Consider the following 41,718-nt stretch of genomic DNA (forward strand, 5'->3'; position numbering starts at 1 on the left):
ACACGCTTCACTGGGTAGTCGCGGCGGTCGGCATATGCGGGCCGCCAAGTCCCCGAGCAATCCCGGCAGTCCCGACGGTCCACCACGGCCACCGGCGAGTTTGCCGTCCGCCCAGCTCGACGGCCGCCTCGCGCACATGACGATCCGGCATCGGCACAGCCGCCACAAGGCGGCGCCCGAGGCGCACCACCGCAAATGGCGCGCGCCACGCGCTGCGCGCCGCATCCGCACAACGCACCACGCAACGGACAATCAACGCACAGTCACATTCCCGTAACCATCGGCAACGAGAACCTGTTGGGGGAGGCATGGACAACCTGTTCGGCGAACTTCGACTGGGGCACCTGCGGCTGGCACCGCTGGGCGCGCGCCGCCGCACCAAGGTCACCGCGTCCCAGGCCGCCGCGGAGTACACCGGCCGCTGGGGCTGGGCGGTCGCCGTCACCGGCCGGGCCGCCGGCAACGCCCCGGCCGCCTGCCACTGCGGCTCCGCCCGCTGCGCCGCCCCCGGTCTGCACCCCGTGCCCGGCTGCGAGGCCGCCACGCGCACCGCCGACGCCGAGGGCTCCGTCCTGTTCCCCACCGGCCGCGCGTTCGACGTCCTGGACGTCCCCGAGCAGGCCGGCGTCCAGGCGCTCGTCCGGCTGGAGCGGATGGGCACCCAGGTCGGCCCGGTGCTCTCCGCCCCCACCGGCCGGCTCCAGTTCCTGGTCGCCCCCGGCACCGCGCGCCGCCTGCCCGACCTCCTGTACCGGATGGGCTGGGACGACGCCGCGCTCGACCTGGCCTGCCACGGCGAGGGCAGCTACGTCGCCGCCCCGCCCACCGTCCTGCCCGGCCTCGGCCCGGTGCGCTGGCTGCGCCGCCCGACCCGGGACAACGCGGGCTGTCCTCCCGAGGCCCGGCTGCTGCTCGGCACCCTCGCCTACGCCTGCCACCGCGGCCGCGAGCGCACCGCGGAGCCGGCCTGGATGGCCTCCTGAGCCCGAGGGCCGAGCCCAGCACAAAGGGCCCGCCCCCAGCGGGGAGCGGACCCTTCACCGTGTGCGGGGGAGCTCAGTCCCCGATCAGCGCGTCCACGAACGCGCCCGGCTCGAACGGCGCCAGGTCGTCCGCGCCCTCGCCGAGGCCGATCAGCTTGACCGGCACCCCCAGCTCGCGCTGGACCGCGACGACGATGCCGCCCTTGGCGGTGCCGTCCAGCTTGGTCAGCACGATGCCGGTGATGTCGACCACCTCGGCGAACACCCGGGCCTGGATCAGGCCGTTCTGACCGGTGGTGGCGTCCAGCACCAGCAGGACCTCGTCCACCGGGCCGTGCTTCTCGACGACCCGCTTGACCTTGCCCAGCTCGTCCATGAGGCCGGTCTTGGTGTGCAGGCGGCCGGCGGTGTCCACCAGGACGGTGTCCACGCCCTCGGCGATGCCCTCCTTGACCGCGTCGAACGCGATCGAGGCCGGGTCGCCGCCCTCGGGGCCGCGCACGGTCCGGGCGCCGACCCGCTCGCCCCAGGTCTGCAACTGGTCGGCGGCGGCGGCGCGGAAGGTGTCGGCCGCGCCGAGCACGACCGTGCGGCCGTCGGCGACCAGGACGCGGGCCAGCTTGCCGGTGGTGGTGGTCTTGCCGACGCCGTTCACGCCGACGACCAGGACCACGGCCGGGCCCTCCTCGTGCTTGGTCGAGCGCACCGTGCGGTCGGCGTCCTTGCCGACCAGCTCGACGAGCTCCTCGCGCAGCAGGGCGCGCAGCTCGTCGGGGGTGCGGGTGCCGAGCACCTTCACGCGGGTGCGCAGCCGCTCGACCAGCTCCTGGGTGGGGGCCACGCCGACGTCGGCGGTCAGCAGGGTGTCCTCGATCTCCTCCCAGGTGTCCTCGTCCAGGTGCTCGCGGGAGAGCAGCGACAGCAGGCCCTTGCCGAGCGAGTTCTGCGAACGGGAGAGCCGGGAGCGCAGCCGCACGAGCCGGCCGGCGGTGGGCTCGGGGACCTCGATGGCGGGAGCCGTCTCGGCCTCGGCGACGTCGACGGCCTCCGGGACCTCCGCGGTCTCGGGGAGCGGCACCTCCTCGACGGTGCGCCGCGGCTCCTCGGTGGGCGGCGCGGCCTCCTCCCCGACCTGGGGCTCGCGCGGAGTGGTCGGCGGCGCCGTGATGACCGGCGCCTGCGACTTCGGGGGCAGTTGCCGGCGTCGTCTGCCGGAAACGACGAGGCCCGCGATCGCGCCGACGGCGACCACGGCGATGACTACGGCAAGGATCACGTATTCCATAAGCAATTCTCCTTCGTTGGGTCCCTCGATCGAGTGATCCTTCGGTCACCGACGCACGAGCGTCCCCGCCTCCCATACGCTGACCGACGTGCCGTCCGGCACCGGTCAGGGCTTGGCCGTCACGAGGTCGTCCGACGGCTGAGCGAGAAGCCCCTCACGTGTGAGGGGGAGGAGTCACAACTCCCCCAGTATCCGTGATCCGGGGCGTCCGAGGGCATCTGCCCCGGCATCGGCCCGTGCCTCAACCCGTGGGCCCACAGGCACCCGCCTCTTCTCGCCGCCGGGGCGGCACCGCACGCGGTCCGCGCTCGCGGTGCTCCTCGCGCAGCCGCTGGCTGATCACCTGGGAGATGCCGTCGCCCTTCATCGTCACGCCGTAGAGCGCGTCCGCGGACTCCATCGTCAGCTTCTGGTGGGTGATCACGATCAGCTGGGAGCTCTCGCGCAGCTCCTCCATGATCCCGATCAGCCGGCGCAGGTTGGTCTCGTCCAGCGCCGCCTCGACCTCGTCCATGACGTAGAACGGGCTCGGTCTGGCCTTGAAGATGGCCACCAGCAGCGCAACGGCGGTCAACGAGCGCTCCCCGCCGGACAGCAGCGACAGCCGCTTGACCTTCTTGCCCGGCGGACGGGCCTCCACCTCGACGCCGGTGGTCAGCATGTTGTCGGGGTCGGTGAGCACCAGCCGCCCCTCGCCGCCCGGGAACAGCCGGGCGAAGACGCCCTCGAACTGGGCCGCGGTGTCGTGGTAGGCCGAGGTGAACAACTGCTCGACCCGCTCGTCGACGTCCCGGACGATGTCCAGCAGGTCGCGCCGGCTGCGCTTGAGGTCGTCCAGCTGCTCGCCGAGGAACTGGTGGCGCTCCTCCAGCGCGGCGAACTCCTCCAGCGCGAGCGGGTTGACCTTGCCGAGCTGCTGGTACGCCTTCTCGGCCGCCCGCAGCCGCTTCTCCTGCTCGGCCCGGACGTACGGGTACGGCTCCCCCGGCTCCTGCCCCTCCTCCGGCGTGGCCGGCGGGACGGGCTGGTCGGGCCCGTACGAGGCGAGCAGTTCGCCGCCGTCGATGCCGAACTCCTCCAGCGCCCTGGCCTCCAGCTGCTCGATCCGCAGGCGCTTCTCGGCCCGCAGGACCTCGTCCCGGTGGCCGGCGTCGACCAGCTTGTCCAGCTCCTCCTTGAGGCCCCGGCCGTGCTCGCGGTGCTCCCGCAGCTCCGTCTCGCGCTCGGCGCGCTCGCGTTCGACCGCCGCCCGCCCGGCGTCCGCACGCGCGAGCGACACCTCCAGGCAGGCGAGCAGTTGCCGGGAGCCCGCCGCGACGGCGTTCGCCACCCCGGCGTCGTGCTGCGCGCGCCGACGGCGCTCGGCGGCGCGGGCGCGCGCCTCGCGCTCGGCGCGGGCGGCGCGGTCCAGCTGGTCGGCCCGGCCGGCCAGGGCGCGGCCCCGCTCCTCGTGGGTGCGCACGGCGAGACGCGCCTCCAGTTCGGTCTGCCGGGCGGCCGAGGCGGCCCCGGCCAGCCGCTGCTGCTCGGCCGGGTCGGGCTCGTCCTCCCCCGCGTCGGCCGAGTCCTCGGCGGCGGCCAGGCGTTCGGCCAGTTCCTCGGCGGTGGCGAGCAGGTGGGCGAGGCCATCCTCCGCCCGGGCGGCGGCCGCCGACAGGCGTTCGGCCTCGCCGGCGGCGGCGCGGGCCTGACCGCCGAGGCGGCCGAGCGCGCCGGCCACCTGGGCCCGTTCCTTCTCCGCGTGCCGCCGCTGGGCGGAGAGCCGTTCCACCTCGGCCGCCGACTCGCTCTTCAATGCGGCGAGTTCGGCCAGCCGTTCGGCCGCGGCGGCGCAGCGGAGGGCGAGTTCGTCGATCGCGCGGGCCGTCTCATCCACGGCGGCCTGGGTCTCCAGCAGGCTCGGCGCAGCGCCGGAGCCGCCGCGGGCGTAACCGTTGCCTAGCCGGTCGCCGTCGGCGGTGACGGCGCTCAGGGCGGGGTGGTCGGAGATCAGGGACAGGGCGTCGTCGAGGGTGCCGACGACGGCGACCCCGGCCAGCAGCGTCCGCGCGGCGGCGACCAACTCGGGCGGTCCGTCCAGCAGTTCGGCCGCCCAACGGGCTCCGGCGGGCAACTCCGCCACGGCGCGCGGGGGTTCGGGCGCACCGGCGATGAGCAGCGCGGCCCGGCCGGCGTCGTCGGCGCGCAGCAGGCGCAGCGCGGCGACCGCGGCGTCCGGCGAGTCGACGGCCACCGCGTCGGCCGCGGCGCCGAGCGCGGCGGCGACGGCGACCTCGTGGCCGGGGGCGATCCGCAGGAGGGCGGCGGCCGGGCCGAGCAGCCCGGTCAGCCGCTCGCCCGCCGCGAGCAGCGCGCCGCTGCCGTCCTTGCGGCGCAGTCCGAGCGCCAGCGCCTCGTGGCGCGCGGTGAGCCCGGCGCGTTCGCGCTCGGCGGCGCCGGCCGCCTCCCGGGCCGCGGTGAGGTCGCGTTCGACGGCGGCGAGCCGTGCGCGGGCCTCGTCGTGGGCGGCGTCGGCGCGTTCGTCTTCGCCGGCGAGGCCGTCGACCTGCTCCTGCAGCTGTTCGAACTCCTCCTGCGCGGCCCCGGCGCGCAGGAGCGCCTCGTCCCTGGCCTCGGCGAGCCGGCCGATCTCGGCCTGGGCCGAGGCGGCCTTGGAGCGGGCGGCCGCCGCCTGCCCCTGGAGCCGGGCGAGCCCCTCGCGGCGGTCGGCGATGGCGCGGGCGACGTCGCGCAGCCGGCGTTCCTCGGCGGCCAGGTCGCGTTCCAGTTCGTTCCTGCGTTCGACGGCCTCGGCCAGTGCGTACCGGGCCTCCTCCAGCGCCTCGGCGAGGGCGGCCTCCTCCTCGCGGACGCGCTCGGCCTCCTGTTCGAGTTCTTCCGGGTCCCGGCCGCGCCGTTCCTCGCCCTGTCCCCCGGCGACGGCGTGCCGGGCCCGCGCCTCGGCGAGTCCGATCGTGCCGCGGGTGCGCTCGGCGAGCGCGGAGAGCCGGTACCAGGTCTGCCGGGCCGTCTCCAGGCTCGGGCCGAGCTGCTCGACCTGCGCCTCCAGGACGCGCTCGCGCTGGACGGCGCCGGCCAGCTCCTGCTCGACGGTGGTGCGGCGCAGGCGCAGCGCGAGCTCGTCGGCGATCTCGGCCTCGACGGCCGTGCGGAGGGCGAGCAGGTCGTCGGCGAGCAGCCGCAGCCGGGCATCGCGCAGGTCGGCCTGGATGCCGGCGGCGCGGCGGGCGATCCTGGCCTGCCGGCCGAGCGGACCGAGCTGGCGGCGCAGTTCGGCCACCAGGTCCTGGACGCGGTTGAGGTTGGCCTGCATCGCGTCGAGCTTGCGCAGCGCCTTCTCCTTGCGCTTGCGGTGCTTGAGCACGCCGGCCGCCTCCTCGATGAAGGCCCGGCGGCCCATCGGGTCGGCGTGCAGGACGGAGTCCAGCTGCCCCTGGCCGACGATGACGTGCATCTCGCGGCCGATGCCGGAGTCGGAGAGCAGTTCCTGGATGTCGAGGAGCCGGCAGGTCTGGCCGTTGAGCGCGTACTCGCTGCCGCCGTTGCGGAACATCGTCCGGGTGATGGTCACCTCGGCGTACTCGATGGGCAGTGCGCCGTCGGTGTTGTCGATGGTGAGGCTGACCTCGGCGCGGCCGAGCGGGGCGCGCCCGCTGGTCCCGGCGAAGATGACGTCCTCCATCTTGCCGCCGCGCAGCGACTTGGCGCCCTGCTCGCCCATGACCCAGGAGAGCGCGTCGACGACGTTGGACTTGCCCGAGCCGTTCGGGCCGACGACGCAGGTGATGCCCGGCTCGAAGCGCAGCGTGGTGCTGGAGGCGAAGGACTTGAACCCGCGCAGCGTCAGACTCTTCAGGTGCACGCGGCCGGTCTCCTCATCGCTCGCCGGGGTTCACGGGCCCCGACGGCGACTGTATCCGGCGGGCGGGCGACCCGAGGCGTCCGGACACGACGAAGGGACGCCACAACCGGGCGTCCCTTGCATGCTGCGACCCTTTCGGGGCGGCTCAGTGCACAGCGGCGTCGATCTGCGAGGACCGGGCGGGACTCAGGTGAGAGCCGGCTCCCGCTGGTCCAGATCGATGCTGTTGAGCAGCGAGTGCTCGTCAGCGACAGCGGTGAGAGCGTCGTTCTCAGCCTGCATCCGAAGGAGCTCGGCTTCAAGGTCCTGGACGCGCTGCTGAAGCCGTCGCATCTCGGAGAGCATTCGCGGGTCGGGGCCGCCGACGTACCCGAGAAGCGCCTTTGCCATGATGAATGGTCCTCCACGCTGAGTGACCGAACCGGAACGGTACAGGTCTAGGGGGAAGGGGGACGCACGCGCGGCGCGCCACCGGAAGTGCCGGCTTGGCACCACGGCGCAACCACCGTGAGCAGGGCTCACGAGGGCATGCACCGGCCGGGAAAACGCGGTCGTGTGCGCGGGCTTCCAGCGTCTCACCAAAGACGGTACGGGTCAACACGATCACCGCACGCTACCGCGCCCCTGTCACCTGCCTGGCGGTGTCGTCACGCCGAGGGGGTCCGGGCCCGGGTCCACCACCTGCTCGTGGATCATCGTTCGATGCGGAGTCAACCACGAGTCTGCCCGGATGGCAACCGTATGACACCGCCGGTTGAGGATCTTTTCCCCCGGGGGCCGTGCGTACGCGGGGGAAGGTGGATCTCAGCGGATCTCGAAGCCCTCGTAGCCGGCGCCGACGGCGGTCCAGATCTCGGTCACGCCGCTCACGCTGCCGGGCGTGTCGGGGCCGCGGAGCAGCGCGAGGAGTTCCTCGCAGTCGGCGGCGAGGCCCTCGGCCACCACCTGGACCCGGCCGTCGCCGAGGTTGCTGGCGTAACCGGTCAGGCCGACCTCCAGCGCCCGCGCCCTGGTCCACCAGCGGAACCCGACCTGCTGGACCTTCCCCCGGACCCAGGCGGTGACCCGGACCGGTTCCTCACCATGGGCGTCGCGACCGTGCATGCCCCGACCCTAACCGGCCGCGGGGCCGGTCACAGCTCCGCGGGCCCCTCGACGGTCCACCCCGGGCTGTGCACCCTGGCGTGCAGTTCCCCGCGCCGGGCCTCCCGGCCGCAGGTGCGGCAGACCCAGGCCGCGTCGAAGTCGTGCGGCTCGTGCCCCTGCGGCTGGTGGTCGAAGGTGACCGGCGACTCGGGCAGCAGCCACCGGTCGCCCCAGGTGCGCAGCGCGTGCGCGAGCGGGGCGAGGTCCCGGCCGGCCTCGGTGAGGTGGTACTCGAACCGGGGCGGCCGCTCGCTGTAGGCGCGCCGCTCGACGATGCCGGCCTCCTCCAGCGCCCGCAGCCGGGCGGTGAGCCGGTCCCGCGGAGCGCCGGTGTTGCGGGCGATCCGGTCGAAGCGGTGGTTGCCGTAGAACAGCTCGCGCACCGCCAGCAGGGCCCACTTCTCGCCGACGACGTGCAGCGCCGCCGCCATCGAGCAGGGCCGGCCGGGCAGGGCGGCGGGGGCCGACGGGAGCGGGCCCGGGGTGTCAGGGGTCACAGCGCCAGCGTGCCACACAGGGTTGTGTTCTCAAACCCGGACCGAACGGCAGTGCGGCCCCGCCGGAGGATCCGGCGGGGCCGCAGCGGGGGCGTGCGTCAGGTCAGCGGGTCACCAGTCGCCGCCACCACCGCCGAAGTCGCCGCCGCCGCTCCAGTCACCACCGCTGAAGTCCCCGGCGTTGAAGTCCGCCCCGGTGAAGTCGCCGCCCTCGTACTGGTCCTGGTAGCCGTGGTGGCCGCCACCCTCCATCATCGGCGCCGCGGCGTAGGCCGGGCCGCTGCTCATCATCGAGCCGAGCACGGTGCCCACCAGCAGGCCGGGCAGCAGGCCGCCGCCGAAGCCGCTGTAGTAGCCGCCCGCGTACGGGGCGTACGCCGGGCCGGCGTTCCAGTACGGCTGCGGGCCGTACTCGGTGTCGACCGTGCGGACGGCCGGGTCGAGGCCGGCGGCGACGCGGTCCGCGTCGGCCTGGCAGACCGGGACGCTGCGGGCGGAGCCGCCCGCCGGGGCCCAGTCGACGTCCTTGACGGAGGGGCCGTGGCGCGGGTCCATGAAGCACGGGGGCCGGCGCTCGGGCAGCGGGCGCTTGTCGCGCCGGGCGGACAGGGTGGCCAGGGCGAACCGGCCGTCCTCGATCGTCTCGGTGACGACCTTCACGTCCTCGGGCTTCTTGGCCTCGTCCATCAGGCGCTTGGCCTTTTCGTACGAGTCGAGCGCGTGGCTGTAGTCGGTCCGCTGGACGTCGTCGGCGTCCGCGGCCCGCGGGTCGAAGTCCAGGCGCTCCAGCTCGACGCCGTAGGCGGTGATGTCCTCGTCGACCACGCGGCGCAGCTGCTCCAGCTCGGCGCGGGCCTGCTCCTCCTTGCGCTTCTTGGCCCGGCGGAAGAGGAAGAAGACGCCGGCGCCGGCCAGTGCGAGCAGGACGACCGGGATGACCACCCAGGCGATCGAGGTGCTGTGGTTCACCCCGGTGCCCTTGGTCTGCGGGGCGGCCTGGTCGACGAAGTCGTTCAGGGTGGCGTTGATGTCGCCCTTGTCCGCGCGGGCGACGGCACCCGAGATCCGCTCCGCGGCGCCGACGCCCATCGCGCCGCGGTCGGCGTGGGCCAGGAACCCGCCGGTCCCGCGCCAGACGCCGTAGACCCCGTCGATGCCCACCAGGGTGCGCAGATCGGTGAGGATGGTGTCCTTGTTGGCACTGTCGGGGACGACCGCGATGAAGATCGGCTTGTCGGCCTTCTCGATCTTTTTGGTCAGGGCGTCCGCCTGCGCCTGGCTGAAGCGGTCCAGCATCGTCGGGGCGACGTAGACCTGCCCCTTCTTCAGGGTGGCCGCGGCGTCGCTCAGGCCGCCGGCGGCGGAGGCCGCCGGAGCGAGCAGGAGCAGAAGCCCGAGCAGCGTCGCCGCGACCACGGCGAGCGGCCCGGTGCCCCGGGAACGTCGAGCAAGGGTTCTCATGACACCCGACGCTACCGCGACCGGCGGCCGAGCACGGCATACCCTTCGCATACTGGTGATGAAGGGATTCCCCGCCGGATGCCGGGGCCGTCCCCTCCTCGGGGATGAGATTTCCCCCACGTCACCCTGAAGCGGACTGCCGCCGGGAACCGCGGCAGGCGGCCGGACGTACGTCCCGGCAGGCCCGGAGCGGTCGGAGGGGGTGTCCTGACCGTATCGTGCGGACGGACACAGCGGCCCCGTACCGTCGGTCCATTACCCGTTCTTGACCCAACGCCCTTCGTGGCCCCAACCCCTCTGATCGGAGCGCTCGGTGATCATCGGCCTCGTCACCGCCGTGGCGGCATCCGCCTGTTACGGCACAGGCTCGGTCCTGCAGGCCGTCGGTTCCCGCCGGTCCGCCCGCGAGGAGGCCGCCAAGGGCGCCTCCACCGCCACGACCGAGCACGGCGGGCCGAGCCTGACCTCGACCGCGAAGGCCGCCGTCACCTGGGAATTCATCCTCGGCTCGGTGCTCGACCTGATCGGCTTCGGCCTCGGCGCGCTGGCCGCCCGGCTGCTGCCGCTGTTCCTGTCCCAGACGATCATCAGCGCCAACCTGGTGATCACCGCGGTGCTGAGCATCAAGCTGCTCGGCATCCGGCTCAAGCGGCTGGAGTGGGCGTCGATCGGCGTGCTCTGTTCGGCGCTGGTGCTGCTGGCCGTCTCGGCCGGCCCGGAGGGCGGCCACCACGCCGCGATGTCCTTCCACTGGTGGCTGCTGATCATCACCACCGTCCTGCTGGTCGGCGGCAGCCTGCTGGTGCGGCGGATGGGCTCCAAGGGCGCGATCGTCGCCGGTCTGCTCTCCGGCCTCGGCTTCGGCGCACTCGGCGTCGGCGTGCGCATCCTCAACGGCGTCGAGCCGTTCGACCTCGGCGGCCTGCTGTCCGACCCGGCGCTGTACGCGATCCTCATCGGCGGCCTGGGCGGCATGTACGTGCACACGGTCGCGCTGCAGATCGGCTCGGTGAACGGCGCGACGGCCGCCCTGGTGGTCGGCGAGACGGTGCTGCCCGGCGCGGTGGGCGTGCTGTGGCTCGGCGACTCCTCCAAGGCGGGCCTGGGCTGGCTCGGCGTGGTCGGCTTCCTGCTCGCGGTGGTGTCCGCCGTCGGCGTCGCCTACTTCGGCCAGGGTGACCACGGCGCCCTCGGCGACGCGGCCGACCACAAGCCCGAACTCGCCCACAAGTAGGGCGCCTTGCCCGCGCCCGCGGGCGGCCCCCGCCGTGAGCTCCCGCCGCGCTACCGCGGCACCCGCTGGCAGCGGGGGCAGAAGTAGCTGGAGCGGTTCATCCACGCGGCCCGGCGGATCGCGGTGCCGCAGCGGCGGCAGGGCTCCTGCTCGCGGCCGTACGCGTCGAGGTCCCGCGAGAAGTAGCCGCTCTCGCCGTTCACGTTGACGTACAGGCTGTCGAAGCTGGTGCCGCCGACGGCCAGCGCCGCGGTCATCACGTCGCGGGCGTTGGCCAGCAGCACCGCGGCCTGCGGGCGGGTGAGCGTCGCCGTCGGCCGGTCGTAGTGCAACTTGGAGCGCCAGAGCGCCTCATCGGCGTAGATGTTGCCGACACCGCTGATCAGCGTCTGGTCGAGCAGCGCGCGCTTGACGGTGGTGCGCTTGGCCCGCAGCGCGGCCACGAAGGCCTCGTCGTCGAAGCGCGGGTCGAGTGGGTCGCGGGCGATGTGCGCGAGGGAGACCGGCGTGCCCTCCGGGTCGCCCTCCTCGGCCTCCTCGACCGCGAGGCCGCCGAAGGTCCGCTGGTCGACGAAGCGCAGTTCGCGTCCGCCGTCGAAGAAGCGCAGCCGCACCCGCAGGTGCGTCTCGTCGGGCACCGCCGGGTCCTGGACGAGGAGTTGGCCGCTCATGCCGAGGTGGCCGAGCAGGGAGAACCCGGCGCCGGTGCCGGCCAGCGGCAGCCACAGGTACTTTCCGCGGCGCTGCGCGGCGCCGAGCGTCGTGCCGGTGAGCCGGGCGGCGAAGTCGGCGGCGCCGGCGGGCTGACGGCGCACCGCGCGCGGGTGCAGGACCTGGACGTCGGAGACCACCCGGCCGGCGACCCAGTTCGCCAGACCGCGGCGGACGACCTCGACCTCGGGGAGTTCGGGCAAGGGAGCATTCCTCCTGCGCAAGGGGATCGGCAGGAGGAAGGCTACTGCGTCGTCACGCGCCGGCGGGCAGCCGGTCGGCGTACTTCTCCTTGATCGCGCGCCAGGCGCTCTCGGCGGCCTTCTGCTCGGCCTCCTTCTTCGAGCGGCCGACGCCGCTGCCGAAGTCCTGGCCGGCCACGCGGGCCACCGCGGTGAAGGTCTTCTCGTGGTCCGGACCGGACTCCATGACCACGTACTCGGGCACGCCGATGCTCACCGAGGCCGTGAGCTCCTGCAGGCTGGTCTTCCAGTCCAGGCCCGCGCCCAGCTGAGAGGACTCCTCGATCAGCGGGTCGAACAGGCGGTGGACGAACTCGGTCGCCGCGTCCAGGCCCTGGTCCAGGTAGACGGCGCCGATGACGGCCTCGACGGTGTCCGCGAGGATCGACGACTTGTCGCGGCCGCCGGTGCCCTCCTCGCCCTTGCCGAGGCGGATGAAGGTGCCCAGGTCGAGACCGCGCCCGACGTCCGCGAGCGCGCGGGAGTTGACCACCGCGGCGCGCAGCTTGGCGAGGGTGCCCTCGGGCACGTCCGGGTGGACGCGGTAGAGGGTGTCCGTCACCACGAGGCCCAGCACCGAGTCGCCGAGGAACTCCAGGCGCTCGTTGGTGGGCAGCCCGCCGTTCTCGTACGCGTACGAGCGGTGGGTCAGGGCACGTACCAGAAGGGCGCGCTCGAGCGTGTACCCGAGGCGCCCTTCCAGGACGTCGTATTCGGTCGAAGCCGGCCCACCGGCCCTGCCACCGCCCGAAGGACCCTTCGGGGCGGAGGACGCCTTGCGGGTGGAGTTACCGTCCGACATCGATCCGTGCACCCCGCCGATCAGACCGAGAGGACCTGGCGGCGGTTGTACGTGCCGCAGCTGGGGCACGCGATGTGGCCGAGCTTCGGCTCGTGGCAGCGGTCGCACGCCACGAGGGCCGGAACGACGGCCTTCCAGTTGGAACGGCGGTGGCGCGTGTTGCTGCGCGACATCTTCCGCTTCGGAACAGCCACGGCTACTTCTCCTGGTTCTCGGCGGCACCCTCACGGGTGTCGCTGTTCTTGATCCCGTCACCCTCGTCGCCGGGGGCGGCGGAGAGTCCCTGCAGAGCCGCCCACCGGGGGTCGGCGGCGTCGTGGTGGTGGGCCGGGTCGTCGCTCAGGCGCGCTCCGCACTCGGAGCACAGGCCCAGGCAGTCGTCCTGGCACACCGGCTGCAGCGGCAGTGCGAGCACCACCGCGTCACGCAGCACCGGCTGGAGGTCGAAGAAATCGCCCTCCAGGCGGTAAGTCTCTTCTTCCGAGTCCTCGTCGAGGTCCTCGGTCCCGGCGGTCCGGGCGCGGTGACGCTCGTCGGACTCCGGGTAGTAGTACAGCTCCTGGAAGTCCACGTCGATGTCGAACTCGACGGGCTCCAGGCACCGGACGCACTCGCCCTCGACCGTGGCCTCGGCGGTGCCGGTGACCAGCACGCCCTCGACCACGGACTCCAGGCGGAGGTCCAGCCGGATCTCGCTCTTCTCCGGCACGCCGATCACGTCGATGATCCCGAAGCCCTCGGGGGCCTCCAGGGCGCGGGACACCGTGCGCATCGAGCCCGGACGACGGCCGAGCTCGTGCGTGTCGAACACGAGGGGGTCGCGGTGGTCGAGGCGGTTCAAGGTGTCCTGACTTCCATGGAAGGTGATCGGTGGGCCCCATGCTCGGCGGCTTTGCGAGGGCAAGCCGAGAGTCCGACATGGAGGGGCCGGAGTGGTCAGACTACCGGAGTCTCCCGCCAGGCCCAACTTCGGTCCCGGAGGAGCCCCCCGGGACCGCACTCAGCGCCCGCCGAGCTCCCGCAGTCTGCTCATGTCGATCATGCTCGTGTCGAAGAAGCTCGTCTCGTCCAGCCCCTGCTGCTGCGGCACGACCGGCGGGGCGGCGGGCTGCTGCGGGTAGCCGTAGGCGTCGTACTGCTGCGCGGCGTAGCCCTGTTGTTGCTGTTGCTGTTGGTGGTGCTGCTGCTGATAGCCGTAGTCAGCTTGCTGCTGGCCCGCGTAGTCCCCGTGCTGCTGCGGGTACGCACCGGTGGCGTCCTGCTGCTGGTGGGCCCACTGGGCGGCGTACGGGTCGCCCTGGGCGGCTGGGTCGAAGCCGCCGCCGTACACCTCGGCGTACTGCCCGTTCTGCTGCTGGGCGGCCGCCGCGTACTGGTCGGCGCCGGGGTTCTGCCAGCCGGCCGCGGCCGGGGTCTGCTCCGGCCAACTCTGCTGCTGCGGCACGTCCTCGCGGTACCAGGCGAGCTCCTCGCCGTCGCCCTCGGCGGCGAAGCCCGCCGCGACCGCCTCGGCCCGCTCCTTGGCCTGCTGCGCCTCGTCGGCGGCGGCCAGGTAGGCGCCCAGCTCGTCGATCGGCCGCTTGCCGAGGAGCTTGTCCCGGCCCTTGCCGACGGCCTCCAGGGTCGCGCTGAGCACGTTCTCCAGGGTGGCGAGCTTCACATCGACGTACTCGTCGACCTCGGGGCTCGGGCTGACCCGCGGCTGGAACTCCTCGCCGTCCGTCTCGCCGTCGTACCCGTTCTCGAAGACGCTGGAGTCGCCGCGCAGCTTGGTCCGGCCGCGGCCGACGGCGCCGAGCGTCTTGGTCAGCACGACCTCGAAGTTGGCGAGCTTGCTGTCCACGTAGTCGTCGGCCTCGGCCCGCTTGGTCTCCACCTCGGAGCGCGCCTCCGCGAGGATCCGGTCCGCCTCGGCCTGGGCCCGGCGGACCACCTCGGTGTCCGAGATCAGGGAGCCGCGCTCGGCGTGCGCGCCCTGGATGATCCGGTCGGCCTCGGCCTGGGCGCCGGCCACCACCTGCTCGTGGTCGGCCATCACCGACTGCGCCTGGGCCAGTTCGGCGGGCAGGACCGCCTTCAGGTCGTTGAGCAGGCCGATCAGCTCGGCCCGGTTCACCACGCAGGAGGCCGACATCGGCATCGAGCGGGCGTTCTCGATCGCCGCCACGATCTCGTCGACCTTGTTCTGCACGTCCACGGGGCTTCGTCTTTCCGTGTGCCGCCGACGGTCCGGCGGAGGCAGGCCCGGCGCGGTGGACCTCACCGCAGGGCAGGAATACAGACACAGACTGTACGGCCACCGCGGGGCGCGGTCACAACGCCCGAGCCGGGCCGGGCCCCCGGGGGATCCCGGCGACCCGGACAAACCATGACGAAGCGACAGGAAGGGAACGGCCGGACTACTGCTCGGCCTTGCGCTCCGCGATCCGCTCGACCAGCCGGCGGTGCACCGTCCCCGGCAGGAGGTGCGAGACGTCGCCGCCGTACGAGGCCACCTCCTTGACCAGCGTCGAGGACAGGAAGCTGTACGTCGGCGAGGTCGGCACGAACAGCGTCTCGACGCCCGTCAGCCCGTGGTTCATCTGGGCCATCTGCAGCTCGTAGTCGAAGTCGCTGACGGCCCGCAGCCCCTTGATGATCGCGGGGATGCCGCGCTCGCGGCAGAAGTCCACCAGCAGTCCGTGGTGCGACTCGACCACCACGTTCCCGAAGTCCGCGGTGACCTCCTCGATCAGGCCGATCCGCTCCTCGACGCTGAACATGCCGCGCTTGCTCCGGTTGATCAGCACCGCGACGTGCACCACGTCGTAGAGCTTCGAGGCCCGCTCGATGATGTCGAGGTGGCCGTTGGTGATCGGGTCGAACGAACCGGGGCAGACGGCTCGGCGCATGGCGTTTGTGCTCCCTCGTGGGGTGACGGCTGCTGCGGGCCTCGGCCCGCTACTCGTGCTGGCGGGCGGCGGCGCGACCGTACCAGAGCGTGCCCTCGCCGTAGCGGCGGGAGCGCAGCACCTCGAAGCCGTCGGGCCAGCCGAACTCTCCGCCGCGGGTGCTGCGCTCCACGGTGACGAGTGCGCCCTCCGCGAGCCAGCCCCCGGCCAGGAGTGTGATCAGCATCTCGCGCAGCTCGTCGTCCGTGACGGCGTACGGAGGATCGAGGAACACCAGGTCGTACGGGGCCTGCGGGGGCGGCCCGGCGACCACCTTCTCGGCCTTGGCGGCCTTCACCTCCGCGCCCGGCAGGCCGATCGTGCGGACGTTCTCGCGGATCACCCGGGCCGCCTGGCCGTCCGCCTCGACCAGCAGGACGTGCTCGGCACCCCGGGACAGCGCCTCGAGGCCGACCGCGCCCGATCCGCCGAACAGGTCGAGCATCCGGCTCCCGTGCAGGGTGCCGCGCAGCGCCTCCAGGGTGGAGAACATCGCCTCACGGGCCTTGTCGGAGGTCGGTCGGGTGCCCCGGCCTGGCGGTACGGCCAGCCGGCGGCCGCCGGCCGCTCCGGCGATCACGCGGGTCATGGTGGTGGGAGGTCCTTTCGTCGCTGCCCGACCACGCTACCCGCCCCGTGCCGAAGGGGAGCGCCGGTGCCGACGGTCATCGCTCCGAGCGGACCGCAGGCGAGTGGGCGAATGGCGGCGGCGGACCTGCCGGGAGGCCCGGCAGGTCCGCCGCCGCTACCCGGTCAGCTCGCCTCGGAGCCCGTCGACTGCGCCGGGACCGCCGCGCCGAGCAGGGCCGGCGAGGCGTAGCGGGACCAGGACAGGCAGCCGTCGGGCGGGCAGAACTCGGGGCGGCGCGGGTCGTGCCCGAGCTCGCGCAGCTTGGTGCGGACGGAGTCGGGCGTGCGGCCGAAGCGGGCGGCGATCCGGGCGACGGTCTCGCCGTCGTGGAAGCGCCGGACCAGTTCCTCCTCGTGCTGCGGCACCCAGGGGGCGCCGTGGCCGGGGTACAGCTCGCGCAGCACGTCGCGGTCGGGGATGGGCTCGGAGACGTCGGCGACGATCGCCAGCGCCCGCAGCGCGCGGTTGAGCGCGATCCGCAGCGAGGCGACGTCCTCGACCGGCAGGCGGAGCTTGCCCGAGGCGAGCGGCGCGGCGGCCGCCCCCTCGCGCCAGCCGGTCAGGGTGAGGGTGACCTCGCGGTCGTCGTCGCTGGCGAGTTCGATCCGGAAGACCTTGTCGCCCAGCGGGAGCTCGTTGAGATGACGGAATGCCATGGCAGGACCCCCAAGTGTCGCGCCAGGTACGCACCTTGAGGGTGCGCCCTGAACACCTTCATTCTCTCGCGGGGGTCTGACAATTCCCGGGCCGCGCGGGTACGACCGGCCCGCTCAGCCCTTCTCCATGTAGGCCGCGCGGTCCTCGTCGATGAGGCTCTCCAGGGCGGTGCGCAGCTCCGGGTGGGCGGCGAGCTCCGGGTCCTCGGCGACCAGCCGGGTGGCCTCCGTCCGGGCGGTGAGGATGACCTGCTCGTCCTCCAGCACCGAGAGCACCTTGAGCGAGGACTTCACGCCGGACTGCGCCTGGCCCAGCACGTCGCCCTCGCGGCGCTGTTCGAGGTCGATCCGGGACAGCTCGAAGCCGTCCAGCGTGCCGGCCACCGCCTCCAGCCGGGCCCGGGCCGGGCTGCCCGCCGGCATGTCGCTGACCAGCAGGCACAGGCCCGCCGCGCTGCCGCGGCCGACCCGGCCGCGCAGCTGGTGCAGCTGGGAGACGCCGAAGCGGTCGGCGTCCATGATGACCATCGCGGTGGCGTTGGGGACGTTGACGCCGACCTCGATCACGGTGGTGGCGACCAGGACGTCCACCTCCCCGGCCGAGAACCGGCGCATCACGTCGTCCTTGGCCTCGGGGGCGAGCCTGCCGTGCAGGATCTCCACCCGCAGGCCGCTCAGCGGACCCTTCACCAGCTTCTCGGCGGTCTCCACCACCGAGAGCGGGGGCCGCCGTTCGTCGCTCCGGGCACCGGCGTCGGCGATGTCCTCGAAGTCCTCCTCGGCGGCCTTGCGCTTCTTCTTGGGATCGGCGGCCGGTTCCTCGTCCCCGATGCGGGGGCAGACGACGTACGCCTGGTGGCCCTTGCCGACCTCCTCGCGGACCCGTTCCCAGGCGCGGGCGAGGAAGTTGGGCTTCTCGACGGCGGGGACGACGTGGGTGGAGATCGGGGAGCGGCCGGCCGGGAGCTGGTCCAGGACGGAGGTCTCCAAGTCCCCGAAGACCGTCATCGCGACGGTGCGCGGGATCGGGGTGGCGGTCATCACCAGCAGGTGCGGCGGCTGGTCGCCCTTGGCGCGCAGCGCGTCCCGCTGCTCGACGCCGAAGCGGTGCTGCTCGTCGACGACGACGAGGCCGAGGTCCTGGAACTGGACCTTGTCCTCGATCAGCGCGTGGGTGCCGATGGCGATCCCGGCGTCCCCGCAGGCCATGTCGAGCAGCGCCTGGCGACGGGCCGGGACGCCCATCGAGCCGGTGAGCAGCACGACCCGGGTGCCGAGGTCGGAGCTGCCGAGCATGCCGCCCTCGGCGAGGTCGCCCATCATCTCGACGATCGACCGGTGGTGCTGCTGGGCGAGCACCTCGGTGGGCGCGAGCAGGACGGCCTGGCCGCCGGCGTCCACCACCGCGAGCATCGCGCGCAGCGCGACCAGCGTCTTCCCGGAGCCGACCTCGCCCTGGAGCAGGCGGTGCATCGGGTGCTCGCTCGCGAGGTCGGCGGCGATCTCGGCGGACACCTTCCGCTGCCCCTCGGTGAGGGTGAACGGCAGCCGCTCGTCGAACGCGTCCAGCAGGCCGCCCTCGCGGGCCCGGCGGGGCTTGGCGGGCAGCGCGGACTCGGCGGCCCGGCGCTGCGCGAGGGCGACCTGGAGGACGAAGGCCTCGTCCCAGCGCAGCCGGCTCTGGGCGCGCTCGCGGTCGGCCTGGCCGCGCGGGCGGTGGATCAGCTCCAGGGCCTCCGGGAGCGGGATCAGGTCGTGCCGCTCGCGCAGTTCGGCGGGCAGCGGCTCGCCGACGTCGCCGAGGTGTTTGGTGAGCGCGGTGTCGATGCAGATCGACAGCTTCCAGCTGGGCATCTGGGCGCTCGCGCCGTACACCGGGATGAGCCGGCCGGCGAACTGCTGCGCGGCGTCCGACCCGGCGTCCTCGTCGAGCAGTTGGTAGTCCGGCGAGACCAGCTGGCGGGTGCGGTTGAAGACGTTGACCTTGCCGGCGAACAGGCCCTGGGCGCCGGACCTGAGCTCCTTCTGCCGCCAGCCCTGGTTGAAGAACACCAGCGAGAGCCGGCTGCGGCCGTCGGTGACGACGACCTCCAGCCGGTCGCCCTTGCGCCCGCGGAACGGGATGAGGGTGACCTTCTCGATCCGGGCCAGCACGGTGACGTGCTCGTCCACCTCCAGCTCGTCCAGGCTGGTGAGCTGACCGCGTTCGACGTAGCGGCGGGGGTAGTGGTGCAGGAGGTCCCCGACCGTGCGCAGCTTGAGGCTGTCGGCGAGCACCTTCGCGGTGCGGTCGCCGACGAGCTTGGTCAGTGGTTCATCGAGAGCGCCCATCAGGCCCCTGTTTACACCACCGCGCCGACAAACCGGGGCTGCGCCGGTCCGGTCCGGCGGCTACTCGACGCCGATCAGCAGCGGGGCCGCCTCCCGGCCGCCGTGGAAGACCACCGTGTCCACCTCGGGGCGGCCCTGGCGCACGTGCGCGACGAGGTGCTCGGCGAGCGCGTCGTCCGCGCCCTCGCCGAGGATCAGGGTGACGAGTTCGCCGCCCGCGCCGAGCATCCGGTCCAGCACGCTGGCCCCCACCTCGGCCGGGCCGGCGCCGATCACCGCGACGTCCCCGTCGATCAGGCCGAGCACGTCCCCGGCCTGGCACACCCCGGCCATCGTCCAGGACTCCCCCTCGGCGACGGCGAGTTCGGCGTAGCGGGTGGCACCGGCGGCGGAGGTCATGGCGACCACGTCCTCGTCGAAGCGGCGCCCGGCCTCGTGCACCGCGAGCGCCGCGAGCCCCTGCACCGGCGAGCGGGTGGGCAGGACGGCGATCCGCACGCCCTCCTCGCGGAGCTGGTCGGCGGCGGCGCCCGCGGCGGCGCGCAGTTCGGGGTCGTTGAGCAGCAGGACCACCTCGCGCGCGCCCGAGCGCCGGACGGCGGCGGCGAGTTCGGCGCTGGCGGTGGGGCGGTCCGGATCGGCGCGGAGCACGACGGCGCCGGCCTGCTCGCAGAGTTCGGCGAGGCCCTCGCCGCACACCACGGAGAGCACCGCGCGGGCCGGTTCCTCGTGCTTGCCGGGCTCGGCGGCGGCGCCGGAGCGGGCGGCGGCCTCGGCGAAGTGCGTGATGCGGATCTGGTGCGGCCGGCCGGCCCCGATGCCGGCCTCGACGGCGGCGCCGGCGTCGTCGACGTGGACGTGGACGTTCCACAGGCCGTCGCCGCCGCCGATCACGAGCGAGTCGCCGAGTTCGGCGAGCCGCGCGCGCAGCGCGGGAAGGGCGTCGTCGGGGGCGTCCAGCAGGTAGATGACCTCGAAGGCGGGGTGGCCGGGGCCGGGCGGACGCACGTGGGCCTCGCAGCTCTCCGGGAGGTCCCCGCGCAGCGCGACCGGTCCCATCGGCTGGTGCCCGGCGACGGCGTCGGCGAGCGCGCCGAGGACGGCCACCAGGCCGCGCCCGCCGGCGTCGACGACCCCGTTCTCGGCGAGCACGGCGAGCTGCTCGGGGGTGTGCCGCAGGGCGTCCCGGGCGGCCCGGTACGCGGTGTCGGCGACCTGCGCGAGCCCACCCCCGGCCCGGACGGCCTCCCGGGCGGCGACCCGGGCGACGGTCAGCAGCGTGCCCTCGACGGGCTCCGCGACGGCCTGGTAGGCGGAGTCGGCGGCCCGCTGGAGGGCGGCCCGCAGCTGGTCGGCGCCGCCGCCGTCGGCCAGCGTCTCGGCGGTGCCGCGCAGCCACTGGGCGAGGATCACGCCGGAGTTGCCGCGGGCGCCGACCAGCGCGCCCCGGGCCATCGCCCGGACCGTGTCGGCCAGGCCGGGGGCCGGCCCGTCGGCCGGGTCGGCGAAGCGGCTCTCCACCTCGGCGGCGGCGGACTCGACGGTCAGGTAGAGGTTGGTGCCGGTGTCGCCGTCCGGGACGGGATAGACGTTGAGCGCGTCGATCTCCTCGCGCGCCTGGCCGAGCGCGCGCAGGGCGAGCTGGCACCAGGTGCGCACGGCCGGGGCGTCGAGCGTGTGCAGCACCAGGTCTCCTCCGGATGGGACGCCGTGATGGCCTCAGGTCGAACGGCGAGGGGTGATACCGGCAGGTTATCGGGGGCCGGGAGGGGCCGCCCGGACCGTCGGCCGCAGCGATCACCCGAGCGGTCATGGTAGTTTCGTTGAACGGGAGCAAGCGTTGTATGCTCTTCCGGTTGCCTGGAACAATCCGGGCGCACCCCCCAGGTCGGTCCGGTCCACGCGAGTGTTCCGGTGGTCTGGTGGGTTGTCGAAAGTAACTGATCTGAAGTCTTGGAGTGACTCCTGTGGCTGCCAACTGCGACGTCTGCGGCAAGGGGCCGGGCTTCGGCAACAGCATCTCCCACTCGCACCGCCGTACCCCCCGTCGTTGGAACCCCAACATCCAGACGGTGCGCGCTGTGATTGGGCGGACGCCGAAGCGGCTCAACGTCTGCACCTCGTGCATCAAGGCCGGTAAGGTCTCGCGCTGACGCGCAGACCGGCATGCCGGTCCTCCAGTGGAGGCCGGTCCATCCTCGGATGGACCGGCCTCCACTGTTTTTTCCGGACGCACCCGGGCCTCCGGGAAGCGCCGACGCCGGTGGGCGGGTCCTGACGGGGGCCCGCCCACCGGCGTCCGTCAGCGCCAGCGCCAGGCGTGGTCGACCGGGCCGATCCCGGCGCCCAGGGCGAAGCCGCCCGCGATCGCGCCGGTGACGTACTCCTTGGCCGAGCCGACGGCCTCCGGCAGCGGCTCGCCCTTGGCGAGTCCGGCGGCGATCGCGCTGGCCAGGGTGCAACCGGTGCCGTGGGTGTGCCGGTTGTCGTGGCGCGGCGCCCGGTACCAGTGCTCCTCCCCCGGCCCGCCGTACAGCAGGTCGGCGGCCTCGCCCTCCAGGTGTCCGCCCTTGACCAGGACCCAGCGCGGCCCGAGGTCGAGCAGTGCCTTGGCGGCGTCCAGCATCCGCCCCTCGTCCTCGACGGTGCGGCCGGTGAGCTGGGTCACCTCGTGCAGGTTGGGCGTGGCCAGGGTGGCCACCGGCAGCAGCTTCTCGCGGACGGTCGCGACGGCCTCGGCGGCGAGGAGCGCGTCCCCGTGCTTGGAGACGCCGACCGGGTCGACGACCACCGGGGCGTCCACCCCGGCCAGCAGGTCCGAGACGGTCTCGACGAGCTCGATCGACGCGAGCATCCCGGTCTTCACGGCCTGCACGCCGATGTCGTCGACCACGCTGCGGAACTGGGCCCGGACGGCCTCGGCGGGCAGCTCCCAGTAACCCTGGACGCCGAGCGAGTTCTGCGCGGTGACGGCGGTGATCACGCTCATGCCGTGGACGCCGAGGGCCAGCATGGCCTTGAGGTCGGCCTGGATGCCGGCGCCGCCGCCGGAGTCGGAGCCGGCGACGGTGAGCACGCGGGGAGGAGCCGCGTGGGGAGGTGCAGTCGAAACCATGGGCCCAACCTACCTCCGCGTGTTCAGAGCACGGCCTCCGATTCCGCCCAGCGGTCCTCCGGCACCGTCTTCAGCCGGGTCACCGCCTCCGCGACCGGCCGCAGCTCGATGGCGTTCCCGCGCAGCGCCGTGAAGTACCCGAACGCCCCCGCGTGCACGGCCTCCACCGCGTGCCACCCGAACCGGGTCGCGAGCACCCGGTCCCGCGCGGTCGGGATGCCGCCGCGCTGGGTGTGGCCGAGGATGACCGGGCGGGCCTCCTTGCCGAGCAGGTTCTCCAGCTCGTTGGCGAGCCGGTTGCCGATCCCGCCGAAGGTCCGGTGCCCGAACCGGTCGACCTCGCCGTGGTCGAAGCGCATCGTGCCGGGCATCGGGGCGGCGCCCTCGGCGACGGCGATGATGGCGAACTTCTTGCCGCGCGCGAAGCGGTCCTCGACCATCCGGGCCACCGCCTCGATGTCGAACGGCTTCTCCGGGATCAGGATGCCGTGGGCGCCGCCGGCCATGCCCGCGGTGAGGGTGATCCAGCCGGTGTGCCGGCCCATCAACTCGACCACCATGACGCGCTGGTGGGACTCGGCGGTGGTCTTCAGCCGGTCGATCGCCTCGGTGGCGACGTGCACCGCGGTGTCGAAGCCGAAGGTGACGTCGGTCGCGTCGATGTCGTTGTCGATGGTCTTCGGCACCCCGACCACCGGCAGCCCGGCCTCGCTGAACAGCTTGGCGGCGGTCAACGTGCCCTCGCCGCCGATCGCGATCAGCGCGTCGATGCCGATGTCCCGCGCCAGCGTCTTGGCGTTCTCCACCGCCCAGGCGATCCGCTCGCGCTGGACCCTGGCCGAGCCGAGGATGGTGCCGCCGAGGGTGAGCAGACCGGTGACGTCGTCGTGCGAGACCGGGCGGGTGCGGCCCTCGATCAGGCCGAGGAAGCCGTCCAGGATCCCGACGATCTCGTCACCGTGCACATCGGTGCCCCGGTGCACCACGGAACGGATCACCGCGTTGAGGCCGGGGCAGTCGCCGCCGCTGGTCAGAACACCGATGCGCATGGTTGGTGCGTTCTCCGCTCGCAGTGGTCCGGACCACCCGCGCCGGAGGGCGGGCGGACTCGATCCCTCGCAAGCCTACGCAGAACCGACCCGCGAATCCCGCCCGCGGCACCCGGGAGCGTGACGTGCCGTACCCCTGTCCGAACGCCATCAGCCGTACTGCGTACGTCACTCGGCGAAGTGGTCCCAGCCGCCGACCCGGTCCCAGGGTGCGCCGTCGACCGTCACCCGGCCGCCGCGGGTCCCCCGGGGCCGGCCGGTCACCTCGCCCACCACCCGCCAGCGGGCCGGGAGTTGGATCCCGCGCGGGAACGTCGCCACGATCGCGTGGTCCTCGCCGCCGGACAGCACCCAGACCAGCGGGTCCACGCCGACGGCCTGGCCGATGTCGGCCATCTGCGCCGGGACGTCGAAGTCGGCGGCCTTCAGGTCGATGTCCACGTCGCTGGCGCGGGCCACGTGGCCGAGGTCGGCGACCAGTCCGTCGCTCACGTCGATCATCGAGGTCGCGCCCAACTCGGCCGCGGCCGGGCCGGCGTGGTACGGCGGTTCGGGGCGGCGGTGCGCCTCGACGAAGGCGCGCGGGGAACGGAAGCCGCGCTGGAGCACCGTCAGGCCGGCGGCGGACCAGCCCAGCCAGCCGGTCACCGCGACCACGTCGCCCACCTGCGCGCCCGAGCGCACCACGGCCGCGCGCCCCTGGAGGTCCCCGAGCGCCGTGATGGCGAGCATGACGGTGTCGCCGCGCACCACGTCGCCGCCGACCACGGTCGCGCCGGCCACCTGGCACTCGTCGCGCAGCCCGTCCATCAGCTCGGTGGCCCACGTGGTGGGCAGGTCGGCGGGGGCGACCAGACCGAGCAGTATCGCGGTCGGCACCGCGCCCATCGCGGCCACGTCGGCGAGGTTCTGGGCGGCGGCCTTGCGGCCGACGTCGTAGGCGGTGGACCAGTCCCGGCGGAAGTGCCGGTTCTCGATCAGGACGTCCGTGGTGGCCACCACCCGGCCGTCCGGGGCCTTCACCACCGCCGCGTCGTCGCCCGGGCCGAGGTCGACCGCGTCGGTGAGCGGTACCCGGGCGGTCAGCTCCCTGATGAGGCCGAACTCGCCGAGCTCGCCCACGGTCCCCTGCATCTGCCGTCCTCTCGCACTTCAAGCCGATTCGTGCCGCCGTCCCGGATCGCGCTGCCGCCCGGATCCGGTCCCCGTCGCTCCCCCCGCGCGCAGCGTACGCCTTCCCGGGGCACAGAGGTCTCCCCTCCCCGGCCCGCTGCGCGGTAGCGTGGTGATCAGACTGCCGGTGAGCCCGTTTTCCCACCCGACGTTCCCCCGGGCGAGCACGGCGGCGATCCCCCCAAACCGGCCGCCGGGAGGCCCCCGTGGTACAGGCGTACATCCTGATCCAGACCGAGGTCGGCAAGGCCACCGCCGTGGCCGAGTCGATCTCCAAGATCCCCGGCGTGCTCACCGCCGAGGACGTCACCGGCCCCTACGACGTGATCGTCCGGGCCGAGGCCGACACCGTGGACGACCTCGGCCGTCTGGTCGTGGCCAAGGTCCAGCAGGTGGAGGGCATCACCCGCACCCTCACCTGTCCGGTGGTCCACCTGTAAGGCGCGGCTACCATCGGCTGGTGCCCACAGAACTCCGCGTCCCCCGCGCCCTGGCGGCGCTGCCCGCGCCGGTCCGCTGGCTCGCCGCGCCCGTCGTGCTGACCTGCGCCGTGGTGGCGCTGCTCGGCAGTTGGAGCGCGCCGGCGGACATCGCGGTGCCGGCGCCGACCGGCAAGGCCGCCGACTACTGCCGGAACCTGGCCGCCGCGCTGCCGCAGGACCTCCTCGGGCACGCCCGCAAGGACCCGACGCCCTCCTCGCCGTTCGTCGCCGCCTGGGGCTCCTCGCCCCGGACGGTCCTGCGCTGCGGCGTCGACCGGCCCGAGGAGCTCGACGGCGAGCACGCCGGCGACTGGTCCCCGGTGGCCGAGGAGGTCACCTGGTGGGCCCAGAAGCTCGACGACGACAGCTACCGCTTCGTGTCGACCATGCGCAAGGCGTACGTCGAGGTGACCGTCCCGAGGGGTGTCGCGTCGAACCCCTTCGACCCGGTCGCCGCCCTGTCCGGCGCCGTCAGGGCCAACGTCCCCGGCTGACCGGAACGAACGACCGACGGAGGGCGGGCCGGGAAGCTCCCGGCCCGCCCTCCGTCGTCCCGCGGGTGACTAGCGCAGCCCGGTCGAGCGCCGCAGCGCCGCTCCGAGCAGCCGGTCGATGAGCTCCGGGTACGCGATCCCGGTGGCCTCCCACATCTTGGGGTAGGCCGAGATCGGGGTGAAGCCGGGCATCGTGTTGATCTCGTTGATCATCCAGGTGCCGTCATCCAGCAGGAAGAAGTCCACCCGGGCGAGGCCCTCGCAGCCGAACGCCTCGAACGCGGCCACCGCCTGGCGCCGGATCTCGGCGGTCTCGTCCTGTGACAGCCGCGCCGGGATCTGGACGTCCGAGGAGTCGATGTACTTGGCCTCGAAGTCGTAGAACTCGTTGTCGCCGACCAGGATCTCGCCGGGCACGCTGGCGCGCGGGCCGTCCTCGAACTCCAGCACGCCGCACTCGATCTCGCGGCCGCTCACCCCGGCCTCGACGATCAGCTTGGGGTCGTGCCGGCGGGCCTCCTCGATCGCGGCGTCCAGGTCGGCCAGGTCCTTGACCTTGGTGATGCCGATGCTGGAGCCGGCCCGGCAGGGCTTGACGAAGAGCGGCAGGCCGAGCTCGGCCACCCGCTCGCGCACGGCCGCCCGGCCCTCCTCGGTCTCCCAGTCACGCGGGCGCACGACGGTGTAGCGGCCGACGTTCAGGCCGTGCGAGGCGAGGATCCGCTTGGCGAACTCCTTGTCCATGCCCGCCGCGCTGGCGAACACGCCGTTGCCCACGTACGGGACCCCGGAGAGCTCCAGCAGGCCCTGCAGGGTGCCGTCCTCGCCCCAGGGGCCGTGCAGCAGCGGGAACACCACGTCGACCTCGCCGAGCGCCTTGGGGGCGCGCCCCGGCTCGCTGAGGAGGACCTCGCGGCTGCCCGGCGAGACCGGCAGGCAGACCTGCCCGTCCACGGACTCGGCGACCTGCGCCACGTCCGGCAGCCTGCCGTCGGTGATGGCCATCCGGGCCGGCTCGTCGCTGGTCAGCGCCCAGCGGCCCTCGTGCGTGATGCCGATCGGCAGCACGTCGTACTTGTCGCGGTCGATCGCCCTGAGCACGCTGCCCGCGGTGGAGACCGAGATGGCGTGCTCGGAGCTGCGCCCGCCGAACACCAGCGCGACGCGGGGCTTCGGGGCGGACGGGTTCGGGGAGGACTGTTCGATGCTCATATCGCGTTTGAGACTACCGTGCGACGTGTTTGCGGAAAGTCAGCCGCCCCGTTCGGGCGGTCAGCGCCGTTCCGCCTTCGCGGAGCGGGACATGAGCGCCTGCAGCGCCTCCTGGGTGGGCCGACCGTTGTGCACGACGTCCACCACGGCCTCGACGATCGGCATGTCGACGCCGCTGCGCCGCGCGAGGTCGAGCACCGACTCGCAGGACTTGACGCCCTCGGCGGTCTGCCGGGTGGCCGCGATCGTCTCGGCGAGGGACATGCCCCTGCCGAGGTTCATGCCGAAGGTGTTGTTGCGCGACAGCGGCGAGGAGCAGGTGGCGACCAGGTCGCCCATGCCGGCGAGGCCCGCGAACGTGTGCGGGTCGGCGCCGAGAGCCTCGCCGAGCCGGGTGGTCTCGGCCAGCCCGCGGGTGATCAGCGTCGCCTTGGTGTTGTCGCCGAGCCCCATGCCCGCGGCCATGCCGACCGCGAGGCCGATGACGTTCTTGACCGCGCCGCCGAGTTCGCAGCCCACCACGTCGGTGTTGGTGTACGGGCGGAAGTAGGGCGTGTGGCAGGCCGCCTGGAGCCGCTTGGCGACCGACTCGTCGCTGCAGGCGACGACGCTGGCGGCGGGCTGGCGGTTGGCGATCTCCTTGGCCAGGTTGGGCCCGCTGACCACCGCGACCCGCTCCGGGCCGACCTTGGCGACCTCGTCGATGACCTCGCTCATCCGCTTCGCGGTGCCGAGTTCGATGCCCTTCATCAGGCTGACGAGGACGGTCTGCGGCTCGATCAGCGGCGCCCAGGCGGCCAGGTTGTCGCGCAGCGTCTGCGAGGGCACCACCAGGACGGCGAAGTCGGCGCCGGCCAGCGCCTCGGCGGGGTCGGTGGTGGCCCGCACGGAGTCGGGCAGGCACACGCCCGGGAGGTAGTCCGGGTTCTCGTGCGTGGTGTTGACCGCGTCCGCCAGCTCCTGGCGGCGGGCCCAGAGCACGACCTCGCTGCCGGCGTCGGCCAGCACCATCGCGAACGCGGTGCCCCAGGAGCCGGTCCCCATCACGGCGCAGCGGGTCACTGCCCGACCTCCTCGGTGTTCGTGCCGCCCTTGGCGCGACGGCGTTCGGCGAGCGCGGCGGCGGCCCGCTCGCGGGCGGCCTTGCGCATGTCGTAGCGCTCCGCGGGCGGCTCCTCGCCGCGGATGTCGGCCAGCACGGCGGTGATCGCCCTCATGATGTCCTCGGTGGCGTCGCCCAGCACCTGGGCGGTGAGCTCCATGCCCTGGTACTTGCTCAGGTCCACCGGCGGACCGGCCGCGACGACCACCCGGTGGCGCGGGAAGAGGTTGAACTTGCCCTTCCCGTAACCGGGCCGGCCGTACGGCGGGATGATCTCGTGGGCGCCCCAGTGCGCGACCGGGATGACCGGCGCGCCGGTCATCAGCGCGACCCGGGCGACGCCGCTCTTGCCGGTCATCGGCCACAGGTCCGGGTCCCGGGTGAGGGTGCCCTCGGGGTAGAACTGCACGCACTGGCCGCTGTTGACGGCGTCGATCGCGGCCCGGAACGCCTGCGCGGCGTCCGTCGACTCGCGGAACACCGGAATCTGGCCGGTCTTGCGCAGCATGAATCCGATGAAGGGAATCGAGAACAGCGAGGACTTGCCGAGAATCCGCGGCGGGCGGCCGCTGTTGTACTGCCAGTGCGCGTAGACCAGCGGGTCGATGATCGAATTGTGGTTCACCGCGGCGATGAATCCGCCTTCCGCGGGAAGGTGTTCCCAGCCCCGCCAGTCGGGCTTCACCAGCGCGGTCGTCACCGGCTTGACCAGCACGGCCGCAAAGCGGTACCAGATGCCGTAGTCGGCGTTGCCGAACTTGGCGTGCGAGCGGCGGGCCACCCCAGGTCCTCCTCATCCGTGCGGCACGGGGTGCCGCGTTCCTTGCCTCGGCGCCGGAGCACCGGTCGCCCGGTGCCCGGATCGCGGGCGCGGGACAGTGTCGCCCGCCCGCTCACCGGCTGTCGAGCGACCGCGCCAGCACGCCGGGCGGTCGTGATCAAACGCACGTCCGCACAGTTGGGACGGCCTGGCGGGGGCTCCGGGACCGGCGTCACAATGACGCCGATGACCCAGGACACCGTACGCCCCAGCGGGCCCGTCGCGCCCGCCGCACCCACTGCCGAGTGGTCGCTGGTGCTGCCGCTCAAGCCGCTCGCGCTCGCCAAGTCGCGGCTGGCCCCGTACGCCGGACCGCACCGGGCCGACCTGGCGCTCTCGTTCGCGCTGGACACCGTCACCGCCGCGCTCGCGACCCCGGGGGTCGCCCGGGTCCTGGTGGTCACCCGGGACCCGGCGGCCGGACCGCGGCTGGCCGCGCTCGGCGCCGTGGTGGTGGCGGACGAACCCGGCGGCGGCCTCAACCGGGCGCTGGCGCACGGGGCGTCGGCCGCGCTGGCGCTCGCACCCGACGCGCCGCTGGCCGCCCTCTCGGCGGACCTGCCCGCGCTGCGGCCGGCCGAACTGTCCCGGGTGCTGGGCGCGGCGCCGTCCCGGGGCCGGGCCTTCCTGCCGGACTCCCCCGGCCTCGGCACGACCCTGCTCGCCTGCGCCCCCGGCAGCCCGCTCGCCCCCGCGTTCGGGGACGGCTCACGGGCCCGGCACGCGGCCGGCGGGGCGCTCGAACTGCGCCTGGCGGACGTGGAGTCGGTGCGCCGGGACGTCGACACCGGCGCGGACCTCGGCGAGGCCCTGGCCCTGGGCGTCGGCCCCCACACGAGCGCCCTGTTCGCCCTCATCGGCCGGTCCTGACGCGCGCCCCGCGAGACGGCGCCCGGGACTTGTCGGACCCGCTCGCTATGCTGCTGGCATGCAGGCCACCGCGTTCACCTTCGACCCCGCCACCCGGGCCGGCTCCGTGCTGCTCGACGACGGGACGCCCGTACCGTTCGACGCGGCCGCCTTCGACGCCGGCGGCCTGCGGCTGCTGCGGCCCGGCCAGCGGGTGCGCATCCGCACCGAGGGCAGCGGGGGCGCGCGCCGCGTGGTCTTCCTGACGCTGCAGACCTTCCCCGACCCGGCCGAGGCCTGAGCCCCGCGCCGGCGGTGCCGGCCGGACGCGCCCAGCGGGAAAGACCCCGACGCGAAAGAGCCGCGGCGGCCCGGCCTCCGCGTCATGCGGAAACGGGTGCGCCACGGCTGCTCTCGAAGGCCGTCCGAAGACGCCGCGCCGGACTACTTGGCGGTGGCCTTGCGCGCGGTGGTCTTGCGGGTGGCGGTCTTCTTCGCCGGAGCCGTCTTCTTGGCCGTGGCGGTCGCCTTCTTGGCGGTCGCCGTGGTCTTCTTGGCGGCGGCCGTGGTGGCCGTCTTCTTCGCGGCGGCCGTCTTCTTGGTGGCGGCGGCCTTGGTGGCGGTCGCCGTGGTCTTCTTGGCGGCGGCCGTGGTGGCCGTCTTCTTCGCGGCGGCCGTCTTCTTGGTGGCAGCGGCCGTGGTCTTCTTGGCGGCGGCCGTGGTGGCCGTCTTCTTGGCGGCGGCCTTCTTGGCGGCGGGCGCGGCGGCAGCGGCGGCGGCGCGCTTGGTGGCGGCACGCTTGGCGGCCGGAGTGGCGGCGACGCCGCTCTTGCCCGGGGTGAGGGAGCCCTTGGGGGCCTTCTTCACCGAGGGGCCTTCCTTCGGCAGCTTCTTGCTGCCGCTGACCAGGTCCTTGAAGCCCTGGCCCGGACGGAAGCGGGGCACCGAGGTCTTCTTGACCTTGACCTTCTCGCCGGTCTGCGGGTTGCGGGCGAAGCGCGCGGAGCGCTCCACCTTCTCGAAGGTGCCGAAACCGGTGACCGAAACCCGGTCACCGGCCACAACGGCACGGACCATGGTGTCGAGCACTGCGTCGACGGCCTCTGCGGCAGCCTTGCGACCGCCCAGCTGCTCGGCCACCGCTTCGACAAGCTGAGCCTTGTTCACGTCTTCCCCTTCGGAAACGGGCGCCGGATGATTCCATCCGTTCTTTTCGCACGTTAGGTATGTATCTGCGGACTTTCAATTACCAAACGCGCGAATCACCCTAGTGTCGCAATGGATTTGCGCGTCGGCGACCTCAGCCGAGCGGCGGACGCCCCTCGTCGAGGTCATGCACAAACCGACTCAACCGCCTTGCCGCCTCCGGAAGATCGCGCTTGGCGGTCTCGGTGACGATGAGGAGTTGACGGGTGAGAGCGGTCTTTGCATCCGTAGACACGTTCAGCGCATGCACACGGTCGTGAGCTTGCTTCAACCGCTCGGCCACAAGCGCGTAGAGCGCTGCGACTTCCGGGTCGTCCGGCCCCTCAGCAGGTGCGGAGGCGACGTCCGGCCGCTCGTCAATTCGGCGTTCGGATCCCCGGCCCGTGGACTCCGAAGGCGCGGGTTCGCCGCCCGCGTACGGAGGTTCATGGTGCCGGTGCATGCACTGATTGTGCCATCTACCCGCAGTTGTGCATGCGCGGGGCCCTCTCGGGCAAAGCCAAATGGGCAATCGGGGGCGGCCCGGCGGCCCTAACTCGTGCTCCGGAACGCCGGATGGCCCGCCCCCCCGAGCGGGGTGCGGGCCATCCGGCGGATCGTCAGAATGCTTGTTCTGAAGGGATCTCAGGCAGCGGGCTGGGTGCGGGGCTTGAAGGACGGGCGGGTCGCCTCGAACGCGGCGATGTCGGCCTCGTTCTGCAGCGTGATGCTGATGTCGTCCAGCCCGTTGAGCAGCCGCCAGCGGACGTTGTCGTCCAGTTCGAACGACGCGGTGACGCCCTCGGCCCGGACCTCACGGGCCTCCAGGTCTACCGTGATCTCGGCCCCGGCGTCACTCTCGGTGAGCGCCCAGAGCCGCTCCACGGTCTCCTGCGGCAGGACGACCGTCAGCAGGCCGTTCTTCAGCGAATTCCCACGGAAGATGTCGGCGAAGCGCGACGAGATGACGGCGTGGAAGCCGTAGTTCTGCAGCGCCCAGACGGCGTGCTCGCGCGAGGAGCCGGTGCCGAACTCGGGGCCGGCCACCAGCACGGTGGCCCCCCGGCGCTCCGGCCGGTTGAGGATGAACGACTCGTCCTTGCGCCAGGCCTCGAACAGCCCGTCCTCAAAGCCGGAGCGGGTCACCTTCTTGAGCCAGTGCGCGGGGATGATCTGGTCGGTGTCGACGTTGCTGCGGCGCAGCGGGACGGCCCGGCCGGTGTGGGTGGTGAACTTCTCCATGGCTCAGGCCTCCACGGCGATGTCGGCGGTCAGGTCGGAAGGAGCCGCCAGCCGGCCCAGGACGGCGGTCGCGGCGGCGACCTGCGGGGACACCAGGTGGGTGCGCCCGCCCTTGCCCTGCCGGCCCTCGAAGTTGCGGTTCGAGGTGGAGGCGCAGCGCTCGCCGGGGGCGAGCTGGTCGGGGTTCATGCCCAGGCACATCGAGCAGCCCGCGTGGCGCCACTCGGCGCCGGCCGCGGTGAACACCTTGTCCAGGCCCTCCTCGACGGCCTGCAGGGCCACGCGCACCGAGCCGGGCACGACCAGCATCCGTACGCCGTCGGCGATCCGGCGGCCCTCCAGGACGGCGGCGGCGGCACGCAGGTCCTCGATGCGGCCGTTGGTGCAGGAGCCGACGAAGACGGCGTCGACCTTGACCTCGCGCAGCGGGGTGCCGGCCTCCAGGCCCATGTACGTCAGGGCGTTCTCGGCGGCGGTGCGCTCCTGCGGGTCCGCGAAGTCCTCGGGGTGCGGGACGGCGGAGCCCAGCGGCGCGCCCTGGCCGGGGTTGGTGCCCCAGGTGACGAACGGGGTCAGCTCGCTCGCGTCGATGAAGATCTCGTGGTCGAACACCGCGTCCTCGTCGGTGCCCAGGGTGTTCCAGTACGCGACGGCGGCGTCCCAGTCCTCGCCCCGCGGGGCGTGCGGGCGGCCCTTCAGGTACTCGAACGTGGTCTCGTCCGGGGCGATCATGCCGGCCCGGGCGCCCGCCTCGATCGACATGTTGCAGATGGTCATCCGGGCCTCCATGGACAGGCTCCGGATCGCCGAACCGCGGTACTCCAGGACGTAGCCCTGGCCGCCGCCGGTGCCGATCTTCGCGATGACGGCGAGGATCAGGTCCTTGGCGGTGACGCCCTCGGGCAGTTCGCCCTCGACGGTGACCGCCATGGTGCGGAACGGCGCGAGCGGCAGCGTCTGGGTGGCCAGTACGTGTTCGACCTGGCTGGTGCCGATGCCGAACGCCAGCGCGCCGAAGGCGCCGTGGGTGGAGGTGTGGGAGTCGCCGCAGACCACGGTCATGCCGGGCTGGGTCAGACCGAGCTGCGGGCCGACGACGTGGACGACGCCCTGCTCGACGTCGCCCAGCGAGTGGATCCGCACGCCGAACTCGGCCGCGTTGCGGCGCAGGGTCTCCAGCTGGACCTTGGAGACCGGGTCGGCGATCGGTTTGTCGATGTCCAGGGTGGGGGTGTTGTGGTCCTCGGTGGCGATCGTCAGATCGGTGCGGCGGACCGGGCGGCCGGCCAGCCGCAGGCCGTCGAAGGCCTGCGGGCTGGTGACCTCGTGGAGCAGGTGCAGGTCGATGTAGAGCAGGTCGGGCTCACCCTCCGCGCGCCGCACGACGTGGTCGTCCCAGACCTTCTCTGCGAGTGTCCGTCCCATCGGGTTCCCTCCAGCCGGCCGCGTCGCCGGCCTTCTCGGTGTCGTCGGGGTCAAAGCTGTCGCCGCCCTCGGTGCGGAGCGCTTCGCGCGACCTGCACGCCAGATCGGTGTCCACGATGCGGACACTCTGTCGAGGCCCCATCCTGGGTGTCTCCCGGGCTGCTGCATCCAGAGTGGCGCTTTTCCCGGAAGATTGAACTTGCGTCTCGCGGAATGAGACTGCAGTCTTAGGGCATGGACAACACTAGCGGCGTCGGCGTTCTCGACAAGGCCGCTCTGGTGCTCAGCGCACTGGAGTCGGGCCCCGCCACGTTGGCGGGGCTGGTCGCCGCCACCGGTCTGGCGCGCCCCACGGCCCACAGACTCGCCGTCGCACTCGAACACCACCGTCTGGTCACCAGGGACATGCAGGGGCGCTTCATCCTCGGCCCCCGTCTCTCCGAACTCTCCGCCGCGGCGGGCGAGGACCGGCTGCTCGCCACCGCGGGCCCGGTCCTGACCCACCTGCGCGACGTCACGGGCGAGAGCGCACAGCTCTACCGCCGCCAGGGCGAGATGCGGATCTGCGTAGCCGCCGCCGAGCGGCTCTCCGGCCTGCGGGACACCGTCCCGGTCGGCAGCACCCTGCCGATGAAGGCCGGCTCGGCCGCCCAGGTCCTGCTGGCCTGGGAGGAGCCCGAGCGGCTCCACCGCGGCCTCCAGGGCGCCCGCTTCACCGCCACCGCGCTGAGCGGCGTCCGGCGCCGCGGCTGGGCCCAGTCGATCGGCGAGCGGGAGCCGGGCGTCGCGTCCGTCTCCGCGCCCGTCCGCGGCCCTTCCAACCGCGTCGTGGCCGCCGTCTCCGTCTCCGGTCCGATCGAGCGCCTGACCCGCCACCCGGGCCGGCTGCACGCCCAGGCCATCATCGAAGCCGCGAACCGGCTCACCGAGGCGCTGCGGCGCAGCTGAGACGCCTCCGAAAAGCCCGGAGGCCCCGATCGAATCGCGATCGGGGCCTCCGGGCTTTTGCGCACGGCACTGCGCGGACAAAACGAAAAAGACCCCGGGAAACCGGGGCCTTCCTTTTCTGGCTGGGGTACCAGGACTCGAACCTAGACTAAGTGAACCAGAATCACTCGTGCTGCCAATTACACCATACCCCAACACAAAGCAAGCGCCGGTGGGCGAGCCCACCGGCTTCCTGCTCTGGTACCCCCGACCGGATTCGAACCGGCGCTACTGCCGTGAGAGGGCAGCGTGCTAGGCCGCTACACAACGGGGGCTTGATCTTCATTTGTACTGCGGTACTGCTGTTACTGCTGTACTGCGCTGGGGTACCAGGACTCGAACCTAGACTAAATGAACCAGAATCACTCGTGCTGCCAATTACACCATACCCCACCAGAGTTGAACCCTCATCGGGCCTTCTCAGGCGTTGCGCCTCTCGCTCGGTCCCGGCCGGGGGGCTTTCGCTCCCTCGTCCGTTCCCTCCCGGGCGGCGCAGAAAGAACATTACCCGACGTCTGGCCTGGCTCCAAAATCGATAACCCCAGGCGGCCTCCGGGAGGCCGGCGGATGACCTCCGGGTACGCCGCGGGCCCGGCACCAGGCCGGGCCCGCGGGCGTGCTCAGCGGCCCGTTCAGGCGGCCGGCAGGGCGTCCAGGGCGGAGCGCAGGCGACGCAGCGTCTCGGGGCGGCCGAGCAGCTCCATCGACTCGAACAGCGGCGGCGAGACCCGGCGGCCGGTGACGGCCACCCGCAGCGGCGTGAAGGCGAACTTGGGCTTGATGCCCAGCCCGTCCACCAGCGCCTCGCGCAGCGCGGCCTGGATCGGCTCCGGGGTGAAGTCCCCGAGCGCCTCCAGCGCCTTGACGCTGGCCTCCAGCACCGGGCGGGCGTCCGCGGTCAGCGCCTTGGCGGCGTCGTCCGGGTCGACCGCGAAGTCGGCCGGGTCGACGAACAGGAAGCCGGCCATGTTGACGATCTCGCTCAGCACGACCATCCGCTCCTGGGTGAGCGGCGCCACCTTGGCGAGCAGATCCAGCTGCTCGGCGGTCGGCTCGGCCGGCAGCAGGCCGGGGGCCTGCAGGAACGGCACCAGGCGGCGGACGAAGTCCTCCGGGGCCAGCTTGCGCACGTGCTCGGCGTTGATCGCCTCGCACTTCTTCAGGTCGAAGCGGGCCGGGTTGGAGTTGACCTTGGCGAGGTCGAAGGCGGCGACCATCTCGTCCATGCCGAAGAGGTCGCGGTCCTCGGCCAGCGACCAGCCCAGCAGGGACAGGTAGTTGAGCAGGCCCTCGCGGATGAAGCCGCGCTCGCGGTACATGTTGAGCGAGGCCTGCGGGTCGCGCTTGGAGAGCTTCTTGTTGCCCTCGCCCATCACGTACGGCAGGTGGCCGAAGCGCGGGACGGTGCCGTTGCCGACGCCGATCTCGGCGAGCGCCTCGTACAGCGCGATCTGGCGCGGGGTGGAGGAGAGCAGGTCCTCGCCGCGCAGGACGTGGGTGATCTCCATGAGGGCGTCGTCGACCGGGTTCACCAGCGTGTACAGCGGGGCGCCGTTGGCCCGGACGATGCCGTAGTCGGGCACGTTCTCCGACTCGAAGCTGAGCGTGCCGCGGACCAGGTCGTCGAAGGCGATGGTCTTGTCGGGCATCCGGAAGCGCAGGATCGGCTCGCGCTTCTCCAGCTTGTAGACGGCGATCTGGTCGTCCGTCAGGTTCCGGCAGTGGCCGTCGTAGCCGGAGGGCTTGCCGGCCGCGCGGGCGGCCTCGCGACGGGCGTCCAGCTCCTCGGTGCTGCAGTAGCAGTGGTAGGCGTGGCCGGCCTCGTGCAGGCGGCGGGCGACGTCCGCGTAGATGTCCATCCGCTGCGACTGGCGGTACGGCGCGTGCGGGCCGCCGACCTCCGGGCCCTCGTCCCAGTCGAAGCCGAGCCAGCGCATCGCGTCGAGCAGCTGGTCGTAGGACTCCTCGGAGTCGCGGGCCGCGTCGGTGTCCTCGATCCGGAAGACCAGCGTGCCGCCGTTGTGGCGGGCGTAGGCCCAGTTGAAGAGGGCGGTGCGGACCAGGCCCACGTGGGGGTTGCCGGTCGGGGAGGGACAGAAGCGAACCCGGACGGCCGGGTCAGTGTTAGCCACGCTTGATCACCTTGTTGGCGAGAGTGCCGATGCCTTCGATGGAGACGGCGACCTCGTCGCCGACGTTGACGGGGCCCACCCCAGCGGGTGTGCCGGTGAGGATGACGTCGCCGGGCAGCAGCGTCATGGCCTCGGAGATGTGGACGATCAGTTCGGCCACCGAGCGGACCATCTGGGAGGTGCGCCCGCTCTGGCGGAGCTCGCCGTTGACCGTGCAGGTGATCGCGAGGTCGGCCGGGTCGAGGTCGGTCTCGATCCAGGGACCGAGCGGGCAAGCGGTGTCGAAGCCCTTGGCCCGGGCCCACTGGCCCTCGCGCTGCTGGACGTCGCGGGCGGTCACGTCGTTGGCGCAGGTGTAACCGAGGATCACCTCCGGCACCCGCTCCAGCGGCACCTCGCGGCACATCCGGCCGATCACCACGGCGAGTTCGGCCTCGTGGTGGACCTCCGAGGAGAACGGCGGGTAGGCGATGCTCTCGGTCGGGCCGATCACCGAGGTGGACGGCTTGAAGAAGGTCAGCGGGACGTCCGGGACGCCGCCGCCCATCTCCGCCGCGTGGGCCGCGTAGTTGCGGCCGACCGCCACGATCTTGTTGGGGAGCATCGGGCTGAGCAGCCGGACGTCCTGGAAGCGGTAGCTCTCGCCGGTGGGTTGCGGCTGGCCGAACGGGTGGCCGGCCAGGCCGTGGACGACCAGCGACTCGGGCTGGGCCGGGTCCCCCTCCACGACGCCGAAGGAGACGCTGCCGGCGGCAGGGCTCCCTTCCCGGACGGAAAACCTCGCAATGCGCACGGCTGGGATACCCCTCGCTTCGTCGGCCGCCCGGGGCGCCCCCGGGCGCTGGTGGGCGCCCCGCCCGGCGTGGGCGCGGCCCCGTCAATCGTCGACCAGGCTATCGCGTGAGCCCTCTCCCGGCCGCTTCGGCCCTGCTCGGCGCGGGCGCGCGAACGCGAAGGGCGCCGCGGCCGGTTCGACGGCTGCGGCGCCCTTCGCGCGGCGCGGGACGGGATCAGTCCTGCGGGACGACCACCGGCGCGACCATGAGCTGGGTGCGGCGCGGGTTCGCGGTGCTCCCGGGCAGGTCCGTCGAGTAGGTGACGGCGTCCTCGGGCTTGCGGGCGCCGGGGATCTTGCTGAAGTCCTCGACCGAGGCCAGCGTGGTCCGGCGCGGGTTCGCCGTGGAGCGGCAGGACAGCGTGGACTTGGTGGCCTTCTTCGCCTGGGACATCGAGTCAGCACCTCGTGTTCGCGGCCGGGCGCGCCACGACGGGGCGGCACGGCCTGAGTGAGTCCGATTGATTCGGAGGGATTCTGGGCAGGCTGATCGGGGCCGTGCTCCGGATGCACCAGGTTACGAGATCTCATTCCACAGGGACCGTGACCAAAGCTACACATTCGTCTGTGATTTTCCTCACAAATGGGTCCGCAAATCTCCGATATCCGACATTTCGCCGGAACGGGATTTCCCGGCAAAACGCCGATAACGGGCATTCCAGCAGGTCTGCGACTCTTGTCGATCTAGGGCCCCGTTGGCATGTATCGGACGAGTGTCCGAAAAAGGCGGTATTCCGGTCCGGTTACCGCACAGTCCGTGAAAACGCGCACGCGGTCGGTAGCCGTGGCCGGTGGTTCCGGGCGGCCCTTGTTGGGATTCCCTCGCTGTGCTGGAATGCCACGGACCGTGGGTAGGGAGCAGTCCACCCCGGTGCCCGCTCTCCCGGACCGGCCGGGGTGCGGATGGAAACTCGACACCGTCCAGGCCGTGGCGACGCGGCGGGACGCCCGGTCCAGAGGTTGCGACGCCAGTGCAGGGACGTTTCAAGAGGGGTAGCGGCGCCGCGGGGAACCCGGAGTCGCGCGAGCCTGTGGCAGCCCCCCAGCAGGCGGCGGCCCCCGGTGGCCCGGCCGAACCGCCGACGCCCGAGGGCGCCGGCCACCCGGAACCCGACGGCCAGGACCGGAAGTCCGCCCGCGACAAGCTCCGCACGTCCCTCACCAGGCGCCGCGCCACCGGTCTGAGCCGGCTCGCGATGCGCAACTGGCGCATCCGGACCCGACTGATCGCGCTGCTCGCGCTGCCCGTCCTGGTCTCGCTGGTCCTCGGTGGCCTGCGCATCCAGACCTCGATGCAGGCCTCGCAGCAGCTCGCCCAGATGGCCAACCTCTCCGACCTGGCCAAGAAGGCGACCAACCTCGCCGACGCGCTGCAGACCGAGCGCGACATCAGCGCCGGCCCGATCACCAACCGGCCGACCGACCCGCTGGACGACGACATCGTCTCCGCGCGCAAGACCACCGACGACCTGAGCCGGACCTTCACCGCCTCCTCCGACAAGTTCGAGAACCTCGAACTGTCCGGCGGAAAGGCGCTGCTGTTCCAGATCCGCAAGGACCTCAACTCGATCTCGGACGCGCGCAACACGCCGTACCAGAACAACCAGAACATCCAGTCGACGATCACCGCGTACGACGTGATCATCCGCGACCTGCTGTCCATCACCCAGGACATCGCGCTCGCGTCGAACAACAAGGACCTCGTCGTCGCGACCCGCGCGCTCCAGCAGTTCTCGCTGGCCAAGGACGCGACCTCGCAGCAGCGCGCCCTGATCAGCGCCGCGCTCGCCAACCCCAAGGCCCCCGACCTCAGCCTGAGCGACGAGTCCTTCGGCATCCGCCTGCGCACGACCTACGACAACGCGCTCACGACGTTCAACAACATCTACACCGCGCACGACCTGGACAACCTGCGCGGCCAGCTCAGCTACAACAACGTCGTCGCCGACGCCGACCGCTACTCGCGCTCGATCCTCCAGCAGAGCGGTATCCACCAGACCGACCCGGTCACCTACAAGGACTGGTACGAGAAGGCCACCGCCAAGATCAAGGCCGAGCAGCGGATCGAGTCCAAGCTGCTGGAGAGCCTGGACGGAAAGGCCCAGGACCTCCAGTCCCAGGCCGACACCGACGCCCTGATCATCGCCGGCGCCGTCGCCCTCGTGCTCCTCGTCGCCCTCGGCGGCGCCGGTCTGATCGCCCGCTCGATGGTGCGCTCGCTGACCCGCCTGCAGGCCGCGGCCGAGGACGTCGCCGAGCGGCGGCTGCCCGAGCTGGTCAAGACGCTCTCCGAGAGCGACCCGCACGACGTCGACGTCACCGTCGAACCCGTCGCCGTCGACTCCACGGACGAGATCGGCCACGTGGCCCACGCGTTCGACATGGTGCACAGCGAGGCCGTCCGCCTCGCCGCCGAGCAGGCCCTCCTCCGCGGCAACATCAACGCGATGTTCACCAACCTCTCGCGCCGCAGCCAGGGCCTCATCCAGCGCCAGCTGTCGCTCATCTCCGAGCTGGAGAGCCGCGAGGCGGACCCGGACCAGCTCGCCAACCTCTTCAAGCTCGACCACCTCGCGACCCGCATGCGCCGCAACGGCGAGAACCTCCTCGTCCTCGCGGGCGAGGACCCGGGCCGCCGCTGGACCCGGCCCGTCCCGCTGGTCGACGTGCTCCGCGCCGCCGCGTCCGAGGTGGAGCAGTACGAGCGCATCGAACTCGCCGCGGTGCCGTCGGCCGAGGTCGCCGGCCGCGTCGTCAACGACCTCGTCCACCTGCTCGCCGAGCTGCTGGAGAACGCCACCTCCTTCTCCAGCCCGCAGACCCGCGTGCGGGTCACCGGCCACGCGCTGCCCGACGGCCGCGTGCTGGTCGAGATCCACGACACCGGCATCGGCCTGAGCCCCGACGACCTCGCCGAGATCAACGAGCGCCTCGCCAACCCGCCGACGGTGGACGTCTCCGTCTCCCGCCGCATGGGCCTCTTCGTGGTCGGCCGCCTGTCCCTGCGACACGGCATCCGCATCCAGCTGCGCCCCAGCGACTCCGGCGGCACCACCGCGCTCGTCATGCTCCCGGTGGACGTCACCAACTCCGCCGACCGCCGCGGCTCCGGCCGCCCCGGCCCGGCGCAGGCCAAGCAGCAGCGCGGGGTCGCCCCGACGCCGCGCCAGCAGCGCCAGATGCCGGCCGGCCAGGGCGGTCCGGCCGCGCTCGGCCAGGCCCAGGCCGGCGGTGCCCCGCAGGGCCGCCCGCAGCTCGGCCAGGGCGGTCCGGCCGGCCCGGCGGCACCGGGCGCCCCGACCGCTCCCGGCGCGCCCGGCGGGCGGGCCGGCGGCCTGCCGACCCGTCAGGTCGGCAAGGCCCTGCGCGAAACCCCGGTCGTCCCGGGCGGCCAGCCGGGCCAGCAGGCCCAGCAGCCGCAGCAGTCGGCCCAGGGCGGCCTGCCGCAGCGCGGCCCCGGCCGCCAGGGCCCGCAGCAGGGCGGCCCCGGCCTGCCCCGCCGCGGCCAGCAGCCCGGTGGCCCGGCCCAGCCCGGCCAGCCCGGCCAGCCGGGCGGACCGCAGGGTGCGCCCGGCCGCCCCGGCCAGGAGCGTCCGCGCCCGGCCGGCGACCCCAACGGCGCTCCCCGGACCGGCGAGCAGCCGCAGCACGGCCGCCCGGGTGCGCCCGGTGCACCGGGTGCACCGCGCCAGGGCGCCCGCCCGGGCACCCGCCCGCAGGACGGCCTGCCGCAGCGCCGCCAGCCCGGCCGCCCCGGCCCGCAGGGTCCGCAGGGTCCGCAGGCTCCACAGGGCCACGGCGGGCAGGGGCCGCAGGGCCCGCAGGGTCCCGGCGGTCAGGGTCCGCAGGGCCCGCGCCGCCCGCAGCGCCCCGGCCCGGACGCGCCCCAGCGCGACCGCCAGCCGCAGTTCCCGCAGCAGCAGGGCCCGCAGGCCCAGCTGCCGCCGGCCGAGCCGGCCCCGGTCGAGAGCACCCAGCAGTTCGCCCGCCCGCGCTTCGAGGCCAGCCAGATCGACCCGCGCGACCCGCTGGGCCTCGGCCTGGTCGAGCCGGTGCTGCCGAACGTGCCGAACCCGGCGCGCCCGGAGCCGGTCCGCCAGGAGCAGGCCCGTCCGGAGCCCGTCCGCCAGGAGCCGATGGCGCTGCCGACCGGCGCGTCCGAGGGCGGTGCCGAGCAGCAGCCGTGGGCCGGCCAGGAGGCCAGGCCGCGGCAGTACCAGCCGCGCCGCCCCGGCACGTCGGCGCCGGAGCTCCTGCAGGAGCCCCAGGGCCGTCCGCCCCGGCCGCAGGGCCCCCAGGGTCCGCAGCAGCAGGCCCCGCAGGGCCAGCCGCAGCCCGGTGAGGGCGACGCCCCCTGGCGCCCGTCGGCCAACGACGAGCGCTGGCGCCGCGCGGAGCAGGTCCGGGAGCCCTCGACCAACGGCGTCACGATGTCCGGCCTCCCCAGGCGGACCCCGCAGGCCAACCTGGTCTCCGGCACCGCCGAGGCCTCCCCGCTGACCGGTCCCCAGGTCTCCCGGGCCCCCGAGGAGGTGCGCGGCCGGCTGACCAACCTGCGCCGCGGCATCCAGCAGGGCCGCCGGGCAGGTGCGGAACAGGCCAACCCGGCCGGCTTCCAGCATGGTGCCCAGCAGCCCGGGTTCGATAGTTTCGGGGGCCGGAGCGACGGCAACGGCGCAGATCACCAGGAGCGTTGAGTTGAACCAGATGAGCCAGGCCGCACAGAACCTGAACTGGCTGATCACCAATTTCGTGGACAACACCCCCGGGGTGTCCCACACCGTGGTGGTCTCCGCGGACGGCCTCCTGCTGTGCATGTCCGAGGGCTTCCCCCGGGACCGCGCC

Annotated in this window: 39 protein-coding genes and 3 tRNA genes; 10 read left to right on the plus strand and 32 right to left on the minus strand. The window is 73.0% G+C overall.

The genetic code is table 11. The annotated features are described in order from the left end of the window. The first annotated feature begins 308 nt into the window (after nt 1–308). A complete protein-coding gene (locus PUR71_RS26875) occupies nt 309–983 on the plus strand; it encodes a bifunctional DNA primase/polymerase (RefSeq protein ID WP_329929709.1) in 675 nt (224 codons plus the stop codon). A 73-nt stretch (nt 984–1,056) separates the two neighbouring features. On the opposite strand, the gene ftsY is transcribed toward PUR71_RS26875, so the two are convergent. From ftsY to PUR71_RS26905, 6 genes are all read right to left on the minus strand, one after another. Continuing rightward, on the minus strand, nt 1,057–2,268 hold the full coding sequence (gene ftsY / locus PUR71_RS26880) for a signal recognition particle-docking protein FtsY (RefSeq protein WP_329929710.1): 1,212 nt from the start codon (nt 2,266–2,268) through the stop codon (nt 1,057–1,059). A gap of 241 nt (nt 2,269–2,509) precedes the next feature. Beyond that, a complete protein-coding gene (smc, locus tag PUR71_RS26885) occupies nt 2,510–6,130 on the minus strand; it encodes a chromosome segregation protein SMC (RefSeq protein WP_329929711.1) in 3,621 nt (1,206 codons plus the stop codon). Nucleotides 6,131–6,316: 186 nt separating this feature from the next. Beyond that, complete coding sequence (locus PUR71_RS26890) at nt 6,317–6,520, minus strand: hypothetical protein (protein ID WP_045702518.1); 204 nt, start codon at nt 6,518–6,520, stop codon at nt 6,317–6,319. Between the two features lie 414 nt (nt 6,521–6,934). Then, nucleotides 6,935–7,234, minus strand: a complete 300-nt coding sequence (locus PUR71_RS26895) for an acylphosphatase (protein ID WP_329929712.1) — start codon at nt 7,232–7,234, stop codon at nt 6,935–6,937. A gap of 29 nt (nt 7,235–7,263) precedes the next feature. Then, the gene (locus PUR71_RS26900) at nt 7,264–7,773 is read right to left on the minus strand and encodes a winged helix-turn-helix transcriptional regulator (protein WP_329929713.1); all 510 of its coding nucleotides are present in this window, start codon (nt 7,771–7,773) and stop codon (nt 7,264–7,266) included. A 111-nt stretch (nt 7,774–7,884) separates the two neighbouring features. Further along, nucleotides 7,885–9,234 carry a hypothetical protein gene (locus PUR71_RS26905; protein WP_329929714.1) on the minus strand — a complete coding sequence of 450 codons (1,350 nt, stop codon included), beginning with the start codon at nt 9,232–9,234 and terminating at the stop codon, nt 7,885–7,887. Nucleotides 9,235–9,547: 313 nt separating this feature from the next. On the opposite strand from PUR71_RS26905, the gene PUR71_RS26910 reads away from it, so the two are divergent. Then, nucleotides 9,548–10,468 carry a hypothetical protein gene (locus PUR71_RS26910; RefSeq protein ID WP_329929715.1) on the plus strand — a complete coding sequence of 307 codons (921 nt, stop codon included), beginning with the start codon at nt 9,548–9,550 and terminating at the stop codon, nt 10,466–10,468. A 50-nt stretch (nt 10,469–10,518) separates the two neighbouring features. Here PUR71_RS26910 and mutM read toward each other — a convergent pair whose 3' ends face one another. The 10 genes from mutM to PUR71_RS26960 form a co-directional block, all read right to left on the minus strand. Further along, a complete protein-coding gene (gene mutM, locus PUR71_RS26915; RefSeq protein ID WP_329929716.1) occupies nt 10,519–11,382 on the minus strand; it encodes a bifunctional DNA-formamidopyrimidine glycosylase/DNA-(apurinic or apyrimidinic site) lyase in 864 nt (287 codons plus the stop codon). A 52-nt stretch (nt 11,383–11,434) separates the two neighbouring features. Continuing rightward, a complete protein-coding gene (rnc, locus tag PUR71_RS26920; RefSeq protein ID WP_329929717.1) occupies nt 11,435–12,223 on the minus strand; it encodes a ribonuclease III in 789 nt (262 codons plus the stop codon). A 20-nt stretch (nt 12,224–12,243) separates the two neighbouring features. Then, entirely contained in the window at nt 12,244–12,417 is a 174-nt protein-coding gene (rpmF, locus tag PUR71_RS26925; protein ID WP_030056747.1) for a 50S ribosomal protein L32, read from the minus strand. 2 nt (nt 12,418–12,419) lie between these two features. Beyond that, entirely contained in the window at nt 12,420–13,064 is a 645-nt protein-coding gene (locus tag PUR71_RS26930) for a YceD family protein (protein WP_329929718.1), read from the minus strand. Nucleotides 13,065–13,223: 159 nt separating this feature from the next. Then, nucleotides 13,224–14,420 (minus strand): ATP synthase F0 subunit B, encoded by a 1,197-nt coding sequence (locus PUR71_RS26935; protein ID WP_329929719.1) that lies wholly within the window; start codon nt 14,418–14,420, stop codon nt 13,224–13,226. A gap of 202 nt (nt 14,421–14,622) precedes the next feature. Then, nucleotides 14,623–15,114, minus strand: a complete 492-nt coding sequence (gene coaD / locus PUR71_RS26940; RefSeq protein ID WP_329929720.1) for a pantetheine-phosphate adenylyltransferase — start codon at nt 15,112–15,114, stop codon at nt 14,623–14,625. A gap of 49 nt (nt 15,115–15,163) precedes the next feature. Further along, nucleotides 15,164–15,742: a 16S rRNA (guanine(966)-N(2))-methyltransferase RsmD gene (gene rsmD, locus PUR71_RS26945; RefSeq protein WP_329929721.1), complete on the minus strand. Its 579-nt coding sequence runs from the start codon at nt 15,740–15,742 to the stop codon at nt 15,164–15,166. 164 nt (nt 15,743–15,906) lie between these two features. Further along, a complete protein-coding gene (locus tag PUR71_RS26950; protein WP_329929722.1) occupies nt 15,907–16,440 on the minus strand; it encodes a hypothetical protein in 534 nt (177 codons plus the stop codon). A 114-nt stretch (nt 16,441–16,554) separates the two neighbouring features. Then, entirely contained in the window at nt 16,555–18,771 is a 2,217-nt protein-coding gene (recG, locus tag PUR71_RS26955) for an ATP-dependent DNA helicase RecG (protein ID WP_329929723.1), read from the minus strand. A 60-nt stretch (nt 18,772–18,831) separates the two neighbouring features. After that, nucleotides 18,832–20,457 carry a DAK2 domain-containing protein gene (locus PUR71_RS26960; RefSeq protein ID WP_329929724.1) on the minus strand — a complete coding sequence of 542 codons (1,626 nt, stop codon included), beginning with the start codon at nt 20,455–20,457 and terminating at the stop codon, nt 18,832–18,834. A gap of 281 nt (nt 20,458–20,738) precedes the next feature. On the opposite strand from PUR71_RS26960, the gene rpmB reads away from it, so the two are divergent. Beyond that, nucleotides 20,739–20,924 carry a 50S ribosomal protein L28 gene (gene rpmB, locus PUR71_RS26965; RefSeq protein ID WP_014138233.1) on the plus strand — a complete coding sequence of 62 codons (186 nt, stop codon included), beginning with the start codon at nt 20,739–20,741 and terminating at the stop codon, nt 20,922–20,924. A gap of 149 nt (nt 20,925–21,073) precedes the next feature. On the opposite strand, the gene thiD is transcribed toward rpmB, so the two are convergent. The 3 genes from thiD to PUR71_RS26980 all read right to left on the minus strand — a co-directional run bounded on the left by thiD (nt 21,074) and on the right by PUR71_RS26980 (nt 24,069). After that, complete coding sequence (gene thiD, locus PUR71_RS26970) at nt 21,074–21,886, minus strand: bifunctional hydroxymethylpyrimidine kinase/phosphomethylpyrimidine kinase (RefSeq protein WP_329929725.1); 813 nt, start codon at nt 21,884–21,886, stop codon at nt 21,074–21,076. A 23-nt stretch (nt 21,887–21,909) separates the two neighbouring features. Beyond that, nucleotides 21,910–22,935, minus strand: coding sequence for an ATP-dependent 6-phosphofructokinase (locus PUR71_RS26975; protein WP_329929726.1), 1,026 nt, complete (start codon nt 22,933–22,935; stop codon nt 21,910–21,912). Between the two features lie 168 nt (nt 22,936–23,103). Then, nucleotides 23,104–24,069, minus strand: a complete 966-nt coding sequence (locus PUR71_RS26980; protein ID WP_329929727.1) for a thiamine-phosphate kinase — start codon at nt 24,067–24,069, stop codon at nt 23,104–23,106. 245 nt (nt 24,070–24,314) lie between these two features. Between PUR71_RS26980 and PUR71_RS26985 the strand changes: the two genes are divergently transcribed. Together PUR71_RS26985 and PUR71_RS26990 are read left to right on the plus strand one after the other, a co-directional pair. Continuing rightward, entirely contained in the window at nt 24,315–24,548 is a 234-nt protein-coding gene (locus PUR71_RS26985) for an Lrp/AsnC family transcriptional regulator (RefSeq protein WP_218205768.1), read from the plus strand. 20 nt (nt 24,549–24,568) lie between these two features. Beyond that, the gene (locus tag PUR71_RS26990; protein WP_329929728.1) at nt 24,569–25,084 is read left to right on the plus strand and encodes a DUF3515 domain-containing protein; all 516 of its coding nucleotides are present in this window, start codon (nt 24,569–24,571) and stop codon (nt 25,082–25,084) included. 69 nt (nt 25,085–25,153) lie between these two features. Here PUR71_RS26990 and PUR71_RS26995 read toward each other — a convergent pair whose 3' ends face one another. The 3 genes from PUR71_RS26995 to PUR71_RS27005 are packed head-to-tail and all read right to left on the minus strand — an operon-like array spanning nt 25,154 to nt 28,179. Then, nucleotides 25,154–26,296, minus strand: coding sequence for a D-alanine--D-alanine ligase family protein (locus PUR71_RS26995; RefSeq protein ID WP_329929729.1), 1,143 nt, complete (start codon nt 26,294–26,296; stop codon nt 25,154–25,156). 60 nt (nt 26,297–26,356) lie between these two features. Continuing rightward, nucleotides 26,357–27,358: an NAD(P)H-dependent glycerol-3-phosphate dehydrogenase gene (locus PUR71_RS27000; RefSeq protein WP_329929730.1), complete on the minus strand. Its 1,002-nt coding sequence runs from the start codon at nt 27,356–27,358 to the stop codon at nt 26,357–26,359. After that, entirely contained in the window at nt 27,355–28,179 is an 825-nt protein-coding gene (locus PUR71_RS27005; RefSeq protein ID WP_329929731.1) for a lysophospholipid acyltransferase family protein, read from the minus strand. The genes PUR71_RS27000 and PUR71_RS27005 overlap by 4 nt, the downstream gene beginning before the upstream one ends. A 225-nt stretch (nt 28,180–28,404) precedes the next feature. Here PUR71_RS27005 and cofC point away from each other — a divergent pair, with 225 nt between their 5' ends. Then, nucleotides 28,405–29,088: a 2-phospho-L-lactate guanylyltransferase gene (gene cofC / locus PUR71_RS27010; RefSeq protein ID WP_329929732.1), complete on the plus strand. Its 684-nt coding sequence runs from the start codon at nt 28,405–28,407 to the stop codon at nt 29,086–29,088. Between the two features lie 58 nt (nt 29,089–29,146). Beyond that, entirely contained in the window at nt 29,147–29,368 is a 222-nt protein-coding gene (locus PUR71_RS27015; RefSeq protein WP_329929733.1) for a hypothetical protein, read from the plus strand. 143 nt (nt 29,369–29,511) lie between these two features. Here PUR71_RS27015 and PUR71_RS27020 read toward each other — a convergent pair whose 3' ends face one another. The 4 genes from PUR71_RS27020 to leuC form a co-directional block, all read right to left on the minus strand. Continuing rightward, complete coding sequence (locus PUR71_RS27020; protein ID WP_329929734.1) at nt 29,512–30,234, minus strand: HU family DNA-binding protein; 723 nt, start codon at nt 30,232–30,234, stop codon at nt 29,512–29,514. 133 nt (nt 30,235–30,367) lie between these two features. Beyond that, entirely contained in the window at nt 30,368–30,715 is a 348-nt protein-coding gene (locus PUR71_RS41350; RefSeq protein ID WP_443077584.1) for a hypothetical protein, read from the minus strand. A gap of 182 nt (nt 30,716–30,897) precedes the next feature. Beyond that, the gene (gene leuD / locus PUR71_RS27030) at nt 30,898–31,494 is read right to left on the minus strand and encodes a 3-isopropylmalate dehydratase small subunit (protein ID WP_329929735.1); all 597 of its coding nucleotides are present in this window, start codon (nt 31,492–31,494) and stop codon (nt 30,898–30,900) included. 3 nt (nt 31,495–31,497) lie between these two features. Then, nucleotides 31,498–32,919: a 3-isopropylmalate dehydratase large subunit gene (leuC, locus tag PUR71_RS27035; protein ID WP_329929736.1), complete on the minus strand. Its 1,422-nt coding sequence runs from the start codon at nt 32,917–32,919 to the stop codon at nt 31,498–31,500. Nucleotides 32,920–33,153: 234 nt separating this feature from the next. On the opposite strand from leuC, the gene PUR71_RS27040 reads away from it, so the two are divergent. Next, complete coding sequence (locus PUR71_RS27040) at nt 33,154–33,867, plus strand: IclR family transcriptional regulator (protein WP_030246527.1); 714 nt, start codon at nt 33,154–33,156, stop codon at nt 33,865–33,867. 119 nt (nt 33,868–33,986) lie between these two features. Here the strand turns inward: PUR71_RS27040 and PUR71_RS27045 are convergent. From PUR71_RS27045 to PUR71_RS27070, 6 genes are all read right to left on the minus strand, one after another. After that, a tRNA-Gln gene (locus tag PUR71_RS27045) sits at nt 33,987–34,061 on the minus strand. Nucleotides 34,062–34,105: 44 nt separating this feature from the next. Next, nucleotides 34,106–34,181 (minus strand) — tRNA-Glu (locus PUR71_RS27050). A 46-nt stretch (nt 34,182–34,227) separates the two neighbouring features. After that, nucleotides 34,228–34,299, minus strand: a tRNA-Gln gene (locus tag PUR71_RS27055). 239 nt (nt 34,300–34,538) lie between these two features. After that, entirely contained in the window at nt 34,539–36,038 is a 1,500-nt protein-coding gene (gene gltX / locus PUR71_RS27060) for a glutamate--tRNA ligase (RefSeq protein WP_329929737.1), read from the minus strand. After that, entirely contained in the window at nt 36,031–36,831 is an 801-nt protein-coding gene (locus tag PUR71_RS27065; RefSeq protein ID WP_329929738.1) for a fumarylacetoacetate hydrolase family protein, read from the minus strand. The genes gltX and PUR71_RS27065 overlap by 8 nt, the downstream gene beginning before the upstream one ends. A gap of 217 nt (nt 36,832–37,048) precedes the next feature. After that, a complete protein-coding gene (locus tag PUR71_RS27070; protein ID WP_329929739.1) occupies nt 37,049–37,267 on the minus strand; it encodes a hypothetical protein in 219 nt (72 codons plus the stop codon). Nucleotides 37,268–37,904: 637 nt separating this feature from the next. On the opposite strand from PUR71_RS27070, the gene PUR71_RS27075 reads away from it, so the two are divergent. Both PUR71_RS27075 and PUR71_RS27080 read left to right on the plus strand, forming a co-directional pair. Continuing rightward, complete coding sequence (locus PUR71_RS27075) at nt 37,905–41,570, plus strand: nitrate- and nitrite sensing domain-containing protein (protein ID WP_329929740.1); 3,666 nt, start codon at nt 37,905–37,907, stop codon at nt 41,568–41,570. Nucleotides 41,571–41,580: 10 nt separating this feature from the next. After that, nucleotides 41,581–41,718: roadblock/LC7 domain-containing protein (locus PUR71_RS27080; RefSeq protein ID WP_329882915.1), on the plus strand; the 138-nt coding region annotated here is incomplete at its 3' end.

The organism is Streptomyces sp. SP17BM10, from assembly GCF_036322405.1.
Classification (GTDB): domain Bacteria; phylum Actinomycetota; class Actinomycetes; order Streptomycetales; family Streptomycetaceae; genus Kitasatospora.

Coding starts and splice junctions, on each gene's coding strand:
- PUR71_RS26875 (WP_329929709.1), top strand. CDS start 309: ATGGACAACCTGTTCGGCGAACTTCGACTGGGGCACCTGCGGCTGGCA.
- ftsY (WP_329929710.1), bottom strand. CDS start 2,268: ATGGAATACGTGATCCTTGCCGTAGTCATCGCCGTGGTCGCCGTCGGC.
- PUR71_RS26890 (WP_045702518.1), bottom strand. CDS start 6,520: ATGGCAAAGGCGCTTCTCGGGTACGTCGGCGGCCCCGACCCGCGAATG.
- PUR71_RS26895 (WP_329929712.1), bottom strand. CDS start 7,234: ATGCACGGTCGCGACGCCCATGGTGAGGAACCGGTCCGGGTCACCGCC.
- PUR71_RS26905 (WP_329929714.1), bottom strand. CDS start 9,234: ATGAGAACCCTTGCTCGACGTTCCCGGGGCACCGGGCCGCTCGCCGTG.
- rnc (WP_329929717.1), bottom strand. CDS start 12,223: ATGTCGGACGGTAACTCCACCCGCAAGGCGTCCTCCGCCCCGAAGGGT.
- coaD (WP_329929720.1), bottom strand. CDS start 15,114: ATGCGCCGAGCCGTCTGCCCCGGTTCGTTCGACCCGATCACCAACGGC.
- rsmD (WP_329929721.1), bottom strand. CDS start 15,742: ATGACCCGCGTGATCGCCGGAGCGGCCGGCGGCCGCCGGCTGGCCGTA.
- PUR71_RS26950 (WP_329929722.1), bottom strand. CDS start 16,440: ATGGCATTCCGTCATCTCAACGAGCTCCCGCTGGGCGACAAGGTCTTC.
- recG (WP_329929723.1), bottom strand. CDS start 18,771: ATGGGCGCTCTCGATGAACCACTGACCAAGCTCGTCGGCGACCGCACC.
- thiD (WP_329929725.1), bottom strand. CDS start 21,886: ATGGTTTCGACTGCACCTCCCCACGCGGCTCCTCCCCGCGTGCTCACC.
- PUR71_RS26975 (WP_329929726.1), bottom strand. CDS start 22,935: ATGCGCATCGGTGTTCTGACCAGCGGCGGCGACTGCCCCGGCCTCAAC.
- PUR71_RS26980 (WP_329929727.1), bottom strand. CDS start 24,069: ATGCAGGGGACCGTGGGCGAGCTCGGCGAGTTCGGCCTCATCAGGGAG.
- PUR71_RS26995 (WP_329929729.1), bottom strand. CDS start 26,296: ATGAGCATCGAACAGTCCTCCCCGAACCCGTCCGCCCCGAAGCCCCGC.
- cofC (WP_329929732.1), top strand. CDS start 28,405: ATGACCCAGGACACCGTACGCCCCAGCGGGCCCGTCGCGCCCGCCGCA.
- PUR71_RS27015 (WP_329929733.1), top strand. CDS start 29,147: ATGCAGGCCACCGCGTTCACCTTCGACCCCGCCACCCGGGCCGGCTCC.
- PUR71_RS41350 (WP_443077584.1), bottom strand. CDS start 30,715: ATGCACCGGCACCATGAACCTCCGTACGCGGGCGGCGAACCCGCGCCT.
- leuD (WP_329929735.1), bottom strand. CDS start 31,494: ATGGAGAAGTTCACCACCCACACCGGCCGGGCCGTCCCGCTGCGCCGC.
- leuC (WP_329929736.1), bottom strand. CDS start 32,919: ATGGGACGGACACTCGCAGAGAAGGTCTGGGACGACCACGTCGTGCGG.
- PUR71_RS27040 (WP_030246527.1), top strand. CDS start 33,154: ATGGACAACACTAGCGGCGTCGGCGTTCTCGACAAGGCCGCTCTGGTG.
- PUR71_RS27070 (WP_329929739.1), bottom strand. CDS start 37,267: ATGTCCCAGGCGAAGAAGGCCACCAAGTCCACGCTGTCCTGCCGCTCC.